Origin of the sequence: Pseudomonas sp. NPDC089569 (assembly GCF_050280625.1) — a bacterium.
GTDB lineage: Bacteria > Pseudomonadota > Gammaproteobacteria > Pseudomonadales > Pseudomonadaceae > Aquipseudomonas.
The window spans coordinates 1-57,183 of the sequence record NZ_JBNNVQ010000020.1 but is presented as its reverse complement, the minus strand read 5'-3'; the positions used below and the strand labels follow the sequence as shown (position 1 = coordinate 57,183).

The 57,183-nt window shown below is 61.4% G+C and carries 49 protein-coding genes and 1 pseudogene; 13 read left to right on the top strand and 37 right to left on the bottom strand.

What is annotated here, in order from left to right; all coding sequences use genetic code 11:
• Positions 1-35: 35 nt before the first annotated feature.
• Positions 36-3,128: a multidrug efflux RND transporter permease subunit gene (locus ACQKP2_RS11750; RefSeq protein ID WP_427576540.1), complete on the bottom strand. Its 3,093-nt coding sequence runs from the start codon at positions 3,126-3,128 to the stop codon at positions 36-38.
• 3 nt (positions 3,129-3,131) lie between these two features.
• Entirely contained in the window at positions 3,132-4,301 is a 1,170-nt protein-coding gene (locus ACQKP2_RS11745; protein ID WP_427576539.1) for an efflux RND transporter periplasmic adaptor subunit, read from the bottom strand.
• A gap of 259 nt (positions 4,302-4,560) precedes the next feature.
• On the opposite strand from ACQKP2_RS11745, the gene ACQKP2_RS11740 reads away from it, so the two are divergent.
• The 3 genes from ACQKP2_RS11740 to ACQKP2_RS11730 are packed head-to-tail and all read left to right on the top strand — an operon-like array spanning position 4,561 to position 6,938.
• The gene (locus ACQKP2_RS11740; protein ID WP_427576537.1) at positions 4,561-5,262 is read left to right on the top strand and encodes a response regulator; all 702 of its coding nucleotides are present in this window, start codon (positions 4,561-4,563) and stop codon (positions 5,260-5,262) included.
• Positions 5,263-5,266: 4 nt separating this feature from the next.
• Positions 5,267-6,565, top strand: coding sequence for an ATP-binding protein (locus ACQKP2_RS11735; RefSeq protein ID WP_427576536.1), 1,299 nt, complete (start codon positions 5,267-5,269; stop codon positions 6,563-6,565).
• A 55-nt stretch (positions 6,566-6,620) separates the two neighbouring features.
• Positions 6,621-6,938, top strand: coding sequence for a hypothetical protein (locus ACQKP2_RS11730; RefSeq protein ID WP_427576534.1), 318 nt, complete (start codon positions 6,621-6,623; stop codon positions 6,936-6,938).
• 20 nt (positions 6,939-6,958) lie between these two features.
• Here the strand turns inward: ACQKP2_RS11730 and ACQKP2_RS11725 are convergent, their stop codons facing one another.
• Genes ACQKP2_RS11725 through ACQKP2_RS11715 form a run of 3 tightly spaced genes read right to left on the bottom strand, consistent with a single transcriptional unit; the run spans position 6,959 to position 8,802 of the window.
• Complete coding sequence (locus ACQKP2_RS11725; protein WP_427576533.1) at positions 6,959-7,720, bottom strand: anti-sigma factor family protein; 762 nt, start codon at positions 7,718-7,720, stop codon at positions 6,959-6,961.
• Positions 7,717-8,214, bottom strand: coding sequence for an RNA polymerase sigma factor (locus tag ACQKP2_RS11720; protein WP_427576565.1), 498 nt, complete (start codon positions 8,212-8,214; stop codon positions 7,717-7,719). The genes ACQKP2_RS11725 and ACQKP2_RS11720 overlap by 4 nt, the downstream gene beginning before the upstream one ends.
• A gap of 51 nt (positions 8,215-8,265) precedes the next feature.
• Entirely contained in the window at positions 8,266-8,802 is a 537-nt protein-coding gene (locus ACQKP2_RS11715) for a tetratricopeptide repeat protein (protein WP_427576531.1), read from the bottom strand.
• A gap of 283 nt (positions 8,803-9,085) precedes the next feature.
• Here ACQKP2_RS11715 and ACQKP2_RS11710 point away from each other — a divergent pair, with 283 nt between their 5' ends.
• On the top strand, positions 9,086-9,898 hold the full coding sequence (locus ACQKP2_RS11710; RefSeq protein WP_427576530.1) for a crotonase/enoyl-CoA hydratase family protein: 813 nt from the start codon (positions 9,086-9,088) through the stop codon (positions 9,896-9,898).
• Between the two features lie 3 nt (positions 9,899-9,901).
• A complete protein-coding gene (gene nudC, locus ACQKP2_RS11705; protein ID WP_427576528.1) occupies positions 9,902-10,732 on the top strand; it encodes an NAD(+) diphosphatase in 831 nt (276 codons plus the stop codon).
• Here the strand turns inward: nudC and ACQKP2_RS11700 are convergent.
• The 3 genes from ACQKP2_RS11700 to ACQKP2_RS11690 all read right to left on the bottom strand — a co-directional run bounded on the left by ACQKP2_RS11700 (position 10,700) and on the right by ACQKP2_RS11690 (position 12,762).
• Positions 10,700-11,479, bottom strand: coding sequence for a TSUP family transporter (locus tag ACQKP2_RS11700; RefSeq protein WP_427576527.1), 780 nt, complete (start codon positions 11,477-11,479; stop codon positions 10,700-10,702). The two genes, nudC and ACQKP2_RS11700, sit on opposite strands and share 33 nt — an antisense overlap.
• A gap of 186 nt (positions 11,480-11,665) precedes the next feature.
• On the bottom strand, positions 11,666-12,142 hold the full coding sequence (locus ACQKP2_RS11695) for a DUF1348 family protein (RefSeq protein ID WP_427576525.1): 477 nt from the start codon (positions 12,140-12,142) through the stop codon (positions 11,666-11,668).
• A 56-nt stretch (positions 12,143-12,198) separates the two neighbouring features.
• Positions 12,199-12,762, bottom strand: coding sequence for a TetR/AcrR family transcriptional regulator (locus ACQKP2_RS11690; protein WP_427576523.1), 564 nt, complete (start codon positions 12,760-12,762; stop codon positions 12,199-12,201).
• Positions 12,763-12,943: 181 nt separating this feature from the next.
• On the opposite strand from ACQKP2_RS11690, the gene pssA reads away from it, so the two are divergent.
• Complete coding sequence (gene pssA, locus ACQKP2_RS11685; protein WP_427576522.1) at positions 12,944-14,287, top strand: CDP-diacylglycerol--serine O-phosphatidyltransferase; 1,344 nt, start codon at positions 12,944-12,946, stop codon at positions 14,285-14,287.
• Positions 14,288-14,362: 75 nt separating this feature from the next.
• Here the strand turns inward: pssA and efeO (ACQKP2_RS11680) are convergent, their stop codons facing one another.
• The 4 genes from efeO (ACQKP2_RS11680) to efeU all read right to left on the bottom strand — a co-directional run bounded on the left by efeO (ACQKP2_RS11680) (position 14,363) and on the right by efeU (position 18,674).
• The gene (efeO, locus tag ACQKP2_RS11680) at positions 14,363-15,187 is read right to left on the bottom strand and encodes an iron uptake system protein EfeO (protein WP_427576520.1); all 825 of its coding nucleotides are present in this window, start codon (positions 15,185-15,187) and stop codon (positions 14,363-14,365) included.
• 27 nt (positions 15,188-15,214) lie between these two features.
• On the bottom strand, positions 15,215-16,516 hold the full coding sequence (gene efeB, locus ACQKP2_RS11675) for an iron uptake transporter deferrochelatase/peroxidase subunit (RefSeq protein WP_427576518.1): 1,302 nt from the start codon (positions 16,514-16,516) through the stop codon (positions 15,215-15,217).
• 16 nt (positions 16,517-16,532) lie between these two features.
• Positions 16,533-17,732, bottom strand: coding sequence for an iron uptake system protein EfeO (efeO, locus tag ACQKP2_RS11670; RefSeq protein WP_427576517.1), 1,200 nt, complete (start codon positions 17,730-17,732; stop codon positions 16,533-16,535).
• Positions 17,733-17,828: 96 nt separating this feature from the next.
• A complete protein-coding gene (efeU, locus tag ACQKP2_RS11665) occupies positions 17,829-18,674 on the bottom strand; it encodes an iron uptake transporter permease EfeU (protein WP_427576515.1) in 846 nt (281 codons plus the stop codon).
• Positions 18,675-18,976: 302 nt separating this feature from the next.
• On the opposite strand from efeU, the gene ACQKP2_RS11660 reads away from it, so the two are divergent.
• From ACQKP2_RS11660 to ACQKP2_RS11635, 6 genes are all read left to right on the top strand, one after another.
• On the top strand, positions 18,977-19,993 hold the full coding sequence (locus ACQKP2_RS11660; RefSeq protein WP_427576513.1) for an AraC family transcriptional regulator: 1,017 nt from the start codon (positions 18,977-18,979) through the stop codon (positions 19,991-19,993).
• Between the two features lie 329 nt (positions 19,994-20,322).
• Positions 20,323-21,987 carry an AMP-binding protein gene (locus tag ACQKP2_RS11655; RefSeq protein WP_427576512.1) on the top strand — a complete coding sequence of 555 codons (1,665 nt, stop codon included), beginning with the start codon at positions 20,323-20,325 and terminating at the stop codon, positions 21,985-21,987.
• Positions 21,988-22,003: 16 nt separating this feature from the next.
• Positions 22,004-22,765, top strand: coding sequence for an SDR family NAD(P)-dependent oxidoreductase (locus ACQKP2_RS11650; protein WP_427576510.1), 762 nt, complete (start codon positions 22,004-22,006; stop codon positions 22,763-22,765).
• A gap of 12 nt (positions 22,766-22,777) precedes the next feature.
• The gene (locus ACQKP2_RS11645) at positions 22,778-23,971 is read left to right on the top strand and encodes an acetyl-CoA C-acyltransferase (protein ID WP_427576509.1); all 1,194 of its coding nucleotides are present in this window, start codon (positions 22,778-22,780) and stop codon (positions 23,969-23,971) included.
• A gap of 139 nt (positions 23,972-24,110) precedes the next feature.
• Complete coding sequence (locus ACQKP2_RS11640) at positions 24,111-25,238, top strand: acyl-CoA dehydrogenase (protein ID WP_427576507.1); 1,128 nt, start codon at positions 24,111-24,113, stop codon at positions 25,236-25,238.
• Between the two features lie 10 nt (positions 25,239-25,248).
• Complete coding sequence (locus ACQKP2_RS11635; protein WP_427576505.1) at positions 25,249-26,022, top strand: enoyl-CoA hydratase; 774 nt, start codon at positions 25,249-25,251, stop codon at positions 26,020-26,022.
• Positions 26,023-26,214: 192 nt separating this feature from the next.
• Here ACQKP2_RS11635 and ACQKP2_RS11630 read toward each other — a convergent pair whose 3' ends face one another.
• From ACQKP2_RS11630 to arnB, 13 genes are all read right to left on the bottom strand, one after another.
• On the bottom strand, positions 26,215-27,366 hold the full coding sequence (locus ACQKP2_RS11630; RefSeq protein ID WP_427576503.1) for an acyl-CoA dehydrogenase family protein: 1,152 nt from the start codon (positions 27,364-27,366) through the stop codon (positions 26,215-26,217).
• 3 nt (positions 27,367-27,369) lie between these two features.
• Positions 27,370-28,476: an enoyl-CoA hydratase/isomerase family protein gene (locus ACQKP2_RS11625; RefSeq protein ID WP_427576502.1), complete on the bottom strand. Its 1,107-nt coding sequence runs from the start codon at positions 28,474-28,476 to the stop codon at positions 27,370-27,372.
• A 236-nt stretch (positions 28,477-28,712) separates the two neighbouring features.
• The gene (locus ACQKP2_RS11620) at positions 28,713-29,423 is read right to left on the bottom strand and encodes an HPP family protein (RefSeq protein WP_427576500.1); all 711 of its coding nucleotides are present in this window, start codon (positions 29,421-29,423) and stop codon (positions 28,713-28,715) included.
• A 159-nt stretch (positions 29,424-29,582) separates the two neighbouring features.
• Positions 29,583-30,761: an MFS transporter gene (locus tag ACQKP2_RS11615; RefSeq protein WP_427576499.1), complete on the bottom strand. Its 1,179-nt coding sequence runs from the start codon at positions 30,759-30,761 to the stop codon at positions 29,583-29,585.
• Positions 30,762-30,840: 79 nt separating this feature from the next.
• A complete protein-coding gene (locus tag ACQKP2_RS11610) occupies positions 30,841-32,421 on the bottom strand; it encodes an ArnT family glycosyltransferase (protein ID WP_427576498.1) in 1,581 nt (526 codons plus the stop codon).
• Between the two features lie 5 nt (positions 32,422-32,426).
• Complete coding sequence (locus tag ACQKP2_RS11605; protein ID WP_427576496.1) at positions 32,427-33,806, bottom strand: UDP-glucose dehydrogenase family protein; 1,380 nt, start codon at positions 33,804-33,806, stop codon at positions 32,427-32,429.
• Positions 33,803-34,204: a 4-amino-4-deoxy-L-arabinose-phosphoundecaprenol flippase subunit ArnF gene (arnF, locus tag ACQKP2_RS11600; RefSeq protein ID WP_427576495.1), complete on the bottom strand. Its 402-nt coding sequence runs from the start codon at positions 34,202-34,204 to the stop codon at positions 33,803-33,805. Before arnF ends, ACQKP2_RS11605 begins: the two co-directional genes overlap by 4 nt.
• A complete protein-coding gene (gene arnE, locus ACQKP2_RS11595) occupies positions 34,201-34,545 on the bottom strand; it encodes a 4-amino-4-deoxy-L-arabinose-phosphoundecaprenol flippase subunit ArnE (RefSeq protein WP_427576491.1) in 345 nt (114 codons plus the stop codon). The genes arnF and arnE overlap by 4 nt, the downstream gene beginning before the upstream one ends.
• Entirely contained in the window at positions 34,542-36,191 is a 1,650-nt protein-coding gene (gene arnT, locus ACQKP2_RS11590; protein ID WP_427576489.1) for a lipid IV(A) 4-amino-4-deoxy-L-arabinosyltransferase, read from the bottom strand. The genes arnE and arnT (ACQKP2_RS11590) overlap by 4 nt, the downstream gene beginning before the upstream one ends.
• A complete protein-coding gene (arnD, locus tag ACQKP2_RS11585) occupies positions 36,188-37,072 on the bottom strand; it encodes a 4-deoxy-4-formamido-L-arabinose-phosphoundecaprenol deformylase (RefSeq protein WP_427576488.1) in 885 nt (294 codons plus the stop codon). Before arnD ends, arnT (ACQKP2_RS11590) begins: the two co-directional genes overlap by 4 nt.
• The gene (gene arnA / locus ACQKP2_RS11580) at positions 37,072-39,063 is read right to left on the bottom strand and encodes a bifunctional UDP-4-amino-4-deoxy-L-arabinose formyltransferase/UDP-glucuronic acid oxidase ArnA (RefSeq protein WP_427576487.1); all 1,992 of its coding nucleotides are present in this window, start codon (positions 39,061-39,063) and stop codon (positions 37,072-37,074) included. Before arnA ends, arnD begins: the two co-directional genes overlap by 1 nt.
• Positions 39,060-40,073, bottom strand: coding sequence for an undecaprenyl-phosphate 4-deoxy-4-formamido-L-arabinose transferase (gene arnC / locus ACQKP2_RS11575; protein ID WP_427576486.1), 1,014 nt, complete (start codon positions 40,071-40,073; stop codon positions 39,060-39,062). Before arnC ends, arnA begins: the two co-directional genes overlap by 4 nt.
• Positions 40,070-41,218, bottom strand: coding sequence for a UDP-4-amino-4-deoxy-L-arabinose aminotransferase (gene arnB / locus ACQKP2_RS11570; RefSeq protein WP_427576484.1), 1,149 nt, complete (start codon positions 41,216-41,218; stop codon positions 40,070-40,072). The genes arnC and arnB overlap by 4 nt, the downstream gene beginning before the upstream one ends.
• A gap of 389 nt (positions 41,219-41,607) precedes the next feature.
• Here arnB and ACQKP2_RS11565 point away from each other — a divergent pair, with 389 nt between their 5' ends.
• Positions 41,608-42,546, top strand: a complete 939-nt coding sequence (locus ACQKP2_RS11565) for a site-specific integrase (protein WP_427576483.1) — start codon at positions 41,608-41,610, stop codon at positions 42,544-42,546.
• 10 nt (positions 42,547-42,556) lie between these two features.
• Here the strand turns inward: ACQKP2_RS11565 and ACQKP2_RS11560 are convergent, their stop codons facing one another.
• The 12 genes and pseudogenes from ACQKP2_RS11560 to ACQKP2_RS11505 all read right to left on the bottom strand — a co-directional run.
• Positions 42,557-43,627, bottom strand: a complete 1,071-nt coding sequence (locus tag ACQKP2_RS11560; RefSeq protein WP_427576482.1) for an ABC transporter ATP-binding protein — start codon at positions 43,625-43,627, stop codon at positions 42,557-42,559.
• Positions 43,624-45,222 (bottom strand): ABC transporter permease, encoded by a 1,599-nt coding sequence (locus ACQKP2_RS11555; RefSeq protein ID WP_427576480.1) that lies wholly within the window; start codon positions 45,220-45,222, stop codon positions 43,624-43,626. Before ACQKP2_RS11555 ends, ACQKP2_RS11560 begins: the two co-directional genes overlap by 4 nt.
• Positions 45,223-45,225: 3 nt before the next feature.
• Complete coding sequence (locus tag ACQKP2_RS11550) at positions 45,226-46,239, bottom strand: iron ABC transporter substrate-binding protein (RefSeq protein ID WP_427576479.1); 1,014 nt, start codon at positions 46,237-46,239, stop codon at positions 45,226-45,228.
• 320 nt (positions 46,240-46,559) lie between these two features.
• A complete protein-coding gene (gene arnT, locus ACQKP2_RS11545; RefSeq protein WP_427576477.1) occupies positions 46,560-48,281 on the bottom strand; it encodes a lipid IV(A) 4-amino-4-deoxy-L-arabinosyltransferase in 1,722 nt (573 codons plus the stop codon).
• A 146-nt stretch (positions 48,282-48,427) separates the two neighbouring features.
• Positions 48,428-49,045, bottom strand: a complete 618-nt coding sequence (locus ACQKP2_RS11540; protein ID WP_427576476.1) for a histidine phosphatase family protein — start codon at positions 49,043-49,045, stop codon at positions 48,428-48,430.
• Between the two features lie 325 nt (positions 49,046-49,370).
• Complete coding sequence (locus ACQKP2_RS11535; protein ID WP_427576474.1) at positions 49,371-49,922, bottom strand: PqiC family protein; 552 nt, start codon at positions 49,920-49,922, stop codon at positions 49,371-49,373.
• A 17-nt stretch (positions 49,923-49,939) separates the two neighbouring features.
• Complete coding sequence (locus ACQKP2_RS11530) at positions 49,940-51,616, bottom strand: intermembrane transport protein PqiB (protein ID WP_427576472.1); 1,677 nt, start codon at positions 51,614-51,616, stop codon at positions 49,940-49,942.
• A complete protein-coding gene (locus tag ACQKP2_RS11525) occupies positions 51,597-52,253 on the bottom strand; it encodes a paraquat-inducible protein A (protein WP_427576471.1) in 657 nt (218 codons plus the stop codon). Before ACQKP2_RS11525 ends, ACQKP2_RS11530 begins: the two co-directional genes overlap by 20 nt.
• The gene (locus ACQKP2_RS11520; protein WP_427576469.1) at positions 52,250-52,846 is read right to left on the bottom strand and encodes a paraquat-inducible protein A; all 597 of its coding nucleotides are present in this window, start codon (positions 52,844-52,846) and stop codon (positions 52,250-52,252) included. The genes ACQKP2_RS11525 and ACQKP2_RS11520 overlap by 4 nt, the downstream gene beginning before the upstream one ends.
• A gap of 766 nt (positions 52,847-53,612) precedes the next feature.
• Positions 53,613-54,914, bottom strand: a complete 1,302-nt coding sequence (locus ACQKP2_RS11515) for an NAD(P)/FAD-dependent oxidoreductase (RefSeq protein ID WP_427576468.1) — start codon at positions 54,912-54,914, stop codon at positions 53,613-53,615.
• Positions 54,911-55,999 carry a polyamine ABC transporter substrate-binding protein gene (locus ACQKP2_RS11510; RefSeq protein ID WP_427576466.1) on the bottom strand — a complete coding sequence of 363 codons (1,089 nt, stop codon included), beginning with the start codon at positions 55,997-55,999 and terminating at the stop codon, positions 54,911-54,913. The genes ACQKP2_RS11515 and ACQKP2_RS11510 overlap by 4 nt, the downstream gene beginning before the upstream one ends.
• 172 nt (positions 56,000-56,171) lie before the next feature.
• Positions 56,172-57,083, bottom strand: a pseudogene (locus tag ACQKP2_RS11505) (glutamine synthetase family protein); the annotation flags it as partial.
• Between the last annotated feature and the right edge of the window lie 100 nt (positions 57,084-57,183).

The window sequence follows — 57,183 nt, the reverse complement described above, 5'->3', positions numbered from 1 at the left end:
GCCTTCGCCGGCAAGCCTGGCTCCTACGGGGGATCTTAGGACTGGCGCTTCTCGACCAGCTTCATAACCACGACAAAAAACACCGGCACAAACACCACCGCCAGGGTCGCGGTGATCATCCCGCCAATCACCCCGGTGCCGATGGCCTGCTGGCTGGCGGAGCTGGCGCCGGTGGCGATGGCCAGTGGCACCACGCCGAGGATGAACGCCAGCGAGGTCATGACGATGGGGCGCAGGCGCAGGCGTGCCGCTTGCAGGGTGGCGTCGATCAGGTCGGCGCCGTCGTCGTAAAGGCTCTTGGCGAATTCGATGATCAGGATCGCGTTCTTCGCCGACAGGCCGATGATGGTGATCAGTCCGACCTTGAAGAACACATCGTTTGGCATCCCGCGCAGGGTCACCGCCAGCACCGCGCCCAGTACACCCAAGGGAACGACAAGCAGCACCGAAGTCGGGATCGACCAGCTCTCGTACAGAGCCGCCAGGCACAGGAACACGATCAGCAGCGACAGGCCGAGCAGGATCGGTGCCTGACTGCCGGACAAGCGCTCCTGCAACGACAGGCCGGTCCATTCCTGGCCAAGGCCCGCCGGCCCCTGTGCCACCAGCCGCTCGATTTCCGCCATGGCTTGCCCAGTGCTGTAGCCAGGCTTGGGCTCACCGGAAATGCTGATCGCCGGGTAGCCGTTGTAGCGGGTCAACTGTGCCGGTCCCAGGGTCCATTTGGCCTGGACGAAGGCCGACAGCGGCACCATGTCGCCGGCGTTGTTGCGCACGTGGATCTTGAGCAGGTCCTCGACCTGGCTGCGCTGGTCGCCTTCGGCCTGCACCACCACCCGTTGCATGCGCCCCTGATTGGGGAAGTCGTTGATGTAGGCCGAGCCGACGGCGGTGGACAGCACGCTGCCGATGTCGGCGAAGGACACGCCCAGCGCATTGGCCTGCTTGCGGTCGACGATCAGTTGCACCTGCGGCGCTTCGGCCAGGGCGCTTTCGCGTACGTTCATCAGGATCGGGCTCTTCTCGGCGGCGGCCAGCAACTGGTCGCGCGCCTGCATCAAGGTGGCGTAGCCGAGGCTGCCACGGTCCTGCAAGCGGAATTCGAAACCGCTGGAAGTGCCCAGGCCATCCACCGGTGGTGGCAACACCGAGAAGGCCATTGCGTCCTTGATCTGGCTGAAAGCAATGTTGGCGCGGTCGGCAATGGCGCTGGCCGAATCATCGCTGCTGCGTTGCGACCAGTCCTTGAGCGTGGTGAACGCCAGCGCCGCGTTCTGGCCGCTGCCGGAGAAGCTGAAGCCGAGAATCACCGTGCTGTCGCCCACGCCGGGCTCCGTGGCGTTGTGCGCCTCGATCTGTTCGACCACTTGCACCGTGCGGTTCTTGCTCGCACCCGGTGGCAATTGAATGTCGGTGATGGTGTAGCCCTGATCCTCCACCGGCAGGAACGAGGAGGGCAGGCGACTGAAGCACAGCCCCAGCCCCGCCAGCAGTACCCCGTAGATCAGCAAATAGCGGCCGCTGCGTTTCAACGCATGGGCCACCCAGCCCTGATAACGGTCGGTCAGTCGCTCGAAACGACGGTTGAACCAGCCGAAGAAGCCGCGCTTTTCATGATGCTCGCCTTGTGCAATCGGCTTGAGCAGGGTGGCGCACAGCGCCGGGGTCAAGGTCAGGGCCAGGAACGCCGAGAACAGGATCGAGGTGGCCATGGCCAGGGAGAACTGTTGGTAGATCACCCCCACCGAACCCGGCATGAACGCCATCGGAATGAACACCGCCACCAGCACCAGGGTGATGCCGATGATCGCCCCGGTGATCTGTTTCATTGCCTTGCGCGTCGCATCCGCAGGCGACAGGCCTTCGCTGGCCATGATCCGCTCGACGTTCTCCACCACCACAATGGCGTCGTCCACCAGAATGCCGATGGCCAGCACCATGCCGAACATGGTCAGCACGTTGATCGAGAAACCCAGGGCGAGCATGGCGGCGAAGGTGCCCATCAGCGCGACCGGCACCACCAGGGTCGGGATCAGGGTGTAGCGGATGTTCTGCAGGAACAGGAACATCACGGCGAACACCAGCACCATCGCTTCGCCCAGGGTGTACACCACTTTGGTGATCGAGACCTTGACGAAGGGTGAGGTGTCGTAGGGGATCTTGTAGTGCACGCCGGCGGGGAAGTAGCGCGACAGTTCATCCATCTTCGCCCGCACCAGCGTCGCGGTGCTCAGGGCATTGGCGCCTGGCGACAGTTGCACGCCGACGGCGGTGGAAGGCTTGCCGTTCAGGCGCGTGGAGAACTGGTATTCCTGGCTGCCGATCTCGACCCGCGCCACATCGCCGATGCGCACGGTGGAACCGTCGGGCCGGGCCTTGAGCACGATGTCGGCGAATTCTTCGGGCGTCGACAGCTGGCCCTTGACCAGCACGGTCGCGGTGATTTCCTGGCTGTTGTGGCCGGGCAGGTCGCCAATGCTGCCGGCAGATACCTGGGCGTTTTGCGCGACGATGGCGGCGTTCACATCCGCTGGCGTGAGGTTGAAACCGATGAGCTTCTGCGGGTCGATCCAGATACGCATCGCCCGTTCGGCACCGTACAGCTGTGCCTTGCCGACGCCGTCCAGGCGCTTGATCTCGTTCATCACGTTGCGCGCCAGGTAGTCGCTGAGCGCCACGTCGTCGAGCTTGCCGTCGCTGGAAGTCAGGGTGATCAACAACAGGAACCCGGCGGACACTTTCTCCACTTGCAGCCCTTGCTGGATCACCGCTTGCGGCAGGCGCGACTCGACGACCTTGAGGCGGTTCTGCACATCGACCTGAGCCATTTCCGGATCGGTGCCGGGCTGGAACGTCGCCTTGATCGTCGCGCTGCCGAGGCTGCTTTGCGATTCGAAATACAGCAGGTGATCGGCGCCGTTGAGTTCTTCCTCGATCAGGCTGACCACGCTTTCATCGACCGTCTGCGCCGAAGCGCCAGGGTACTGGGCATTGATTTCGATCTGCGGCGGTGCGACGTCGGGGTATTGCGCCACCGGTAGTTGCGGGATGGCCAGCACGCCGGCCAGCAGGATGAACAGGGCAACCACCCAGGCGAACACCGGGCGGTCGATAAAGAACTGGGGCATGAACTAGCGTCCTGCTGACGGGCCAGAAGCCTGGGCGATGGGAAGAGGGGAGTCGTCGACCTGCACTTTTTCGCCGGGACGGGCGTGTTGCAGGCCTTCGACGACGATGCGGTCGCCGGGCTTGAGGCCGCCGGTGACGACCCAGCGGCCGTTCTGCACCGGGCCCAGATCCACCGGTTGCTGGGCGACCCTCTGCTGGTCATCGAGCAGCAGCACCTGGGCGATGCCGGCGCTGTCGCGCTGAATCGCCCGTTGCGGCACGCTGATGCCTTGCTGATTGACGGCTTGCTCCAGGCGCACGCGTACGAAGCTGCCGGGCAACAGGTCAAGGTCGGGGTTGGGAAATTCGCTGCGCAGGATGATTTGCCCGGTGCCCGGATCGACCGTGATGTCGGTGAACAGCAGCTTGCCCGGCAGCGGGTAGAGACTGCCGTCGTCCTGAATCAGGGTGGCCTTGGCCTGTCCTTGCGCGACTTCCTTAAGGTGACCGGCGCGCAGTGCCCGGCGCAGTTCGTTGAGTTCGCGGGTCGATTGGGTCAGGTCGGCGTGAATGGGGTTCAGTTGCTGGATCAGGGCCAAGGGTGTGGTTTCGTTCTGGCCGACCAACGCCCCTTCGGTGACCAATGCGCGACCGATACGCCCGGAAATCGGCGCGGTGACCGTGGCATAGCCCAGGTTCAAGCGGGCACGCTCCACGGTTGCCTTGCTCGCCGCGACATCGGCGGCGGCCTGGCGGGCATTGGCCCGGGCGTTGTCGTAGTCCTGGCCGCTGATGGCCTGGTCATCGATCAACTGCGCGTAGCGTTGCTCCTGCAGCCGGGCTTGAAAGGCATTGGCCTCGGCCTTGCTCAGTGCGGCAATGGCACTGTCGAGATCGGCCTTGAACGGCGCCGGGTCGATGTGGAACAGCACATCGCCTTTTTTCACGTCGCTGCCTTCACGGAAGTTGCGTTGCAACACCACACCGGCCACCCGTGCGCGCACCTCGGCCATGCGCGGTGCGGCGATGCGCCCGCTCAATTCGCTGCTGATCGACAGCGGGCGGGCTTCGACGGTCTCTATGCGCACGGTGGCCAGCGGTGCCTGGTCCTCGGCGTTCGAGGACTGGTCGCACGCGGCCAGTGTCATGGCGATGGCCAGAAGGCCGAGCCTGGAAAGCAGATTCATTGACATCGATACCCCCCAATAATCAGTGGCCGGAATGCTACTGGGCGGCGACGGGGGCAGCGGTGAAGCTTTGTAGGGGCTGTGTGAAATTGTGTAAGGGTTTTACTCAGATCGGTGTGCAGGCGTATATCCTTCAGGCCTTGAGTTTTATTGCGCCTGTCAGATAGCCATCGCGAGCAGGCTCGCTCCCACAGTTGAAATGCGTTCGTCTGTGGGAGCGAGCCTGCTCGCGAAATGGCTACCACAGCATTTTTTGGAAACACCCATGCCCAACATCCTCCTGGTCGAAGACGACACCGCCCTGGCCGAGCTGATCGCCAGCTATCTGGAACGCAACGGTTACTGCGTCAGCGTGATCGGTCGCGGTGATCAGGTGTGCGAACGGGCGCGCCAGAGTACGCCGGACCTGGTCATCCTCGACCTGATGCTGCCCGGCCTCGATGGCCTGCAAGTCTGCCGCTTGTTGCGCGCCGATTCGGCGACGCTGCCGATTCTGATGCTCACCGCCCGCGACGACAGCCACGATCAGGTGCTGGGCCTGGAAATGGGCGCCGACGACTATGTCACCAAACCCTGCGAGCCGAGGGTGTTGCTGGCGCGGGTGCGTACCTTGCTGCGGCGCAGCAGCCTGGGCGAGCCGCAGACCGCCAACGACCGCATCCTCATGGGCAACCTGTGCATCGACCTGTCGGAGCGCACGGTGACCTGGCGCGACCAACCGGTGGAGCTGTCCAGCGGCGAGTACAACCTGCTGGTGGTGCTGGCCCGGCACGCCGGCGAAGTGCTGAGCCGCGACCAGATACTGCAACGCTTGCGCGGCATCGAATTCAACGGAACCGACCGTTCGGTGGACGTGGCGATTTCCAAGCTGCGGCGCAAGTTCGACGACAACGCCGGCGAGGCGCGCAAGATCAAGACGGTGTGGGGCAAGGGTTACCTGTTCAGCCGTTCCGAATGGGAATGCTGACACCATGTTCAGAATTCTGTTTCGCCTGTACCTGGTGACCATCGTCTCGTTCAGCGCGGCGATTTACCTGGTGCCGGACCTGGTGATCAAGGTCTTCCACGAGCGTTTTGTCAGCTACAACCTCGACTATTCACGAGGCCTGCAAACCCTCATCGTCAAACAGTTCAAGGCGGTACCGGCCGAGCAATGGCCGGCGCTGGCCGCGCAGATGGACAAGGAATTCGATCCGCTGCACATCGTGCTCAGCGCCAACGACGATGCCGGGTTCTCCCGCGAAGAACAGCAACGCCTGCAACGCGGCGAGAACCTGGTGCGCATCGGCGACTGGGGCTGGCGCACCCTGGCGGTCGCGCCGCTGGATGAACACACGGTGGTGCAGATGGTGGTGCCGCCGGACCCGATGGACGTCAACCTGCTGTACTGGAGCATCAACGTGCTGATCGGCGCGACCATGCTCGCCTGCCTGCTGCTGTGGCTGCGTCCGCACTGGCGCGACCTGGAGCGTCTGAAAAGCGCGGCCGAACGCTTCGGCAAGGGCCATTTGAGCGAGCGCACGCAAATTGCCCCAAGCTCCAACATCGGTCACCTGGCCAACGTCTTCGACACCATGGCCGGGGACATCGAGAATCTGCTGAACCAGCAGCGCGATTTGCTCAACGCCGTCTCCCATGAGCTGCGCACGCCTTTGACGCGCCTTGATTTTGGCCTGGCACTGGCCCTGTCCGACGATTTGCCGGCCACCAGCCGCGAGCGCCTGCAAGGGCTGGTCGATCACATTCGTGAGCTCGATGAACTGGTGCTGGAGCTGCTGTCCTACAGTCGCCTGCAAAATCCGGCGCGGCTGCCGGAGCCAATAGAGGTGTCGCTGGACGAATTCATCGACAGCATTCTGGGCAGCGTCGATGACGAGCAGTCGCCGGACATCGTCATCGACGTGCTGCTGCATGGCCAGCTCGAGCGCTTCAGCCTTGACCCGCGCCTGACTGCCCGCGCCCTGCAGAACCTGCTGCGCAATGCCATGCGCTACTGCGAAAAGCGCATCCAGGTCGGCGTCCAGGTTTGCCCCAAGGGCTGTGAAATCTGGGTCGACGATGACGGCATTGGCGTGCCCGAGGATGAGCGTGAGCGGGTTTTCGAGCCGTTCTATCGCCTGGACCGCAGCCGCGACCGCGCCACCGGCGGCTTTGGTCTGGGCCTGGCCATCAGTCGTCGGGCGCTGGAGGCCCAGGGCGGGACGCTGACGGTACTGGCGTCGCCCTTGGGCGGCGCACGCTTCCGGTTGTGGCTGCCGACACCGGGCTGACAGGGACAAATCTGTCAATCCTGACAGTAGCCGCTCTGGCCATTTAGGCGTTTCATTGACCCTGCGCAGTCAGGTAGTCGCGGCACGCACTGATGACTGGAGGCTGGAAATGGCGGCGTCGATAACAAGAAGAAGCGGCAAGGGCACGATCAATGCCATCAGGAAAGTCTGGATCGATGCCACATCGATCCAGTTTGCCCTGGTGATTCCCGATGGCAGCCGTTCCAGGCTCGCCATCCGCATCGGGCTCAATCTCGCGGCGGATGGCGAAGACCGTTTTCAGGTGGGCGACCGGGTGACCTACACCCTTCTGATGGGCGCGGCGGGGGAATATCCGCGGGTGCAGGATTTGATGAAATCCGGCATTGCCTGATCCCCCCGGAGCCTGCAGCGTCAGGCGCTCAATCGCGTGCTCAAGTCGGTGGCCATGCGTTCGAGATCCTCGATCGGGTGATGCCCGATCAGCATCCAGGCATGTTGCATGTCCGCCCAGTACACAACGTTCATCCCGCGCCTGCGCTCCTGGGCCAATTGCCGGCTGCCGCTGTTGGAAAGGGTGACGCACAGCGCCAGCGGTCCGTGGACAGGATCGAGGTAGCTGATCTGGGCGATGGGGACGTCGTCGTATTCGAGAATCTGCGCACGCCTGAATTCGGCGTGGGGCAGCATCAGTTGCGCCGGCGCCAGGCTCAGGCCCAGTCGCGCATCGATGGTTCGCAGTTGCGCGCGTTGGGTCGCTTCGTCGGTGGGCAAGTGGTCGAGGGTTTGTGGCACGTACAACGCCATGTAGTCGGCGACCTGTTGGCGCCAGTTGCTTTCGTGCTGGGTGGCTTGCCAACCGAGGAACAAACGGTCGGCCAGTACACCGCTGGCCACCAGTCCCGCTGCCGCGGCGAGGAACCAGCGGCGATTGAAAGACGGGCGAGCGGGCGAGGGCAGGCCATCGAGCATGGCTTGCAGGCGGTCGGTCGGTGCCTGGCGTCCCAATTCATCGTACGCGGCCTTGAAGGGCAGGCTGCTGCGGTTGAGCCATTGCAGGCGCAGGCCGAGCATCGGGTCCTGGGCGATCGCGGCATCGATGTCCTGGCGTTGTTCGCTGTCGAGCTGACCGTCGAGGTAGGCAACCAGTTGCTCGTCCGAGGGTCTTGCGTTCATCGACGTTCTCCGCTGGATGGATTCGGTACGGACTGCAACGGCGGGTACTCGGCAAGCTTGCTGCGGGCGGTGGCCAGGCGGCTCATGACGGTGCCGATGGGCACTTGCAGCACGTCGGCGACTTCGCGGTAGGACAGGCCTTCGACATAGGCCAGAAACACCGTTTCGCGCTGGGCTTCGGGCAGCGCATCGACACGGCGGATGACCTGGGCCGCCATGACATGGGTTTGCGCCACATACTCGCCGTCGAACGACAACACGTGTTCACCCTCTATTGTGCCCTGGCCCTGGCGTACCCGGTGGGCACGCACCTCGTTGACCCAGATCGAATGCAGAATGCTCATCAGCCAGCGGTCCATCCTTGTGTCCTGTGAATATTGCCCGGCCCGTTCCAGCGCCCGCACGCAGGTGGCCTGCACCAGGTCTTCGGCGACATGCCTTTGCCTGGACAACAGCAAGCCATAGCGCCATAAACGCGCCAGGTGTTGACCCAGTTCTGCCCTTATTGCCTGATCGCTGGCGATAACGACCTCCGTCCCGGTGTGTCAGGTTTTCGATGAATCGTTGATGGCTTCGGCCAGGTCCTGGTACTCCTCGCAGGTTTTGTTGCCGCAAATCGACTGGATTTGTTGCAACTGCTCCTGAGCGAGATCCAGTCGACCCTTGATCACGTAGGCTTCGCCCAGGTACTCGCGAACCCTGGCATAACGTGGATCAAGATTGACCGATTTCAAGTAGTAACCGATGCCTTCATCGGTACGCCCCAGTTTACGCGTGGCGTAGCCGCGATAGTTCAGTGCCTTGGCCGTATTGGGCTGCTCGAGGGTGTCGAGCAACGCCAGGGCTTCTTCATAGCGCCCGTCCTTGGCCAGTTGATAGGCGTAATCGGTGCGATCGGCATCCGACACATCCTTGCTGGTTTGTTTGACGCACTTATGCGCCTTGGTGTCGAAGACCTGGTCTCTGGGGCACTGGGGCTTGGCGGGAGCGTCGTCATCGCCGTGGGCCCAGGTCTGGGCACCCGATAGAAGGGCAGCGGCGATTATCAGCGGTGCTGTGAAAATGGAGAAGCGGCTGTTCATGGACAATGCTCCACGGGATCGGGGTTGGGACATCGAACCGGCCGAAAAAGTCGAATATGGGTGGCCCTCATGATGTGAACACCCCAGTGTGCGCAATTATTCATTCCATTGTGGTTCGGCATAAGCAAAATGCAATGGGACACATCATGCGCGCGAATATCATGCCTATTGTGTCGCCAAACCCCATCCGGTCCCGCTTTTGGCCGAACCACTGCCTTACTGCAGGTTCTGCTGCCTTGTTATAGTTCGGGCCTCTTTCATGGCCCGGTAAAGGATCACTCGCATGTCTCAATACACCGCGTTCACCGTCGAACTGGTCGATAAAATCGCTCATGTGCAAATCAATCGCCCGGAAAAGATCAACTCGATGAACGCCGCGTTCTGGAGCGAGATCGTCGAGATTTTCCAGTGGGTCGACGACACCGACGAGGTACGGGTGGTGGTCCTGAGCGGCGCCGGCAAACACTTCTCTTCCGGCATCGACCTGATGATGCTGGCCGGCGTGGCCAACGAGCTGGGCAAGGATGTGGGGCGCAACGCACGCCTGCTGCGGCGCAAGATCCTGAACCTGCAAGCATCCTTCAATGCCGTCGACAACTGCCGCAAACCGGTGCTCGCGGCCATTCAGGGTTACTGCCTGGGCGGTGCCATCGACCTGATCGCCGCCTGCGACATGCGTTACGCCGCCGAAGACGCGCAGTTTTCCATCAAGGAAATCGATATCGGCATGGCGGCCGACGTCGGCACCTTGCAACGCTTGCCGCGCATCATCGGTGACGGCATGCTGCGTGAACTGGCTTACACTGGTCGCACCTTCGGTGCCGAAGAGGCACGTGGCATGGGCCTGGTCAATCGCGTCTACAGCGACACCGCCAGCCTGCTTGACGGCGTCATGGGCATCGCCCGGGAGATTGCCGCCAAATCGCCGATTGCCATCACCGGCACCAAGGAAATGATCAGCTACATGCGCGATCATCGCATCGATGATGGCCTTGAATACGTCGCCACCTGGAACGCCGCCATGTTGCAATCCAATGATTTGCGTGTGGCCATGGCCGCCCATATGAGCAAACAGAAACCCGAATTTCTGGATTGAAAAATGACTTCACGCTGGACCACTGCAGTACTGGACACTGACCAACCCGGCGGCTGGGCCGTGGCGCGCAGCCCCGAAGGCTTTTTGTTCGACGACAACGGCGCGCTGTTTCCCCGTGAATGGCTCAAGCGCCAGGACCTGCCGGTTCTGGCCGAGCATGGCATCGGCCACCTCGATGGCGAGCCGGTGTATCTGCTGGAGCTGCACGGCCAAAGTGAAGTGCCGGGCTGCAACTGGAAAGGCCTGCGGGCGTTCATGCTCGAGGGCGATCACACGCTCTACAAGGTGCTCGGTTATGCCGCGCAAATCGGTACCTGGGCGCGTGAGCACCGCTTCTGCGGCAACTGCGGCCAGGCCATGACCCAGGTGCCGCGCGAGCGGGCGATGTATTGCCAGGCGTGCGATCTGCGCAGTTATCCGCGGATTTCACCGAGCATGATCGTGCTGGTGACCCGTGGCGACGAAGTGCTGCTGGCGCGTTCGCCACGGTTCGTGGCCGGGGTCTACAGCACCCTGGCCGGGTTCGCCGAACCTGGGGAATCGGCCGAGGATTGCCTGATTCGCGAGGTTCGCGAGGAAGTGCGGATCGAGGTTCAGAACATTCAGTACATGGGCAGCCAGTGCTGGCCGTTCCCGCACTCGATGATGCTCGGCTTCCATGCCGAATACGCCGGTGGCGAAATCGTCTGCCAGGAAGACGAGATCGAAGACGCCCAGTGGTTCAACGTTCACGCGCTGCCGCCGTTGCCGGCCTCGCGCTCGATCGCCCGCTACCTGATCGACGTCTACGTGGCGCGGCGCTTAGGCCACGCTGAACCAGTGTTGCCAGGCTAGCCGTACGGTCAGCCCCAGCACCACGGTAATGAACACCGGACGAATGAATTTCGCACCGCCGCTGATGGCGGTGCGCGCGCCGAAGAAGGCGCCGACCATCAGGGACGAGCCCATGCACAGGCCGATGATCCAGTCCACCTGACCTGAAGAGATGAAAACCGCCAGCGCCGCCGCGTTGCTGACGAAGTTCATGCTGCGCGCCACGCCACTGGCCTTGACCAGGTCGATGGGGTAGAGCAACAGGCTGCTGACGGTCCAGAACGCACCGGTGCCGGGACCGGCCACACCGTCATAGAAACCGAGGCTGAAGCCCTGGGTCGATTGCCAGGTTTTCTTGATCGGGGCTTCGCTGTCCAGTGGTGCTTTCGGCGTGCCGCCGAACAACAGATAGACGCCGCAGGCAAACACGATCACCGGCAACATCTTGTTCAGCCACTCGGCCGGCAGGTAATGGGCGACGATGGCGCCGGTCAGCGCACCGACGAAGGTGCCGACGATGGCATGCGTCCACTGTTTGGGGTGGAACAGTTTGCGTCGGTAGAAGGTGAAGCTTGCGGTGGCAGAACCGAAGGTCGAACTGAGCTTGTTGGTGCCCAGCACCAGGTGTGGCGGCAGGCCGGCGGTGAGCAGCGCCGGGGTGGTCAGCAGGCCGCCACCGCCGGCAATGGCGTCGATGAAGCCGGCAATGAAAGCGACGATGGCCAGAATGGCCAGGGTGGTGAGGTCAACACTGAGTTCGAAAGGCATGGAATCGGCTTAATCGGCGGGTGCAGCGCAGGGCTGCGGAGAAGGACCGCTATCTTACCGGTCTGAACACGACAAAACCATTGTGGGAGCGAGCCTGCTCGCGATGGCGGTATGCCAGACGACTCATGTGTTGGATGGTCATCGGTCTTCGCGAGCAGGCTCGCTCCCACATTGGATAGGTGAAAACTACAGTCCCAGGTCGGACAGGCCCGGATGATCGTCCGGGCGACGTCCCAGCGGCCAGTGGAACTTGCGTTCGCTTTCCTTGATGGGCATGTCGTTGATGCAGGCGAAGCGGTGGGCCATCAGGCCGTCTTCGTTGAACTCCCAGTTTTCATTACCGTAGGAACGGAACCAGTTGCCCGAGTCGTCGTGCCATTCATAGGCATAGCGCACGGCGATGCGGTTGTCGGTGAACGCCCAAAGCTCCTTGATCAGGCGATAATCCAGTTCCTTGGCCCATTTGCGGGTCAAAAAGGCCTTGGCCTCTTCGCGGTTATTGGCGAATTCGGCGCGATTTCGCCATTTTGTATCCAGGGTGTAGGCCAGCGACACGCGTTGCGGATCGCGGGAGTTCCAGCCATCTTCGGCCAGACGGATTTTTTCGATGGCCGACTCACGGGTGAACGGCGGCAATGGCGGACGAACTTCGGCATTGGGCATTTTAAAGTCTCCGTATACATTTAAAGTTCAAACAAGTTGTCGCGTTTGATCAGGTGCTACAGGTCCAATAACTTTCGCGCCATGCATTGCGCATTATCGGCGGCGCTGTGATCACCCATGACAAACGCCACGGTAATGGCACCATCGATCAGGATCAGCAATTGCCTGGACAGCATTTGCGGGTCCTCGGCGCCATGTTCGGTACATAGCTCGCACACGTAGTCGAGCAGTTTCTGTTTGTGCTCCCTGGCGACCAGGCGAACCGGGTCTTGCGGGTCGCCGGTCTCGCCGCTGGTATTGATGAAGGCGCAACCGCGAAAGCCTTCGGACTCGAACCAGCACTTGAGCACGGTGAACAGGTTGAGCAGGCGCTCGGCCGGGGTCGGGGCTTGTCCAACTTCACGCCTGTACCAGTGCATCCAGCGCTCGTCCCGGCGTTGCAGGGCGGCAACGGTCAGCTCCTCCTTGTTGGCGAAGTAACGGTAAATACTTTTTCTGGAGACGCCGGCGGTTTTCACCAGAAGATCCATGCCGGTGGCGGCGATGCCACTTTTGTAGATCAACTTTTCGGTGACATCCAGAATGATGTCGCGTGTGTCGTTGCTGGTTATCTGGTTCATGTTGAATACAGTAGAACGATCGTTCTCCATGGTCAACAAGTTATTTTTCCCGTCCGTGAAATTGTTTTCGCTGTAGGAGCGAGGCTTGCCCGCGAAGAGGCCGCAACTAACCGCTACAAGACCCAACGCAATCCATGGTGTAAGCTCTCAACCTCTTCGGATTCGACCCATTGCGAGCCCTATGCCGTTGCTTTTCAAACGCTCCCTGCTGCCCAGACTGCGCAGCTTTCCGCTGACCGCCGATGCCGTCACCATCCTCTCTGGCGCTGCCGAGTTCCGTCGCTGCCTGCTGGAGAAAATCGCCAGTGCCACTCACCGCATCTATATCGTTGCGCTGTACCTGCAGCAGGACGAAGCCGGCCAGGAAATTCTCGATGCCTTGCACGCCGCGAAACTGGCACGCCCGCAGCTGGATGTGGTGGTGGTCGTCGACTGGCTGCGCGCCCAGCGCGGTCTGATCGGCGCGGGCAAGCAGCCGGGCAACTCGGCCTGGTATCAGGAAATGACCCGCAGCCACGCAAGCGAAGTACCGGTGTATGGCGTGCCGGTGCAGACTCGCGAGCTGTTCGGGGTGTTGCACCTCAAGGGTTTCGTGATCGATGACTGCGTGATCTACAGCGGTGCGAGCCTGAACAATGTCTACCTGCACAAGTTCGACAAGTACCGCTACGACCGCTATCACCTGTTGCATAACCGTGCCCTGGCCGACTCGATGCATCACCTGGTGCAGCACGGGCTGATTGCTTCAAAAGCGGTGCATCGCCTGGACCTGCCGAATCTGCCGACGACCCGCAGCTTGCGCAATGCCATCGGCGATTTGCGCAGTCGGCTCAAGCACGCGGCCTACGACACGGCGCAGGGCATCACGGAAAAAGACGCGTTGTCCGTCAGCCCGCTATTGGGGGTGGGCAAGAACAACCCGTTGAGCCGGGTGATTGGCGAGCTGATCGCCAGCGCCCAGCATCAGCTGACCATCTGCACGCCGTACTTCAACCTGCCATTGGCCGTGACCCGGGAAATCAACCGGGCGCTTGCACGGGGCGTGAAGATAGACATCGTGGTCGGCGACAAGACCGCCAACGATTTCTACATTCCGCCCAGCGAGCCGTTCAAGGTGATCTCGGCGCTGCCGTACCTCTACGAAATCAGCCTGCGTCGCTTCGCCAAGCGCCATCAGCGCAACATCGATAGCGGTCAGTTGAACCTGCACTTGTGGAAGGATGGCGATAACACCTATCACCTCAAGGGCATGTGGATCGATCAGCGCTACACCTTGCTGACCGGCAACAACCTCAATCCGCGGGCCTTTCGCCTCGATCTGGAAAACGCCTTGCTGATCGATGATCCCAAAGGCGAGCTGCTCGAACCCCGGCGCAATGAGCTGGCAGAGATCTTCCAGCACACCCGGCGCATCGAGCGTTATCAGGATTTGCAGACATTGCCGGACTATCCGGCGGGCGTGGCCAGGTTTCTCAAACGGGTCAGCCGCGTGCGCGTAGAGCGTTTGCTGTACCGGATACTCTGAACGCATTCGGCGCAAAGCCGCCCGGAGCAGGCTTGCTCCGGGCGGCTTTGCGCCGAAGAGGACGGCTGTAAAAACTCAGTTCAAGCCAAGCTTGCCACGCAAGGTCGACAAGTCTTCAGCCAGGGTATTGACCGGCCCGACCAGCGCCTTGCGGTCGTTTTCCTTCACTTTGTCATAGGTTTCGAAGCCGCCATCCTTGGTCTTGTACTTGGCCAGGATGGTGTTCACCGTGGCGAAGTTCTTGTCGACCTTGGCCACGAACGCCGCGTCCTGTTTCTGGATTTGCGGACGGAACAGGTCGACGATTTTCTTCGCGCCGTTGATGTTGCCCTGGAAGTCATAGAGATCGGTGTGGCTGTAGCGGTCTTCTTCGCCCGAGACCTTGGTGGCGGCGACTTCTTCGAGCAGCGAGGCGGCACCGCCGACGACTTTTTCCGGCGGGAAGGTCAGGCCGGCAACACGGGCTTGCAGGTCTTTGACGTCCTTGTCCAGGCCGTCCGCCAGTTCACCCAGGCCCTGGGTGCTGTTTTCGGTGAACAACGAGTATTCCAGGCGATGGAAGCCGGTGAAGTCTTCGGCCTTCACGCCCTTTTCGTGGTCGTCGACCCGGGAGTCGATGGACGCATCCAGGTCACTGAACAGCTCGGCAATCGGCTCGATGGACTCGTAGTAAACACGGGTCGGCGCATAGAGTTTTTTCGCCGTGGCCAGGTCACCTTTTTTCACCGCATCGGTGAACTGTTGGGTGTGGCTGGCCAGTTCGTCCAGCTGTTCGGTGACGTAGATCTTGTAGTCCGAAATCGGCTGCACCAATTCAAGCGGAGCGGTCGCCGCGAAAACCGAAAACGGGGTGTTGAGCAAGCCTAGGGTCAGCATTAACGCCAGTGGTGTCTTCTTCATGGGACTCATCCGATGGGGGTGTTGTGATCAAGCGATGGTTTTTGTGGGTGCCGCATCGAGTAGCGTGCGACCGATGAAATCCTGGTCGCCGGTGACGCCGGGCAAGGTGAAGAAGTACCCGCCGCCGACCGGCTTGAGGTACTCCTCCAGCGGCTCGCCATTGAGCCGGGTTTGCACGGTGATAAAGCCTTTCTCCAGGTCCGCCTGGTAGCAGATGAACAACAGGCCCATGTCCAGCTGCCCGTTCTTGTTGACACCGTTGGAGTAGTTGAACGGTCGGCGCAGGATCAGGTTGGCCTGGGTCGCGGGAGTGCGCGGGTTGGCCAGGCGGATATGGGCGCTTAGTTTGGTCAGCTTGCCCTCGGGGTCCTTGGTGTAGTCCGGGATCTCGGATTCATGGGCGCCGCCGATGGGCGCGCCGCTGCTTTTGACCCGGCCGAGGATGCTTTCCTGCTCTTGAAGCGGCGTGCGGTCCCAGCGCTCGACGAAGTTGCGGATGATGCGCACCGCCTGATAACTGCCGCCTGCTGCCCAGGACGGCTCGTCGCTACCGGGCTGGACCCAGACGATACGGTCCATGACCTTGGCGTCGCTGGAGTCGGGGTTGGCCGAGCCGTCGCGAAAGCCCAGGAAGTTGCGCGCGCTCTGCGCCGGGACGCCCGGTTTCGCCGGGGCCTGGGGCGGCACGCTGCCTTCCTGTTTCCAGCGCACCAGCAGCAGGTCGGGCAGGTTTTTCACAATGTCGCGCAGGGCGTGGATGTTGGTGTCGGTGGTGTTGGCGCAAAACTGCAGGCTGAGGTCGCCATGGCAGCAGTCCGCTTCCAGGGCGTCGTTGGGAAAACCGACCATGCGCTGCAAACGCTTGGGTTTGACGTCGGCCAGGCCGAAGCGCTCGTCGAACAGCGAGGCGCCGACCGACACCGTAATGGTCAGGTTGTCCGGGGTCACCACCGGCCCGAGGATCCCCGAATCCACTGGCGGCAGTTTCGGATCGACCTGGGTCACCGGGCCGCCCTTCATCAGGAAGGCAATACGTTCGTTGAGGGTGCGGAACAAGCGCCGCAGGTCTTCGCGGTCGCTGGCCAGGACATCGAACGCCACCAGCATGCCGCAGGCCGGCCGCGGGGTGGTGATGCCGCTCTGATGCTTGCCGTGAAAATCGTGACGGTCGTCAGTGCGGTCACTGCTCGGCGCCTGGGTGACCTGCGCAGGGGCGCTGGCGGCCATGGCCGGGCAACTGAGCGCGGAGCCGGCGAGGGCGACGCCGGCGGCGCCCATGCCCATCAGTACCCGGCGACGCTGGAGGTTGAGGTGCTCTGTGTCGTTCATCTTGAGAGTCTTCTGCTTACAGGCCGGAAAGGCCGAGGGCGGGATCGATGTCATCGAGTGCAGCGGCCAGTGCCCTGGCCTTGTCGGCAATTTGCCGGCGCTGATCGGGGCCGATGCTGTCGTAGCTGGCAAAGCCGTCAGCGACCTTCAGGCCCTTGAGTTCGGCATCGAACCCGGCGACGGCGCCGTCGAGCTTGGGCAGCAAGTCGCTGGCGGATTTGCTCAGTAACGGGCGCAACAGCTCCACGACTTTGCGCGCGGCGTCGAGGTTGCCGGCAAAACCGCTCAGGTCGATGTGGCTGTAGCGTTCTTCTTCACCGCTGCCGGCACGGACGTCGGCGAGTGTGTTGAGGTTGCGCACCACGATGCTCACCAGGTATTCCGGTGGCAGCGATTCGGCCAACAGCTGTTGCTTGAGGGCGGTCACATCGCTGATCAGGCGCTGGCTGACTGCCGCCAATCCATCGAGATTGCGTTGCTGGAACAGTGCGTATTCGATGCGATGGAATCCGGTGAAGGCCGGGTCCTGTTCGCGTTTTTCAAAGTAATCGGCGCGGGCGTTGATCGCATTGTCCAGCTCGGCGTGTCGCTGGGCCGCCGGGGCCAGGCGCTGGTAAGCGGCACGGGCGGTTGCGTAGAGGGCTTGTGCCTGGCTCAGGTCTCCGGCTTCGATGGCTTGATCCAGCGCGGTAACGGCCTCGATCAGTGCGTTGCCCTGGCGACTCAGATAAACGCGAAATTCCGACAACGGCCCGACAAACGCCACCATCGACGGCCTGGCCTCGGCCGCAGCGTCGGAAGCCGCCGTCGGGGTGACATGCAGGGTGCCGCGCGGATTGCTCAGCAGGCCGCAAGTGATTGCGTAATCGCCAGGCTGCAGGTTGGCGTTGATCACCTGGCTCAGGCCCGGCGCGATGTTTTCCCGTTCTTCGACCACCAGCACGCCATCGAGGATTTCCCATTCGACGGCCCGGTCGGAGCGGTTGACGATGCGAAAACTACTGTGGCCGGCCGGGACCGTCAGGTCATTGGGCTGGCAACTGTGCTGATTGATGCTCACCAATACTTCGTTGCGGTTGGCCTGACGCTTGTTCGAGGCGATTGTCGAGGCGTAGTAGAACAGGCCGCCGGCAGCGATCATCACGATGACCGAACCGGCCACCGCCCAGCGCAGGGCGCGGGGAGGGGAGGGCTGGGGAGGGACTTGATTTGGCATGGGTGCCCTTACTGTCTGGAAATAAAACCGCTATTTGTAGGAGCGAGCACGCTCGCGATGGACGAAAGAGCGCCACGGGGCATCAGGCAACCAGCGTCATCGTTGACGACCATCGCGAGCGTGCTCGCTCCTAGAAGGGGCGGGAGTCGGGAGAAAGAACATCACCAACGCCACCAGCAGATAAATCAGGTAAGCGCCCAGGGTGCTGACAGTCGGGGCGTCCTGGTAGCCGAACATGCCGGCCAGTACCGAGCCCAGCGGGCCGTCCATCGGTAGCGTCGCGCTGATGTCGAACAAGACGGTTTGCAGATGATTCCAGAGGCCCGCTTCATGCAGCGCCTGTATCGAGTTGGCGAGAATCCCGGCGGCGACCACGAGGATGAACAGCCCGGTCCAGCGAAAGAACGCCGCCAGGTTCAAACGCATGCTGCCGGTGTAGATCAGCCAACCGACGACAATTGCCAGTATCAGCCCCAGCAGGGCGCCGATCGGTGCGGCCGCACCTTCACTTTGCTGGAACACCGCGAGCAGGAAGAACACCGTTTCCAGGCCTTCGCGGGCCACGGCGAAAAACACCATGGCGATCAGCGCGAAGACCTGATGCCGTGAACCGGTCAGAGCGTGATCGAGCGAGGTTTGCAGTGAGTGCTTGATCGAACGCGACACCTTGCGCATCCAGAACACCATCGAACTGAGGATGCCGACGGCCAGCAGGCCTACCACGCCTTCAAACAGTTCCTGTTGTTTTTGTGGAAATTCGGCGCTGACCAGCTCCAGGCCGCCACCCACCAGCAGCGCCAGGGCCGCGGCGAGAAATACACCGATCCAGACGGCGGGCATCCACTGACTGCGCCCGGTCTGTTTCAGGTAGCCGGCAATGATGCCGACGATCAACGCGGCCTCGATGCCTTCGCGCAGCATGATCAGAAAGGGAACGAGCATTCGGCACCGTGTCTGGAAGAGAGAGGGTGCAAATTTGTAACATAATGACACTCATTACCAAATGGCAATCATTGACAAATACCTGAACCTAAGCTGAACAACCCTGAAGATCACCATCGCCCCCTGTAGGAGCGAGCAAGCTCGCGATGGTCGAAAGAGCGCCGCGGGGGTATCAGCCAACCAGCGTTATCGTTGACGACCATCGTCGGAACGCCGCCCGGAGCTTGCTCGCTCCTACAGGAATTTGCGTTGCTGGGCTAATATGCCCACCACTCCAACAAGTTCAGGGCCTACCGCGCGTAATGTCGGAAAAAGACACGATTTCCATGCAACTGGTGCGTGAAGCGTTGCTGCAGAGTTGCGCGGCGGGGCCTGCCACCGAAGAGGTCCTGAACAAGGTCGGCATCGAGCCCGACCTGCTGCACGATAGCGCGGCCCGGGTGCCGGCCGCCGCGTATGCACGGCTATGGCGACTGTTGGCCCGGCGTGGTGACGACGAGTTCTTCGGCATGGACCCGCGCAAGCTCAAGTCCGGCAGCCTGGCGTTTCTCTGTCGTTGCGCCATGGTCCAGCCCAGTGTGGCGGCGGGACTGGCCAGTGGCCTGGGATTCCTGTCGCTGATGTTCGAACGCCTGCCTGCAGAACTGGTGCGTCAGCAAAGCCTGGCGGAAATCGTGTTGCTCGAAGACGATCATGAGCCGCGCCGCGCCTTCACGTATTTCACTTACTGGATGATCGTGCATGGCGTGGCCTGCTGGCTGGCGGGCCGGCGGATCCCGATTCTGGCCATCGAATTGCGTTGCCCGCAGCCGGATTTCTGCGATGACTACCAGGTGATGTTCTCCCGCAACCTGCGTTTCGACAGGCCACGCACCCGGATGATTTTCTCCGCCGATTACCTGGATCTGCCCATCAAGCGCACGACGGAGGAACTCACGCGTTTCCTGGCTCATGCGCCGGCCAACATTCTGGTGAAGTACCGTGATCCGCAGAGCCTTGCCAGTCGCATCAGGCAGGATCTGCGGCAGCTGCCGGCCGAGCACTGGCCGGAAACCGAGGCCCTGGCGCAACGCCTGTGCATGTCGGCCTCGACCCTGCGTCGCCGTTTGGCCGAGGAGGGCCAGACCTATCAAGGGCTCAAGGACAGCGTGCGCAAGGAGTTGGCGATTGGCTGGCTGGCCGAGCCGTCCATCAGCTTCAGCGAAATCGCCCTGCGCCTGGGGTTTGCCGATGCCAGTTCGTTCTACAAGGCGTTTCGCAAATGGTCCGGGTCCAATCCTGGGCATTACCGCAGTCTGATCCTCAACGAAGCGTCCTGATCCGAAATCAGTGGCGCCCGCGTTCGCCGGCAAGCCTGGCTCCTACAGGCGAACCAGACGCTGCGGTGTACCTGTCGTACGCGCCATCGTTCTTCACTTGTAGGAGCGAGGCTCGCCCGCGAACCAGACGCTGCGGTGTATCTGTTGCACCGCGTCATCGTTTTTCGCCGGCAAACCTGGCTCCTACGCGCCGCATGGCTCAAACCTTGGCCAAACCAGTCAGGCAACTTGATAACTTTGACCATTGCCCCACACCCCGAGCGGAGCGAGTATTTCCCTGTTGGTGACGGTTCCCCCAGCCTAATAAAAAACACAGAGGGATTCTGGCAATGCGCGATTACTTGTCTGCTTTTTCACAGTTCGATTATCAGCACACCGTCGACGCTGCGCTCGCCGGCGATCTGACGGCCCTCAACGCCTGCATCGAGTGCTGCGACCGGCATGCCCTGCCGGGGCGTATCGCGCTGTTCTGGGAAGGCCGCGATGGTTCCAGCGCCACGTATACCTTCAACGACCTGCAGGACAAGGCTGCGCGGTTCGCCAACTTCCTGCTGGCACAAGGCGTGCAAAAAGGCGACAAGGTCGCCGGACTCCTGCCACGCAACATCGAATTGCTCATCACCGTGTTTGCCGCCTGGCGTATCGGCGCGGTCTATCAGCCGCTGTTCACCGCCTTCGGCCCCAAGGCCATCGAGCACCGCCTGGGCAGCTCGGGCGCCAAAGTGGTGGTGACCGACGCCGTCAACCGTCCGAAACTCGCTGAAGTCGCCGATTGCCCGACCATCGTTACCGTCGGCGGCGCCAAAGGCCAGGGCATCGTACGGGGTGACTACAGTTTCTGGGCTGAACTGGCCAACTATTCCAATGCCTGCGAACCGGTGATGCTGACCGGCGAAGACCCGTTCCTGCTGATGTTTACCTCGGGCACCACCGGTCCGTCAAAAGCCTTGTCGGTGCCGCTCAAGGCCATCGTCGCCTTCCAGAGCTACACCCGTGACGCCGTGGATCTACGCCCCGAGGACGCGTTCTGGAACGTGGCCGACCCAGGTTGGGCCTATGGCATCTATTTCGGTGTGACCGGGCCCATGGCGATGGGGCATCCGATCACCTTCTACGATGGCCCGTTCACCCTGGAAAGCACCTGCCGGGTGATCAACAAGTACGGGATCACCAACCTCACCGGTTCGCCGACGGCCTACCGCCTGTTGATCGCCGGTGGCGACGAGTTCGCCCGCTCGATCAAGGGCAAGCTGCGTATCGTCAGCAGCGCCGGCGAGCCGTTGAACCCGGAAGTGATCCGCTGGTTCGCCGACAACCTCGATGTGGTCATTCACGACCATTACGGCCAGACCGAGCTGGGCATGGTGCTGTGCAACCACCACGGCCTGGCGCACTCGATCCATATGGGCGCCGCCGGCTTCGCATCGCCCGGCCATCGCATCGTGGTGCTGGACGAGGAGTACAAGGAACTGGGTGTTGGCCAGCCGGGCATTCTGGCCATCGACCGCACGCAGTCGCCGATGTGCTGGTTCGCCGGTTACGAAGGGGCGCCGACCAAGGCGTTCGTCGGCCACTACTATTTGAGCGGCGATACCGTCGAGTGGAACCCGGACGGCAGTATCAGTTTCGTCGGCCGCAGCGACGATGTGATCACCACCTCCGGCTATCGCGTCGGCCCGTTCGATGTGGAGAGTGCGCTGATCGAGCACCCGGCCGTGGTGGAAGCGGCGGTGATCGGCAAGCCCGATCCGGAGCGCACCGAACTGGTCAAGGCGTTCGTCGTGCTCAGCGCCCAGTACCGCGCCGACCCTGCGCTGGCCGAGGAGCTGCGCCAGCATGTGCGCAAGCGTCTGGCGGCGCACTCGTACCCCCGTGAAATCGAATTTGTCAGCGAGTTGCCGAAAACCCCAAGCGGCAAATTGCAGCGCTTTATCTTGCGCAACCAGGAAATCGCCAAGGCTCAAGAGGCCGCGGCGAAGAACGTTTCAGCTTGAATCCAAGGAAACAATGATGCAGATCGAAAACAAGGTTTTTCTCGTCACCGGCGGTGCGTCCGGCCTGGGTGCGGCCACCGCGCAAATGCTGGTCGGCGCCGGTGCCAAAGTCATGCTGGTGGACATGAACGCCGAGGCGGTCGCGGCGCAGGCCCAGCGGCTGGGTGCGCAGAGCGTGGTCGCGGACATCAGTGACGAAGCGGCGGCCGAAGCAGCGGTGCAAGCCACGGTCAAGGCCTTCGGCGGCCTCAATGGCCTGGTCAACTGCGCCGGCATCGTGCGCGGCGAAAAGATCCTCGGCAAGAACGGTCCGCATGCGCTGTCCAGTTTCAGCCAGGTGATCAACGTCAACCTGATCGGCAGTTTCAACATGCTGCGCCTGGCCTCGGCGGCGATTGCCGAAAGCGAGGCGGATGCCGGCGGCGAGCGCGGCGTGATCATCAATACCGCTTCGGCGGCGGCCTACGATGGCCAGATCGGCCAGGCCGCTTATGCCGCGTCCAAGGGCGCGATTGTCAGCCTGACGTTGCCCGCGGCCCGTGAACTGGCGCGCTTCGGTATCCGCGTGATGACCATCGCTCCAGGCATTTTCGAAACACCGATGATGGCCGGCATGACGCCGGAAGTTCGCGACTCGCTGGCCGCCGGTGTGCCTTTTCCGCCACGCCTGGGCAAGCCGGACGAGTACGCCGCGCTGGTGCGGCATATCATTGAAAACAGCATGCTCAATGGTGAGGTGATCCGTCTCGACGGCGCCTTGCGCATGGCCGCCAAGTAAGGAGCGAATGTCATGAGCCTTTCCAACGATCCGATTGTCATCGTCAGCGCCGTCCGTACCCCGATGGGCGGATTCCAGGGCGAACTGAAAAGCCTCACCGCGCCGCAACTGGGCGCTGCCGCGATCAAGGCTGCGGTGGAGCGTGCCGGTGTTGCCAACGACGCGGTCGATGAAGTGCTGTTTGGTTGCGTACTGCCAGCAGGTCTCGGCCAGGCGCCGGCACGTCAAGCCGCATTAGGGGCCGGGTTGGACAAGTCGACCCGTTGCACCACCGTCAACAAGATGTGCGGCTCGGGCATGGAAACCACCATTCTGGCCCACGACATGCTGGTCGCCGGCAGCGCCGAGGTGGTCGTCGCCGGTGGCATGGAAAGCATGTCCAACGCACCTTATCTGCTGGACCGCGCCCGCAGCGGCTATCGCATGGGGCATGGCCGGGTGCTGGATTCGATGTTCCTCGACGGTCTTGAAGACGCCTACGACAAGGGGCGCCTGATGGGCACCTTCGCCGAGGACTGCGCCGAAACCAACGGTTTCAGTCGTGAAGCCCAGGACGCCTTCGCCATCACCTCGACCACGCGCGCTCAACAGGCGATCAAGGACGGCAGCTTCAAGGACGAAATCGTCCCGCTGACCGTGACCGTCGGCAAGGAGCAGGTGGTCATCAGCAACGACGAGCAGCCGCCGAAAGCCAAACTGGACAAGATCGCCTCGCTCAAGCCGGCGTTCCGCGACGGCGGTACGGTGACCGCCGCCAATTCCAGCTCGATCTCCGACGGCGCGGCGGCGCTGGTGCTGATGCGCCGCTCCGAAGCCGATAAACGTGGCCTCAAGCCACTGGCGGTGATTCACGGGCATGCGGCGTTCGCCGACACCCCGAGCCTGTTCCCGGTGGCGCCCGTGGGTGCGATCCAGAAACTGATGAAGAAAACCGGCTGGTCGCTCAACGACGTCGACCTGGTGGAGGTCAACGAGGCCTTCGCCGTGGTCAGCCTGGTGACCATGACCAAGCTGGAAATCCCCCATGAGAAGCTCAATGTGCACGGCGGTGCCTGTGCCCTGGGCCATCCGATCGGCGCGTCCGGCGCGCGGATTCTGGTGACCCTGCTCTCGGCCCTGCGCCAGAAGGGCCTCAAACGCGGTGTTGCCGCCATCTGCATCGGCGGCGGCGAAGCCACGGCCATGGCCGTGGAATGCCTGTATTGAGCCTGACGCCAGTCTCTGTGGGAGCGAGCCTGCTCGCGATAACGGTGTGTCATTCAACGATGGTGTTGACTGACCGGGCCCTATCGCGAGCAGGCTCGCTCCCACAGGTTATGTATCTGAACCCGATCAAGGACTTGTCATGATTCCCAATGACGACCAACAACAGATTCGCGACATGGCCCGGCAATTTGCCGAAGAGCGGCTCAAACCCTTCGCTGCCGACTGGGACCGTGAACACCGTTTCCCCAAGGAAGCCATCGGCGAGATGGCCGAGCTGGGTTTCTTTGGCATGTTGGTGCCGGAGCAGTGGGGCGGTTGCGACACCGGTTACCTGGCGTATGCCATGGCCCTGGAAGAAATCGCCGCCGGCGATGGCGCCTGCTCGACCATCATGAGCGTGCACAACTCGGTGGGTTGCGTGCCGATCCTCAATTACGGCAACGACGAACAGAAAGAGCGCTTTCTCAAACCCCTGGCCAGCGGAGCGATGCTGGGCGCGTTCGCCTTGACCGAGCCCCAGGCCGGTTCCGACGCCAGCGGCCTGAAAACCCGCGCTCGCTTGAATGGCGATCACTATGTGCTCAATGGCAGCAAACAGTTCATCACCTCCGGGCAGAACGCCGGTGTGGTGATCGTGTTCGCGGTGACCGATCCGAATGCCGGCAAGCGCGGCATCACGGCGTTCATCGTGCCGACCGATTCGCCGGGCTACAAAGTCGCGCGGATCGAAGACAAACTCGGCCAGCATGCGTCCGACACCTGCCAGATCCTGTTCGAGGATGTGAAAGTGCCGGTGGCCAATCGACTGGGCGAGGAGGGTGAGGGCTACAAGATCGCCCTGGCCAACCTCGAAGGCGGGCGTGTCGGTATCGCCTCGCAATCGGTGGGCATGGCTCGTGCCGCGTTCGAAGCGGCCCGCGACTACGCCCGTGAGCGCGAAAGCTTCGGCAAGCCGATCATCGAGCATCAAGCGGTGGCGTTCCGCCTGGCGGACATGGCCACGCAGATCGCCGTGGCCCGGCAAATGGTGCACTATGCTGCGGCCCTGCGTGACAGTGGCAAACCGGCGCTGGTCGAAGCCTCGATGGCCAAGCTGTTCGCCTCGGAAATGGCCGAGAAGGTCTGCTCTTCGGCATTGCAAACCCTGGGCGGGTACGGTTACCTGAACGACTTCCCGCTGGAACGGATTTACCGTGACGTGCGGGTTTGCCAGATTTATGAAGGCACCAGCGATATTCAACGCATGGTTATTTCGCGCAATCTTTGAGAAAACAATAATGAGCTACGAAACGATTTTGCTGGAAACCCACGGCCGTGTCGGCCTGATTACCCTGAACCGTCCGCAGGCGCTGAACGCGTTGAACTCGCAGATCGTCGGCGAGATCAATCACGCCCTCGATGCCCTGGAAGCCGATGCGAACATCGGCTGCATCGTGCTGACCGGCTCGAAAAAGGCGTTCGCCGCCGGTGCCGACATCAAGGAAATGGCCGAGCTGACCTACCCGCAGATCTACCTCGACGACCTGTTCAGTGACAGCGATCGCGTGGCCAACCGCCGCAAGCCGATCATTGCCGCGGTCAACGGTTTCGCCCTGGGCGGTGGCTGCGAACTGGCGCTGATGTGCGACTTCATCCTGGCCGGCGACAACGCCAAATTCGGTCAGCCGGAAATCAACCTCGGTGTCTTGCCGGGCATGGGCGGCACCCAGCGCCTGACTCGCGCCGTGGGCAAGGCCAAGGCCATGGAAATGTGCCTGAGCGGGCGCCTGATCGATGCCGTCGAGGCGGAGCGTTGCGGCATCGTGGCACGCATCGTGCCGAGCGATGAGTTGCTCGATGAGGCGCTGAAAGTCGCGGCGTTGATCGCCAAAAAGTCCCTGCCGATCGCCATGATGGTCAAGGAAAGCGTCAACCGTGCCTTTGAGGTGAGCCTGTCCGAAGGCGTGCGCTTCGAGCGTCGGGTGTTCCATGCGGCGTTTGCGACACAGGATCAGAAGGAAGGGATGGCGGCGTTCATTGCCAAGCGCGAGGCGCAGTTCCAGGGCAAGTGATGCGGCGTTCCGGTTGACGCCATCGCGAGCAGGCTCGCTCCCACAGTGGTTCATGTTGTTCACAAATGCTGTGAACACCCAGGAACCTGTGGGAGCGAGCCTGCTCGCGATGAGGGCACATTCCCCGCGGGGTGTCAGGTAGCCCGCGTCATCGTTGACCTGCATTGCGAGCGTGCTCGCTCCTACAGGGCTTCACACCAGGTAGTTTTTCAGCTCGCGGGCAATCACCATCCGCTGAATCTCGCTCGACCCTTCATAGATCTGCGTGATACGCGCATCCCGGTAGTACTTCTCGACCGGGTAATCCTCCAGATACCCATAACCGCCATGGATCTGTATCGCTGACGAACAGACTTTCTCGGCCATTTCCGAGGCGAACAGCTTGGCCTGCGAAGCTTCCGAGAGGCAGGGCTTGCCGGCGCTGCGCAGGCGCGCGGCATGCAGGATCATCAGGCGCGCCGCGTTCAGTTGCATGTGCATGTCTGCCAGCAGGTTGGCGACGCTCTGGTGCTCGATGATCGGCTTGTTGAATTGCACGCGATCGCGCGAATAGGCCAGCGCGGCTTCGAATGCCGCACGGGCGATGCCCAGCGCCTGGGCGGCGATGCCGATGCGGCCGCCTTCGAGGTTGGACAGGGCGATGGCCAGGCCCTTGCCGCGCTCGCCCAGCAGGTTGGCTTCAGGGATGGTGCAGTTATCGAGCGTGACCGCACAGGTGTCGGACGCGCGGATGCCCATCTTGTGTTCGGTGCGGTCGACGATAAAACCCTCGGTCTCGGTCGGTACCAGGAAGGCCGAAATTCCGCGTTTGCCAAGGTCTGGATCGGTCACGGCGAATACGATCGCCAACTTGGCCCGTTTGCCGTTGCTGACAAACTGCTTGGCGCCGTTGATCACCCACTGGCCGTCACGCAGCTCGGCGCGGGTGCGCAGATTGTGCGCCTCGGAGCCTGCCTGGGGTTCGGTCAGGCAGAAGCAACCGATCGCCTGGCCGCTGGCCAGATCCGCCAGCCAGGCCTGTTTCTGTTCTTCGCTGCCGTAGTTGAGCACCGGCCCGCAGCCCACAGAGTTGTGGATGCTCATCATGGCGCCGGTGGCGCCGTCGCCGGCAGAGATTTCCTCCACGGCCAGGGCATAGGCCACATAGTCGACATAGGTGCCGCCCCATTCTTCGGGAACCACCATGCCCAGCAGGCCGAGCTCGCCCATTTTCGCCACCAGGGCGTCATCGATCCAGCCGGCCTTTTCCCAGGACTGCGCATGAGGGGCGATTTCGCCACGGGCGAAATCCCGGGCCATGTCGCGAATCATGATTTGTTCTTCGCTCAGTTCGATATCGTTCATGGCTCAGTTCCCGTTCTGCTCAAACCCGTTGAAGAAGCTCGCCACCCGTTCACCCGTCAGTTGTTCGAGGGTCGGCGGGTTCCAGCGCGGCGCTTTGTCTTTGTCGATCAGCAGGGCACGCACGCCTTCGATCAGGTCGCCGCGTTCGAACCACTGGCGGTCCAGATGCAGCTCAAGGGCAAAGCATTGTTCAAGGCTCAATTGCCGACCACGTCGCAGCATTTCCAGGGTCACGCCCATGGCCAAGGGGGAGCGGGTCTTGAGCAGGTCGGCGGTGGCGATAGCCCACTCATGACTGTCGGCGACCGTCACTTGCCTTAATTGCTCAACAATACTCGGCACATCGGGCAGGGCGAAGAAGTGGTCGATGGCCGGGCGCAAGGCGGCAAGCGGCGCGTCGGGCAGTTGCTGCACCGCGTACCTTGCCATCAGGCCCTGCAGGTCCTTGAGCGGCGTGTCGTGCCATTGCAATTGATCGAGTTGTTCGTCCAGCAGGGCCAGTTTGCCGCTGTCCAGATACCAGTCGGCCAGGCCGCAGTAGAGGGCATCGGCGGCGCGGATATGCACACCGCTGACCCCTAGGTAAATGCCCAGTTCGCCGGGAATGCGCGGCAGAAAATAGCTGCCGCCGACATCAGGGAAGTAGCCGATGCCGACCTCCGGCATCGCCAGCCGGCTTCGTTCGGTGACCACCCGCAAGTCCGCGCCTTGCACCAGGCCCATGCCGCCGCCCAGGACGAACCCGTCCATCAAGGCGAGTACGGGTTTGCGGTAGTGGTGGATAGCCAGATCGAGGGCGTATTCCTCGACAAAGAAGTCTTCGTGCAGGGTGTCGCCCTGTTTGTAGCTGTCGTGCAGCGAACGGATGTCGCCCCCGGCGCAGAAGGCTTTTTCGCCGGCACCGCGAAGAACGACGGCCAATATCTGGTCGTCCTCGGCCCAGGCGTCGAGCTGGCGTTGCAGCTGGCGGACCATGTCCAGGGTCAGGGCGTTGAGACCGGCGGGGCGGTTGAGGGTCAGGTGACCGATGTGGTTGCGGACGTCGGCCAGCACTTCATTGGGCATGGCATCCATGGACCGGTTACCCGGAGAAGAAACCTGAGCAGTCATCACTAACTCCCTGCTTTTATTGTTCTTTATCGAGAAGCTCGCGCGCGAGCGATGCAGGATCGTAGCAGTGCAAATTTGTGATGTACAACGGGGATATGTGCAGCGTCTGTCTGCACAAATGCATGGGGATTACGCAGTCCTGTAGGAGCGAGCAAGCTCGCGAAGAAACTCACTCGCGCCGCTGGGCATCAGGTATGACGCGTTATCGTTCACCACCATCGCGAGCTTGCTCGCTCCTACAGGGGTTTGCGGCCCAGGACCTCGCCGATGCTGCGGCGCTTGGCATGCAGTTCGCTGGCGTGGATCAGTTGCTCGAGGTCTTCGGGGGTGATGTCGTAGAAGGCTTCCATATCGGCCAGGGCCAGCTTCAGGTCCTGGGCGGTGATGGCCTGCGTGTCGGTGGGCGGATGGTCGGCGGGAACCATCGGGACCGGTTCGGCGGGGCGCTTGGGATAGCGCACGCGGGTCAGATTGTTGTAGGCCAGTGCACTGAGCAGCATGGTGGAGGCTGCAAGCATTACAGGGCCAAGCGCTTTCCAGTCCATGGCAGCCGTCGCCGGGTCCGCCAGTACCAGCAGCAATGCCAGCGCTCCGGCCGGTGGATGCAGGCAGCGCAGCCAGCACATCAACATCAGCGCCATGCCGGCCGCCAGGCAAGCGTCACCCAGCGTTCGGCCCAGCACATGGGCCACCAGCAACGCCATCACCGCAGCGCACAGATAACCGCCGAGTATCGACCAGGGCTGCGCCAGCGCGCCGGAGGAGACCGCGAACAACAACACTGCCGAGGCCCCCAGAGGCCCGACCAGATGTTGCGCCACCTCGATGCCGAACACCTGAGCGCAGAGCCAGACGCTGAACAGGGTGCCCAGTGACATGCCAATGGCGGCACGGCTCCATTCCGAGGGGCGGGTGTTGATGGCGGCGGGCAACCAGCGAGCGAGCATGACGAGAACCATTGCGTTGTAAAAACATAAGGAAAAAAAGGGCTTGCCTGGGATATCCAGAAAGCCCTTGAAGTTGTTCCAACAAAGGGGGAAGGAACGGCGACAGTGTGCCGATCCTCACGGATGCTGACAAATTCATATTAATGAATGTTCAGTTCATTAATTCTGATGTAATTCCACGCGCCGGCCGCTCAGGAAACACAGCAGTCCACCTGTCGCGGCGAGGGCACTCAGGGCATAGAACATGGTGGGCGCCGGCGAGTGCATCAACAGGAAGCCGCAAATCACCGGGCTCAGCGCGCCACCGAGGGCTGCCAGGTTCTGTGCCGCGTAATAGCTGCCGCGCAGTGCCTGGGGGGCCAGGGTGTCGATGAACAGAAATTCGGCCGGATAAATGATCATCTCCCCGAGGGTGAAAATGAACATCGCCACGCACCACGCCAGCAGGCTGTCCGCCAGGCTGAAGCCGATCAGCCCGAGGATGAACAGGCCGGTGCCGCCGACGATCCAGTAGCGCAACTGCTCGCGTTTGAGCAAGCGACCGATCTGGTACTGCAAGACAATCACGGTGATTGCATTGCAGGCGAGCAGGGCGGCCATGATTTCCAGGGTGTAGGCCGAATCGCGGGTGACCAGCAGGTATTGCGACAGGTACAGCGTGAAGCGCCCGTGCACGACGGTACTGAGCAGGCAACCGCCGGTGAACATGATCAGCGTGCGATCGTTCTTCAAGGCCGCCAGGGTCTTGAGGAAACTCTGCGGTTGGCCGCCGGCCGGCGTCTGTGCGCTGCCTGCGGGGATGCCGATCATCAGGAACATACTGAAAAATGCAATGCCGCCGGCAATCAGGAATGGCCCCGGTGCATAAGCCCCGGCGACCGTCACGCCGGCCATGGGGCCGACGGCGTAGCCGATATTGGTGAGGGTGTAGTTCAGCGAAAATGCCTTGGCGCGTTGGCTGACAGGCAGGTTTTCGCTGAGGATTGCCTTCGACGCGATCAGGAACAATGCCGAGGCGGTTTCGGTGATCACCAGGATGACGGTGCACAGGTAGAGGTTGTGGGCGAAGGTCAACAGCACAAAGCCAATGGCGCTGGAGAGCATCGTCAGGATCAGTAATCGACGCTTTTCCAGGCGATCGATGATGTAGCCGCCGTACAGGGCGAGCAGGGTGGCGATGAATACCGCAATGCCGAGCAGCAAGCCGACATCCTGCGGATTGAGTCCCAGCTGGTTGCTCAGGAACAGTGTGAGCAGCGGACTGATGATGGCGCGACTGACGACGATGGTCAGCGAAACGATCATCAGCCGGCGAATGACAAGCGAGTAGGTGGCCACGGCGCTGCAAATGTCCTTATAAAGACCTGTTGTCGATGCCCTGGTCCTTCAGCGTTGGTTGACCGACAGTACCGTGGGATCAGGGGCGGTGCAGCAGGACGACATCGTTTTTATCGAAGCTGCCGCTCAACACGGGTTTCAATTCACCAAACGGCGTGCCCTGAAGGCCTTGATACGCCTTTTCATCCATCATCAGCCATAACGGACCCTGCAGGCCTTCCAGTCCCGCAACCGACGGGATGAACAGCGGCTGCAAGTCGTGGCCAATATTGACCATGAACTTGATGCCCTTGCCATCCTTGGTCATGTCATACATGACCAGCGGCGCCGGATCTTTCTGGATCATGGCATAAGTGGTCTCGCTGAAATTGCGGGTGTCATAGAGTCGACGCTCAAGGGGTTCGACCGTGAGTGCATAAAAAGACCACAGCCCCACCACTGCACAGGCCGCCAATCCTTGCGCTCGCCAGTGGGGTTTCATGAGCAGGGCCAATGCGATGGCTTGCACGACGCCAAGAATGATCAGCGTTGGAGCAAGGCTGTGCAGTTCTTGCGGAAAGTGTCGACGGGCGACCAGCAAGGCGACGATCAGCAAGGCCGGGATCACCAGCCACAGTCCTTGCATCACCCCCCTCAACCAGCCGAACACACGCCCCTGGGCCACGGCAAAGGGGTACGCGGCAATGATGGCCGCCATGGGCAGCATCGGCAGCATGTAACGGGCCTTCTTGGCCAGGGGAATGGAAAGCCCGATCATGACGATCAATGCGGCGGCGACGCAATATTGCACCAGTCGCAATGAAGGCCCCGCCTGACGCGCAGACATGCAGGTCGCGATCAAGGCCAGTATTGCCAATGGATAGGCCAGTGCGTAGTTGCCTACGGAGCTGGTGAAGTAATACAGCACATCGTTGGCGCCTTCGCTGCCATCCATGCGGCCGGTGAATTGCATGCGAATCACGTCTTGCACGAAGGCCGGGCCGCCGCTGGTGTGGGCCAGCCACAGCAGCACGCCGATGCAGGCCGCCAGCACAATCGTGGCCAGTACGCCAAAGGTAAAAAACCGGTGCCATTGACGATTGAGCAGGTAGTAGCTGCACAGCATGGCGGTTGGCACGACCAGGCCCATGGGGCCACGAATGCCGAAACCGAGCACGAGCAGGGCAAAGATGAGGCCGAGCCTGCGGGGTTTGTCGAAGTGATCGGCAACGTAACCCAGGTAGAACACGGCAAACGCGACAGCCGCCAGCATCAGGTCCAGGGACACGGCGCGGGTTTCGGTGACAAAGGTGTTGGTCAGCAACATCAGGGCGATGCTCAGCAACGCCCAGCGTTTGGAATAGGGCGCCAGCAAGCGGTACATCAAGGTCACGATGACCGTTGCGGCGATGGCGCTAGGCAACCAGGCACTGAGGCTGTTGACCTGCCCGAAAGGCAGGGACAGCAGCCAGATGAACACGGTCGATAACGCCGAGTAGTCGGCATAAGGCTCGCCATAGGTCGTCGGGAAAAACGATAGCCCGTGACGCAGCATTTCCTGGGCGAACAATACAAACCGCGAATCGAAACCGATTGCCGCCTGTTGATAGACCCCGGCACTGAACAACACAAGGGCCAGAAGACCCAGCCCAAGGGATTGCTGTCGAATGCCGGGGGTCATGGTGATTAACCTTCTACAGAAGCAGTGGTCCATTGCTGGTGCGGGATCGGCAGATTGCGCGACTCACCACGACCCATCGGGAAGTAGGTGAAACCGTTGCGCGCCATGCGATCGGCATCGTAGAGGTTGCGCCCGTCGAAGATCACCGGTGCATTGAGGCGTTGCTGGATCAGGTCGAAATCCGGCGCCTTGAACTGTTGCCACTCGGTGCAGATGATCAGTGCATCGGCACCGGTCAACACCGATTCCGGCGTGCCCATGAGCATCAGCTTCTCCTGATCGGGATACAGCTTCTGGGTTTCCTGCATGGCTTCAGGGTCGAACGCTCGCACGTTCGCGCCAGCGGCCCACAGCGACTCCAGCAGCACGCGGCTCGGGGCATCGCGCATGTCGTCGGTGTTCGGCTTGAACGCCAGGCCCCACAACGCAAAGGTCTTGCCTTGCAGTTCGCCCTTGTAGAACGCCTTGATGCGTTCGAACAGCTTGTGTTTCTGGCGTTCGTTGATCGCTTCTACCGCTTGCAGAAGGTCATTGGAGCAGTTGGCCTCTTCGGCGCTGTGGATCAGGGCACGCATGTCCTTGGGGAAGCACGAGCCGCCATAGCCGCAGCCTGGGTAGATGAAGTGGTAACCGATGCGCGAGTCGGCACCGATGCCCAGACGTACCGACTCGATGTCGGCGCCCAGGTGCTCGGCCAGTTCGGCGATCTGGTTGATGAAGCTGATCTTGGTCGCCAGCATGCAGTTGGCGGCGTATTTGGTCAGCTCTGCACTGCGCAGGTCCATGAACATGACGCGGTCGTGGTTGCGGTTGAACGGTGCGTACAGATCTCGCATCACGTCACGCACTTCTTCGTCTTCGCAGCCGATGATGATGCGGTCGGGACGACGGCAATCGGAGACCGCCGAGCCTTCCTTGAGAAACTCGGGGTTGGAGACGATATCGAACTTCAGCTCGCGGCCGATCTCGACCAGGCATTTGTCGATGTGCGCGCGCAACGCGTCGCCCGTGCCCACCGGTACGGTGGATTTCTCCACCAGGATCAAGGGTTTTTCGCGATGGCGGGCCACGGCGTCGCCCACCGACATCACGTAGCTCAGATCCGCCGAACCGTCGTCGCGAGAGGGCGTGCCGACCGCGATGAACAGCACCTGGCCGTGTTGCACGGCGAATTTTTCGTCGCTGGTGAACTGCAACCGCTTGTGGTCCAGGCCCTCGCGTACCAGGCTGGCCAGCCCGGGTTCGAAAATGCTCACATGGCCTTGCTTGAGCAGGGCGACTTTGTTTTCGTCAATGTCCATGCAAACGACGTCGTGACCGACTTCAGCCAGAACGGCTGCCTGTACCAGTCCTACGTAACCGCTACCAAATACGCTGATTTTCATTGGGCACTCCTCAGTTCGGGCGCGCGAGTAGATCGAGAGTTGATTGTGATGACGCCAAGGATGACCAGGGCCACTCCGAGGCTTCTGTTTAGGCTGAATTCTTCATGGAACAACGGCAGGCTGGCGGCGGCCAGGTACACCAGCGCGTAGCTGATGCTCAAAAGCGAATAGGCCCGGCCGAGGGGCAGGTCGCGCAGGGCGACTAGCCAGCAGAGCATCGACAGGCCATAGGCGACGATGGCCGCCAGCACCACCGCGATGGCGGACAGGTCGATGTGGGCACTGAGCCATTGATCCGGTTGTGGCAGGCGACTCATGCTCCAGCGCATGCCCAGTTGGGCGGCACTGACCAGCAGGACGCTGCCCAGGGCAAAGGTGATTCCGCGGCGCTGGCTCATGCGTGTTGCCCCAGCAGTGCCACGCCGCCGATGACCAGGGCGACACCGAGCCAATGACGGCGGTCGATGTGCTCCTGGAACACGAAGCGGGCGACGAGCGTGATCAACACGAAATTGAGGCTGAGCATTGGATAGGCAATGCCGACTTCAAGGCGTTGCAGCACCAGCAGCCACACCAGCAACCCCGAGCCCATGGCCGCCAGTGCCAGCCACAGCCACGGCGAGCGCAATTTCTCGCCCCAGCCCGATTCCCGCCCGCGCCAGCTTTCCACCGCATATTTCTGCGCGATCTGGCCCAGGCAGGTCAGCAGGCAAGCAACCAAAAGCAACAGCAGGCTCATGGCGTCGCCCGGGGGATGATCAGAATCACCAGGTTGCCTTGCTCGTAACGCTGGCCTTCCTTGGGCAACTGGTCGAGTTCGTGCAGCTCGTCGTCACCCTTGACGCGCATGACCACGCCCACCGAGCCATTCTGGCGGGCCTTGCTCATCCAGTCCTGTATCTGGTGGGGATCGACTCGGTGCTGGATCGAATCCGGGTATTCAAGTCCATATTTGAGTTCGCCGATGGTGTTGTAGAACGCCACCTCCTGACGTTTCAGGCGCCAGGCCAGGGCCGATGCGGCGCCCAGGTCGTTGCTCAGCAACTGCCCGGTCTGGCTCAGTTCGTCCAGATGCTGGAGGATGAACTGGTCCGGCATCTTGTTGGTCACCACCGAGTTGGGCAATGCAGCCGGTATCAGCCCGATCAGCAGCAGGCTGCCGAAGGCCGGTGCGGCCCAGCATTGCAATGGCCTGAAAGCCTGCAGCAGGTTGGCGATGATCCAGCCGGTCAGGCCGATGAATACGAGTACCAGATTGTGCAGCTCATGGTCGTATATCGGCTTTTTCAGTTGCAGGTAGACCAGGGCCAGCAGAACGACCACGCCCAGCACCAGATTGAGCAAGCCATTGATACCCAGGATGCGACCCTGTTCCAGTTTCAAGCGGTCGGCCAGTGCGTGGCCCAGCAGCAAGGCCAATGGCAACAGGCATGGCAGGATGTAGGCGGGCAACTTGCCTTTGCTCAGGCTGAAGAAGATCAGCGGCATGATCAGCCAGGACAACAGGAAGGCAATGTGAGGCTGGGTCCTGGTTTGCCAGGCCTGCTTCAATCCGGCAGGCAGCAACGCCACCCACGGCAGGCTGAAGGCCACCAGCAATGGCAGGTAGTACCACCACGGCGCATTGTGCTGGGCGTCTTCCCCGGCAAAGCGGCGGATGTGTTCATGCCAGAAGAAGAAGCGCCAGTAGTCGGGCTCCTGTGCGTGCACCGCCAGGACCCAGGGCAGGCTGACGACAATGGCCACGACAATCGCGATCGGTCCGCAGGTCAGCAGGTCGCGCCAGCGTTTCTGCCAGACGATCCAGGGCAGGGCGACCAGCACCGGCAATGCCCAGGCGAGAAAGCCCTTGGTCATGAAACCCATGCCGCAGGCCAGTCCCAGCACCGCCCAGGCCGTCAGGCGCTGACCGCGACCGGTGCTGTCCAGAGCGAACCACAGGGCCACCAGGCTCAGGTTGACCCAGAAGGTGAATTGCGGATCGAGGTTGGCATACCCGGCCTGGCCGCCAATCACGGTGAGGCTCATGTACAACAGCGCGCAGACGAAGCTCTTGCGCGGCTCGTTCCACAAGCGTCGGGCAATCAGGTAGCACAGCAACACGCTCAGGCCGGTGCTCAGTGCCGATGCGAAGCGCACGCCGAACAGGTTTTGCCCGAACAGCGCCTGACCCAGGGCGATCATCCAGTAACCGGCCGCCGGTTTTTCGAAATAGCGGACGGTCATGAAGTGCGGCGAAACCCAGTTTCCGCTCAGGAGCATTTCCTGGCTGATCTGGGCGTAGCGGGTTTCGTCGGGAATCCACAAGCCATGGCTGCCCAGCGGCAGCAGGAACGCCAGCCCCATGATGGCCAGCAACAGCGGTAACGCCCAGCGTCTGGTCATGCGCCTTGCACTCCCAGCCAGCCTTCACGGCCTTGCAGGGCACCACGTACCACTCGGCCACTCGGCAGGTTGCCGGGGGATTCGGGCAACAGGTCGCCCAAGGGTTGAAAATGGATGCCCCGCTGGCGTGCATCGGCCAGCAGTTGGCGAAAATCGTTAGCCATCAGAATCCCTTCTACTTCAGCGTGGATCGTGTAGACGTTGAGTTTTTCGGGGGAGAATCGATCAAGAATGAACGCGTTGAAATCCTTGGCGGCGACCTCCGGACCGACCACTTCGTCGAAGGTCGGCAAGTCTACCGGAATCTGCGGAACACCCGGGCGACCATCGGCCAGGATCGGCCGAAACAGGCTTTGGCCCCGACAATCGCTGTTGTAACGGAAGCCAAACGCTTGCTTGGCTTCGATCACGCGTTCGTCCGCACGCCAACCGGCACTGGCCGAGCACCAGATGTGTTCGCCGAGGATGTCCTGGAGCGTATCGACACCCTGACGGACCTGCTCGAACAACCGCGCATCGCTCCAGCGCCCGGCATTGGCCTGCCAGCCGTGGTGATCCCAGGCGTGCAGGCCGACCTCGTGCCCGGCGTCGCGGGCCTGGCGCATCAGATGCCCCAGGTCGCGGCCGATGGGCTTGCCGGGCCATGCCGTACCGGCCAGGAGAATATCCCAGCCGTAGAGACCTGCAGCGTTGGAGCGCAGCATTTTCCAGAGAAATTGCGGGCGGATCAGGCGCCACAGATGCCGGCCCATGTTGTCCGGGCCGACACTGAAGAAAAACGTTGCCTTGATCTGCGCTTCGTCCAGCAGTTCCAGCAACCGCGGCACACCTTCACGGGTGCCGCGGTAGGTATCGACATCGATGCGCAAACCTGCCTGCATCAGCGCTTGTCCGCGATTTCGAGCATGGCTTCACGCAAGAAGAAGTCCAGCGTGTTACCGATGGTCTCGCGCATTTCAACGGTCGGCTCCCAGTTCAGCAGGCGCTTGGCGTTGGCGATGCTTGGCTTGCGGTGGGACACGTCCTGGTAGCCGCCGCCGTAGAACGCCTTGCTTTCCACGTCGCGGAAACCGGCGAACGGCGGGAAGTTGTTGCGCAGCGGGTGAGCTTCGAATTGACGCAGCAGCTCTTCAGCCAGCTGGCGGATGCTCGCTTCGTTGTCCGGGTTGCCGATGTTGACGATTTGGCCGTTGCAGACATCGTTGTCGTTATCGATGATTCGTGCCAGTGCCTCGACACCGTCGGCGATGTCGGTGAAGCAGCGTTTTTGCTCGCCGCCGTCGAACAGGCGGATCGGCGTGCCTTCCACCAGGTTGAGAATCAGCTGGGTGATGGCGCGGGAACTGCCGATACGTGCCGAATCCAGACGGTCCAGGCGCGGGCCCATCCAGTTGAACGGACGGAACAGGGTGAAGTTCAGGCCTTTCTGGCCGTAAGCCCAGATCACGCGGTCGAGCAGTTGCTTGGAGACCGAGTAGATCCAGCGCTGCTTGTTGATCGGGCCGACCACCAGGTTGGAGCTGTCTTCGTCGAAGTTCGGGTCCTGGCACATGCCGTAGACTTCCGAGGTCGACGGGAAAATCACGCGTTTGTTGTACTTGACGCAGTAGCGAACCAGCTTGAGGTTTTCTTCGAAGTCCAGTTCGAACACGCGCAGCGGGTTGCGCGTGTATTCGATCGGCGTGGCGATCGCCACGAGCGGCAGGACCACGTCGCACTTCTTGATGTGGTATTCGATCCACTCGGAGTGAATGCTGATATCGCCCTCGACGAAGTGGAAGCGTGGGTGGTCGCGCAGACGGTCGATGGCGTCCGAACCGATGTCCAGGCCATAGACTTCGTAGCGGTCGTCACTCAGCAGGCGCTCGGACAGGTGGTTGCCGATAAAGCCGTTGACGCCCAGGATCAGCACGCGGGTGCGACGCGGTGCGCGGCCGGATTCGGCGCCACGCAGCACGGAACCGTCAACCAGGCCCAGCTCATTGGCCAATTGCGGGCCGCTCAGGTACAGGCCGTTGTCGTTGCGCTGGCCGGCGTTGATCACCAGCGAGTCTTGACCGCAGGCGATACGCAGCGGATCGACGCTGATCACGCGGCCAGGCGCCTGGCCTTCGTTGCCCTTGGCGACTTCGGCGCTCCAGACAATCAGCTTGTGCTCGCCCACGGCGCAGAACGCGCCCGGGTACGGCTGGGTCACGGCGCGAACCAGGTTGAACAGTTCTTCTGCCGGTTTGCTCCACACCAGTTTGCCGTCGGCTGGGGTGCGACGGCCGAATACGGTGGCTTTGGACTCGTCCTGCGGGGTTTCGGTGACTTTGCCCTGCTGAAGCAGCGGCAAGGTGTCACGCAGCAGGTCGGCGGCGGCCACGCGCAACTTGCCGTGCAGGCTCAGCGCGGTATCGCTGCGCTCGATGGCCACTTTTTTCTGGGCCAGGATGGCGCCGGCGTCGGCGCGCTTGACCATGCGGTGCAGGGTGACGCCGGTTTCGCTTTCACCGTTGACCAGCACCCAGTTGGCCGGAGCGCGACCGCGATACAGTGGCAGCAACGAACCGTGCAGGTTGAATGCGCCTTTGCGGGCGGTGGCCAGCAGTGGCTCGCTCAGCAGATTGCGGTAGTAGAAGGAGAAGATGTAGTCCGGGTCGAGTTTGGCGATGCGCTCGATCCACAGCGGGTGGTTGGCATCTTCCGGTGCATGCACGGGAATGCCCTTGCGTGCACACAGCTGAGCCACGGAACCGTAGAAGGCGTTCTCCTTGGGATCGTCGGCGTGGGTAAAGACGGCGGCGATTTCGTAACCGGTTTCGAGCAGTGTTTCGATGCCGGCACAGCCAATATCGTGATAGGCGAAGACAACAGCTTTTACAGTCATGGGAGAACCCGATCTGGAGAAGTGGAAGTGTGGTCGTCGACCACGGAAACAGGAGAGGTCGGCTGGCTACGCAGGACCTTTTCGATAAAGAAACGCGGACGCGCACGCACATCGCTGTACATGCGACCCAGGTATTCGCCCAGCAGGCCCATGCCGATGAACTGGCCGCCGGTGAACACGAACAGCACCGCGAACAGTACGAATGTACCGTCGCCGGCCCAACTGCTGCCCAGTGCCAGGCGCAGGACAATCAAGATCAGGGCGAACAGCACGCCCAGGCCCGCCATGCCGAAGCCGATGATGCTCAGCAGGCGCAGGGGCGTGGTGGTCATGCAGGTGACCAGGTCGAACATCAGGTTGATCAGGCGCATCGGGCTGTACTTGGAATCACCGTGTTCACGCTCGGCGTGGTTCACGAGGATTTCGGTGGTGTGCCGGGCGAAGCTGTTGGCCAGGATCGGAATGAAGGTGCTGCGCTCGCGGCAGGCGAGCATGGCGTCGACGATGGTGCGGCGGTAGGCGCGCAACATGCAGCCGTAGTCGCTCATGGCCACGCCGGTGGAGCGCTGCACGGCGAGGTTGATCAGTTTCGACGGATAGCGGCGCAAAGCCGAATCCTGACGGTTGTTGCGCACGGTGGCGACCACGTCGTAGCCCAGTTCGGCCTGGGCGACCAGGCGCGGGATCTCCTCGGGCGGGTTCTGCAGGTCGGCGTCGAGGGTAATCACCACATCGCCCTTGCTCTGCTCGAACCCGGCCATGATTGCCGCGTGCTGGCCATAGTTGCGGTTGAGGATGACCGCGACCACCGGGCTGTTCGGCCGGGAGGCGGCCTGCTCCAGGATGTCGGCGGAGTCGTCGCGGCTGCCGTCGTCGACCAGTACGATCTCGTAAGGGTGGCTGAGCTGCTGGCACGCCGCTTCAGTACGACGCAACAGTTCCGGCAGGCTGGCTTGTTCGTTGTAGACCGGGATTACGATCGACACGAAATTGATGGGGTAAGGTCTCACAGGCTTGTGTCCAGGCAGTTTTCAATGGCGCCGACGACGCGTTCGACGTCATCGGTGGTCATGTCGGGGAACAACGGAATCGAACACAGCCGCGCCGAGTTCCATTCGGTGTTGGGCAAATGAATATCAGGAAAGCGTTGACGGTAATACGTGTGCAGGTGCGTGGCGATGAAATGGATGCCGGTGCCGATATTGCGTTCCTGCAGGGCCTTCATGAACGCCTCGCGGTCCAGGCCGCAGCGTTCTGCGTCGATGCGCAGGATGAACAGGTGCCAGGCATGGGTTTGCGCATGGGCGGGAATGGCCAGCGGTTGCACCGGCAAGCCTTCCAGGCGTTGCAGGTAGGTGCCGGCCAACTCCGTGCGTTTGGCATTGATTTCGTCCAGTCGCTGCAATTGCACCAGGGCGATGGCGGCATTGATATCGGCCAGGTTGTATTTGAACCCCGGTTCCACCACCTGTGCCTGGGGTTTGCGGCCGTGGGTCAGACGGTCGTAGGCGTCGACCCCAAGACCATGGAACTTGAGCATGCGAACGCGCGAGGCGAGGGCTTCATCGTCGGTGACGAACATCGCGCCTTCGGCGCAGGTCATGTTCTTGATGGCATGAAACGAGAAAATCGCGGTGCCGCGGGCGCCGACGGGGCGCCCCTTGTAGCGGGTGCCAGCGGCATGGGCGGCGTCTTCGATCACCGCGATACCGTGTTTGTCGGCCAGCGCATACAGCGGATCGAGATCGAACGCGGCGCCGGCGTAATGGACCGGGATGATCGCTTTGGTGCGCGGGGTGATCGCCGCTTCGATAGTGGCGGCATCGCTCATCAGCGTGTCGCGGTCGACATCGACGAACACCGGCGTGGCGCCCAGCAGGCAAATCATGTTCGCCGTGGAGACCCAGGTTTGTGAGGGAGTAATGACTTCATCGCCCGGACCGATGCCCAGTGCCAGCAAAGTGATATGCATCCCACCGGTCGCCGAGGACAGCGCAACGGCATGGCGGCAGCCGACATAATTGGCGAAGTGTTCTTCCAGTGCCTGGTTTTTCGGCCCGGTCGTAATCCAGCCCGAACGCAGGACCTGCTCTACGGCAGCGATCTCTTCGTCGCCGATGCTCGGGCGGGAAAACGGGAGAAAAGCCTCACTCATGGAAACCTCGGGGCTGAAAAATTGAGTAGCCTTTGAGGCCAAAAATTGGATCCAGCAACAGCGTAGACGCAAAAAACGAAAGCTGCATCAAATAGTTAGTCGATTGGGCGGTAAAAGGCACCGGTTGACATTCGCGGCCATGGAAGGCAGGTTGGAACCCTAGCAAATCTCACACCGTATCGGTATGAGCGTATGCTTAATTTTGTGAAATAAACATGAAAAAACGGTCGGCGAAACGTTTATCTCAACGCTATTAAGCAAGTGTTCAGACTTCTACCGTTTATCGCGTAACCAAGTAGAACCTTCTTACAGAAGTGTCTTCCTTTACATGAACTATATCCCAGTTCTTAGTTGTTTTATTGATCCGTTTTTACTCAAGGCCGTATCGTTTGATTGACTTACCCGTTATTGATTCGCATCTCCCCGGTGTCAACCCGCTGACTTTATATCTCGCCCGATTGGCGCCGTCCAGCCAGTTGACCATGCGTTATGTCTTGCAGGACGCCGCCGACCGCCTGGGTTTCGAAGACATGGATATCGAGGAAATTCCCTGGCATGGGTTGCAGCCCGAAGATGTCATTGCGCTGGTGGCAACCCTGCGGGCCGATGGTTATGCACCGAACACTTCTTCGCTTTATGTCAATGCCGTACGCGGTGTGATGAATGAAGCGTGGCGCATGAGCCTGATCACTCAGGAGCACCTGCTGAAAATGCGTTCGGTCAAGGGGATTTCCGGTACGCGTCTGTCCCAGGGACGCAACCTGCGACGCTCGCTGATTCAGGAACTGATGGAGGTTTGCGCCGCCGATCCACGACCGCAAGGGCTGCGGGATGCGGCGATCATCGGGATTCTCTACGGGTCGGGCATGCGCAAGTCGGAGTCGGTGAACCTTGACTTGAGTGAGGTCGATTTCAACGAGCGCAGCCTGCGGGTTACCGCCAAGGGCAACAAGCAGTTGATCAAGTACGCGCCGGCCTGGGCGTTTGCCAGGCTCGATGCCTGGCTGGAGTTGCGCCGATCACAGCTCAAGGAAGGCGAGGCGGACGACGCTTTCCTGTTCAACCGTATTCGACGCGGCAGCCATATCACCCGCGAGCGCATCACCAAACATGCGATCTACTATATTGCCCGGCAACGCGGCGCGCAGGTGGGGGTGAAGATCATGCCCCACGATTTCCGTCGTTCGTTCATCACTCGGGTGATCGAGGAGCACGATCTGTCGATCGCTCAGAAGCTGGCCCACCACAGCAACATCCAGACCACCGCCAACTACGATGTTCGCGATGACAATGAGCGGCGCCGTGCGGTGGATCGCTTCGATCTTTGACGGGAGGCCTTCAGGCCTCGCTCAGCACATGGGCGTGGCCGATGGTCGAGACATGCACTGCGCTACCGGCCGGTGGCGCGTACATGCCGGAGCTGCGCACCAGCAGTGATCGCCCCGATTCTTCGCCGGGTGCCGAGTTCTGTAATTCCACGGTCAGGGTGCAGGTATTGCCACTGAAATCACGATCCGTGATCACTGCGCGGCAACCGGTGACTTCCGCGCCATTGGGCAGGACACTGGCGACCTGCAACTGCTCGGGGCGCAGCATGATCTGTGCCGCGCTGTTGTTGCGGTGATTATTGACCGGGATCCGGCCAAGGTCGCAATGGGCCCAGCCGGCCTCGATGCGAGCGGGCATGACCACGGCATCGCCCAGGAACAGCGCGGTCTGGACATCGTCGGGATAACGGTAAAGATCCAGCGGATGACCTGATTGCACCAGCCTGCCGTTGCGCATCACGGCCAGTTGATCGGCAAAGGACAGCGCTTCGCTCTGGTCATGGGTGACGAGGATGGTGGTCACGCCGGCGTCGGCCAGCAGTCGCGCAACCAGTTTGCGCATGTTGGCGCGCAGGCCGGTGTCGAGGGCGGAAAACGGCTCGTCCAGCAACATCAGTCGCGGTTGCTGCGCCAGGGCCCGTGCCAGGGCAACCCGTTGCTGCTGGCCGCCGGACAGTTCGTGGGGCCAGCGCTGGGCCATGCTGGCATCCAGAGCAACGCTGTCCATCAATTGCGCAACACGTTCCTGCCTTTCGCTGCCCTTGGTCGCCAGGCCGAAGCCGATATTGGCCGCCACCGTCATATGCGGGAACAACGCGCCGTCCTGCGGCACATAGCCAATCAGGCGCTGGTGCGCCGGTACTTCGTGGGTGCTGTCGACCAGGGTCTGGCCGTTGAGCGACAAGCGCCCGGAATCGGGAAACTCGAAGCCGGCGATCATCCGCAGCAAGGTGGTCTTGCCTGATCCCGAGGGCCCGACAATGACCGTGCGGCTGCCGGTGGGCACCGACAGGCTGATGTTTTCCAGGGCACGTTGGGCGCCGTAGGATTTGGAGATCGAATGCAGTTCCAGAGCGTTCATCGGCCAGCCGTTTTCTTGGATTGGTGGTAAAGGATCCCGGTGAGCGGGAGCGACAGCACAATCATCAGCAGCGCGTAAGGGGCCGCGGCGGCGTAATCGATTTCGCTGGTCGACGACCAGAAACCGGTGGCCAGCGTACGTGTGCCGTTGGGGGCCAGCAACAGGGTGGCGGTCAGTTCATTGGTGATCGCCAGGAAGACCAGTGCCGCGCCTGCGGCAGCCCCTGGCGCGGCCAGGCGCAGGGTAATCAGCCACAATGCCCGGGCCGGCGAGCGGCCAAGGCTGCGGGCCATGTTTTCCAGCTCCACCGGTGCCTGGGCAATGCCTGCACGCAGGCTGACCAGGGCGCGGGGCAGGAACATCAACAGGTAGGCCAGCAATACGGTGATGGTGGTCTGGTAGATAGGCCGGGCGAAATGGATGGTCACGGTGACCAGCGCCAGCGCCACCACGATTCCCGGCAGGGAGCTGGTGATGTAATTGCAGCTTTCCAGAATGCGTTGCAAGCGACCTGGGGAGCGAATCGACAGCCAGGCGATCGGGATGGCTGCGCAGGTCGTCAAGGCGGCGCCGGCCACGCCAAGCAGCAAGGTCTGTTCCAGTGCCGGCAGTAGCGTGGTCAGGTCCCAGACCTCGGCACCGCCGGCAATCAGCCATTTGCCCAGGGTAATCAGCGGCACACCCAGTGCCAGGGCACAGGTGACGGCCTGTAGCACCAGTGAAAATGCAGTGGCCGGTGCTTTCAGGCACACGATCCGTTGCTCCCGCGCGCTGCCGGAGCCCACCCGGGCGTAGCGGGCATTGCCTCGCGCGGCCGACTCGGCGCACAGCATCACCAGGCAGCAAAGCGCCAGTACCCCCGCCAGCAGATTGGCGGAGGGCCCATTGAAGGTGGATTTGAACTGATCGAAGATCGCCGTGGTGAAGGTGTCGAAGCGAATCATCGCGTACAGGCCGTATTCGGCCAGCAGGTGCAGGCCGACCAGCAGGGCACCGCCGCAGATGGCCAGGCGCAGCTGCGGCAATACCACTCGGAAGAACACCGCCCAGGGTTTGAGCCCCATGGATTCGGCGACATCTTCGATGGCCGGGTCCAGGCGGCGCAATGTCGCGGCGACCGGCAGGTACAGGAACGGGAAGTAGGCGATGACCGATACCAGTACCCCGGCAAACAACCCGTGTATCGGTGGTACCAGGCTGACCCAGGCATAGCTGTGCACGAACGCCGGAACCGCCAGCGGTGCCGTCGCCAGGAGCGACCACATGCGTCGTCCCGGCAAATCGGTACGTTCGGTCAGCCAGGCCAGCGTTACACCCAAAAGGATGCACAGCGGAACGGTGATCACTACCAGCAAAGCGGTATTGACCAGCAATTCGCCAACCCGTGGCCGGAACACCAATGGCACCAGGGCGGCCCAGCCAGTTTGCAGGTATACGCCTATGACGAACGCGATCGGCAGCAGTGCCAGCAATGAAACCAGCACCGACAAACCGATCACCCAGGCGCCGCCACGGTTCGCGAAAATACCGCGAGATCGTCGACGCAGGTTGGCGGGTGCGCTTGGCGCGACACCCGCCGGCAGGGTTTCAGGCATCAATTAAAGCAGTCCCGCCTGAGTCATCAGCTCCACGGCCTTTTTGCTGTCGAGTTTGGAGGCATCGACGGTTGGCGCGTCGAGCTGCTGCAAAGGCACCAGTTTCGGGTTGGATTGAGCGTTCTTGCCCACGGCGTATTCAAACGACTTGCCGTCCTTGAGAATGGCCTGGCCGTCCTTGCCGGTAATCCATTTCAGGAAGGCCTGGGCTTGTTCCTTGTGCTTGCTGGAAGCCAGCACGCCACCACCGGAGATGCTGACAAATGCACCCGGATCCTTGTGCTTGAAGTAGTGCAGGGCGGTGTTCTTGCTGTTTTCGCCGGTCTTGGACTGATCGACGAAGCTGTAGTAGTGGAAGATCACGCCGCTGTCGATTTGCCCGGCATTGACGGCCTTGAGCACCGAGCTGTTGCCACGGTAGGCGCTGAAGTTGGTTTTCATGGCCTTGAGCCAGTCCAGGGTCGCGGCTTCGCCTTTCTGTTCGAGCATGCCGGCGACGATGGCCTGGAAGTCGGCGCCGCCTGGCGATGCAGCCCAGCGACCTTTCCAGCTCGGGTCGGCCAGGTCCATGATCGATTTGGGCAGCTGGGCTTCGGTCAGTTTGCTCGGGTTGTAGACGAACACCGTCGAGCGCGCGGCGATCCCGACCCATTTGCCGTGGGCAGGACGGTAGGCCGCATCGACTTGCTCCAGGGTGGTTTTGTCGACCGGCACGAACAACCCGGCGTTATCGACCAGTACCATGGCCGGGGAGTTTTCGGTCAGGAACACATCGGCCGGCGAGGCGGCGCCTTCCTGCACCAACTGATTGCCCATCTCAGTGTCGTCGCCGTTACGCAACGTAACCGGAATACCGGTTTCCTGAGTGAAGCCTTCAACCCAGGCCTTGGTCAGGCCTTCGTGCTGCGCGTTGTAAACCACGATGCCGACGCCATCGGCTGCATACACATGGCCTGCACTCACAAGGGCAGTGGCCAGCAGGGCTTTTTTCAGGAAAGACGGGATACGGGAAATCATGCGGTGGCAGCTCCGGTTTTTTAGAGTCGAACACGTCGAGTCGGCGAAGGAAGTTCGTCGGTCAGTGTAGTTCAATAGGAATCATTTGCATGTTTAAGGCCGGCGAATGTAGAGCGCAGAATGAGAAAAAAACGTCAAATTAATGGTTAATTCCTGTCATTTTGCAACCACTTAAAACTCGAAAAGGCCTGCCAGCGCACTTTCCCGCGAAGTTCAAGGGCATCAAGCTGTTCAGATCCTCGACAAAAAAGCGTCCGCCCTTAAACGAAAAAACCGGGAACCCATTTCAGGTTCCCGGTTTTCGGAGGGGGCGATTCGCCTCAGGGTTTGCTTTGCGGGAAGATCAGAATCTGCAGGTTGCCGCGCTGATAGCGTTGGCCGTCCAGGGGTAACGCTTCGACTTCCTGGACTTCGTCGACGCTGTTGACCCGCATCACCACGCCGACCGAACCCTTTTTACGGGCTTCGGTCATCCACTGCCCAACATTGTCCATGGTCACTTTGCGTGAGGCCATGGCCGGGTCGTCGAGGCCGTATTTGAGTTCGCCGATGACATTGTAGAGGTCCACCTGCGGCCGCTTGGTCAACCAGGACAAGGCCGAGGCTGCCCCCAGATCGTTGCTCAGCAAGGATGACGTCTGGTTCAGGCTGCCCAGGTGCTCGGCGATAAACCGGTCGGGCATCTTGCTGTTGACAATCTGGCCCGGCATGGCGGCCGGCAGCAGCGCTACGAGCAAACCGATACCCAGGGCCGGCATGGCCCAGAATTGCAATGGCCGCAGCACTTGCAAGGCGTTGGCAATGATCCAGCCCAGCAGAACGATGAACACCAGCGAGAGGCTGAACATCTCGGTGTTTTCGTAGATTTCCTTGCGGGTTTGCAGATACAGCAGCGCGATCAGGGCAATGCTTGCAATGGCCACGTTGAGCCAGCCGTTGACGCGCAACGTCCGTCCCCGTGCCTGAGTCAGCAGCTCTGTAACGGCATGTCCCATCAGCAAGGCCAGGGGCATCAGGCAAGGCATGATGTAGGTCGGCAATTTGCCGCTGCTCGCGCTGAACACGGCCAGGGGCAGCAGCAGCCAGAGCAGGAGAAAACCAAAGACAGGGCGCTGTTTGTTCTTCCAGGCCTGGACGAATGTGGTCGGCAGCAAGGCGGCCCACGGCAGGCTCGACACGACCATCATCGGCAGGTAGAACCACCATGGTCGTGCGTGCTGTGCGTTATCGGCGGCGAAGCGACGCACGTGCTCGTTCCAGAAGAAAAAGTTCCAGAAGTCAGGTTCGCGATGGTGGATGGCAAGTACCCATGGCAGGCATACAGCGACCGCCACGACCACGGCCAACGGCCCGTAACGCAACAGTTGGCCCAGCCGGCGTTGCCAGAGCATGTAGGGCACGGCGATCAACGCCGGCAGCAGCCAGGCGAGAAACCCTTTGGTCATGAACCCCATGCCGCAGGCAACGCCGAGTACCACCCAGGCCGCGACCCGACCGCGAGTGGTCTGGCTGTCGATGGCATACCACAGTGACACCAGGCTCAAGTTGACCCAGAAAGAGAACTGCGGATCGAGGTTGGCGTAGCCGGCCTGTCCGGCGATCAGCCCGAAGCTCATGTACAGCAAGGCGCCGGCGAAGCTCTTGCGCGGATCATTCCAGAGGCGGCGGCCTATCAGGTAAGCCAGCCAGACACTCAGGCCGGTGCTCAGCGCCGAAGCGATACGGACCCCGAACAGGTTTTCGCCGAACACCGCCTGGCCGATGGCAATCATCCAGTAGCCGGCGATGGGTTTTTCAAAATAACGCATGCCCATGAAGTGCGGCGACACCCAATTGCCGCTCAGCAACATCTCCTGGCTGATCTGCGCATAGCGGGTTTCGTCCGGAATCCACATGCCATGCCCCATCAGCGGCAACAGGTAGAACGCCACGAACGCGAGCACCAGCGTCAGCACGACAAAGCGCTGGGTGAGGGGAGCCGCCATGAGTTGAGGGCGGCTTGGATGGTCGATGGATTGGGGTAACGGTTGGTTCGGCGTCATCACTCGTCCTTGGCGTTGAGGCGTTTGATTGTCAGTTGGTGTAGGCATCGGGTTCTACTTGTCGATACGCAATGTTTCACGGCATTGAAATGCCATGAAGGTTGAAAAGGTCAGTTGGCGTGATGGTAATGACCATCAGGTATCGGTCAGTCTCTTTTTACCAACATCGAGCTCCAGTCATCGGCATTCACAATGCCCAGTGGTTGAAGTTGCCCGTCGGCGCCAAATACAACGAACAAGGCACTGCCATATTCACTGGTTTTGGCATGCTCAAAGCCGGTTTGGGCTTCGAAGTCGCTGATGCAGTTGCTGTGGGTCACCAGTACCAGGTTGTGTCCCATGCGCTTGTGTGCAACGACATCGCGGCTCATGCTGCTGCCGCAACTGGCCAGCCAATCCTGGGTCTGCGCGTCTTTCCCGAACATGGAATGGGCGGTTTGCACCGTTCGGGTCATGGGGCTGCTGAACACTTCGGTCTGAGCCATCCCCAGCTGCTGCAGACCTTGCCCTACCAGGGCAGCAGCGTCGCTACCCGCGCGGGTAATCCCGTCGGCAGGGCCCAGGCAAGGGTTGCTGGAACGGTCACAGCGTTCGGCATGGCGAACCAATACGACCACATCACCATCGGCCCAATGTTGCAAAAACCGGCCTCTGACTTGCGGGTCCGCATTCACCAGATGCACCGGGGAATCCGGCCACAGGACAAACCCGGTCACCACTGCCGCAACCAGCAAGGTCCCGACGCCTGCCAGCAGTGATTTCAACAGTCGCGGTCGCCGGGGGACAGTCGGCGACCGTTGGTGCGATGAAGGACTGTTCAAGTGTTCTTCCTGTCGTGACGCATTCCTGGTTTCAACAAGCAGCCTGGATCCCGGCCCTGAAACTAGTAGCGGTGCTGTAGTTTCAGGGCAAGCTAAATGCAGGCAGGTATCAGTAGAGTGAAAGAGATGTGAAAAAAATGCAGCGGTGTACTGATGGGCAACTAACTTAGTTGTTAGAAATTACTCTCTATCACTTTTATTGTTAGCAGTTGTTACGCCGGCAGCGATCGAGCCGCTGCCGGGCAGGTGCCAATCAATACAGAAGGGATCAGTTTGCGGGGCAGCCTGGACGGGTTCCGCTGGCCGCCTGGCTGATCTGCGCAGCAAGGCGTTTGACATTGTTTTGTTGCGCCGCCACCAGTTCATCAATGCTGGAGCCGGAAGGTGTTTGCAAGATGTTGCGGCAGGTCAGGGTCGACTTGTCACCCTCGGTATTGCGCAGGCGCCATTGTGCGTCGATCAGCGCGTATTGGCCGGGCACCGAATCAAATCGCTGCACTTCGATGCGTACGGATAATTTGCGCCGCGGATTGTCGTTGATCAGTTGATCGACCAGGGCACTGCGCAGCTCATCCACCAGACTGGCCGCCCACCACTGGGTTTCAAGAATCGCCAGGCCGCTGTTGCCCTCTCGAATGACAATTTGTGGCCGATCGACCTGAGGCGGCACAGTGATGCCTTCTATCTGAATCTCTGCTGCGGACCTCGATCCGGTATTGAGTTGAGCCGGGGTCAGGGTATGGAACTGGATCGGGTCACTGCGGCAGGCAGCGAGCAGCAACAATGCGGTGACCAGAGTGAATTTGGGCGAAAAAGCCATGGGTGTTGCTCCTGTGGTCATTTGCTCGGTGGCCCTTTGAGATCCATTGGCGCGGCGTTGTCGGGACGGCCGCGAATCAGCGATTCCGGATGCCGGCCCAGGTAGTCCGCCAGATCACGCAAGGCACGTGAGGTGCGCCCCAGCTCGTCCAGCGTCTGGCCGAGTTTTTCCCGTTGCGGCGAATCGTCGGCCAGCGTCGAACCGGCCGATTGCAGGGTCGAGTCGGCTGTTTTCAGGGTCTTGCTGACATCCACCAGGGTGTTTTGCACGCTTGGCAGGGTCTTGCCGTTGAATTGGCTCAGGCTTTTGCGCAGTTCCACCAGATTGCTGTCCAGATTGCCGGCAATTTGTTCAACCGGCAGTTTGGCGAACCTGTCGACCATCGCTTCGAGTTTTTCCTGCAATTGTTCCAGGCTGCCCGGCACGGTCGGAATCATGACCGGGCGCGCGCTGGCATCGAACTTGACCTTGTCGGCTTTCGGAAAGAAGTCCAGGGCGATATACAACTGGCCAGTCAACAGATTGCCGGTGCGGGCCTGGGCGCGCAGCCCGTTCTCGATGAAGGTGCCGATCAAACGTATGCCGCCGGCTTCGTCACTGGGATCATGATTGAACACCTTGAGCATCTTGCCGTAGGCCTGGCCCAGTCGCTGCGGGTAGATCACGATGCCGACATTGATCGGAAACGAGCGCTTTTTCTCGTCGTAATCCAGGTTGATCGCCACCACTTTGCCGATTTCCATGCCCAGGAACTCCACCGGGGCATCGACCTTGAGTCCACGCAGTGCCTGATCGAAACGCAAGGCCAGGAACTGCGCCTTGCCGTTGGGCGGGGCGAGGGCGGTTTGCTGGTCGTCGAACAGTTCGTAGGCATATTCCTCGGGCGCCGGTTTGTCGTTGGGGCTGTAGGCCGGTGCACGGAACGTGATGCCACCCACCAGCAGCGAAGACAAGGACTCGGTCTTGACCGCAAAACCGTTGGCACCGACGTTCACGTCAACCCCGCTGGCATTCCAGAATCGGGTGTTCTCGGTCACGTACTGGTCATTGGGGGCGTGGATGAACACGTCGATGTTGACGCCTTCGCCGTTGGGGTCCAGCGCGTAGGCCACGACCTGGCCAACCGGAATCTTGCGGTAGTAGACCGGCGAGCCGATATCCAGCGACCCCAGGTCCTGGCTACGCAGGGTGAAGCGTTTGCCGGGTTCGCCATAGGTAATCGGAGGCGGGTTTTCCAGGCCCTTGAAGTTCTTTGCCCGTCCATTGGCCTGGCCGATATCGGCGCCAATGTAGTCCCCGGACAGCAGGGTATCGATCCCCGACACGCCGCCGGCGCCGATGCGTGGTCGCACGACCCAGAACTGCGAGTCTTCGCGGGTGAAGCCTTCGGCCTGTTTCGACAGTTTGACCGTCGCGTTGACACTTTTCTGATCACCGCTCAATTCCACATCCGTGACGTGACCGATGACCACGTTGCGGTACCTGACCTCGGTCTTGTTAGCGGTCAGGCCGTCGCCGGTCTTGAAGGTGAGGGTGATGGTCGGCCCTTCCTGAAGAATGCTGTGCACCACCAGGGAAATACCTACCAGCACCGCGACGATCGGCACGATCCACACCAGCGATACGCTGAAACGCCGGGTCTTGATGGGCGCCTGGCCAGGGGCTTGTGGCCCGTCAGTGGCTTGTGACTTCATCCTTGACCTCCTCATTGTTTGGATTCTGGCCCGTTTTGTCCCAAATCAGACGCGGGTCGAAACTCATCGCCGACAGCATGGTGAACACCACCACCAGGCCAAAGAACAGAATGCCCGGACGTGGCTCGATGTCGGCCAGGGCCTGGAATTTCACCAACGAGGCCACCAGGGCGACGACTATCACATCGAGCATGGACCAGTAACCGATGACCTCGACGAAGCGGTACAGCTTCGAGCGCTCCCTGAGGGCCCATTGGCTGTCGCGTTGCACCGAGATCAGCAACAGGCCCAGAGCGACGAACTTGATGCCCGGCACGGCGATGCTGGCGATGAAAATGATCAGGGCGATGTCCCAGGCACCCGCTTCCCAGAACTCCAGCACACCGCTGATGATGGTGCTGTCGGCGCCATCGCCGAGCATCTGTGTATTCATGACCGGCAACAGATTGGCCGGTATGTAGAACACCAGGGCCGTGAGCATGTAGGCCCAGGTCCGGGTCAATGACTGGGTCTTGCGCCGGTGCAGCGGTGCACCGCAGCGCTCGCATTCGTGGGGATCATGGGTCATGTCGCAGGCCAGCCCGCAGCTGTGGCACAGGCACAGGTTCAGGTCGCGGGCAACCGGCGGGCTGGTCATAGGGTGTCCCAGAGGTCGCGAATGTCGCGGCCGGCGACTCGGATCATCATCAGGCTCAGAATCGCCAGCGCGAACAGGCCGATGCCGGGCAACACGTCCAGCAGGCCGGCGAGCTTGATCACCGCCACCATTGCCCCCAGCAGGCAGACCTCCAGCATGCTCCAGGGCCTCAGGGATTCGAGCCAGCGCATGCAGAACCGAAAGCCCGGTGCGCGCCGGTGGACGAGGGCGAAGCTCAGGACCCAGATCAGCAGCACCAGTTGGAAAATCGGCGCAATGACCATGGCGACCGCCGCCACCAGCGCGATGAAGGTGATCGAGCCCAGACTCAGGGCCATCACCGAGTCCCACAATGTCGCGCTGTTTTTCAGGCCTTTGAGGCTGATGCTCATGACCGGATAGAAGTTGGCGAACAGCCATAGCGTCAATGCGGTGAAGGTCAATGCCAGGCGCTGCTCCACGGTCAATCCGTTATAGCGCTGGAGAACCCCGCCGCAACGAACGCACAGCGTTTTCTGATGCTTGGCGAGCGTGGTTTTTTCGTACACGCAGTCGCAGTGCTCGCAGATGATCAGGTGGTCACTCGTCGCCATGGGCCAGGCTCGACAGAAATCGGAAATGGATGAGCACCCCATCAATATAGAAGTGACTTGCAATTGAGCAAATCGAAAGGCGGATCGTGCGGTTGTGGAGACGCCGACTTGCGTCGTGCGATGCCTGTAGGAGCGAGCGGGCGGCGATCCGACTTGCCCGCGAAGGCGGCCTCGCGTCATGCGCTGATTTTGAAAACGCCTTCGCCTGTAGGAGCGAGGCTTGCCCGCGAAGGGGGCCTTACGTCATGCGTTGATTTCGAATATGCCTTCGCCGGCAAGCCTGGCTCCTACAGCGAAGGCGGCCTCACGGCATGCGACGAATTCGAAAACGCCTTCGCCTGTAGGAGCGAGGCTCGCCCGCGAAAGCGGCCGGGCATCATGTGGCGTTTTCGAGAACGCGTTCGCCGGCAAGCCTGGCTCCTACAGCGAAGGCGACCTGGCGTCATGCGGCGCATTTGAAAACGCGTTCGCCGGCAAGCCTGGCTCCTACAGCGAAGGCGACCTGGCGTCATGCGGCGCATTTGAAAACGCTTTCGCCGGCAAGCCTGGCTCCTACAGCGAAGGCGGCCTCACGTCATGCGACGAATTCGAAAACGCCTTCGCCTGTAGGAGCGAGGCTTGCCCGCGAAGGCGGCCGGGCGTCATGTGGCGTTTTCGAGAACGCTTCGCCGGCAAGCCTGGCTCCTACAGCGAGAACGGCCTTACGTCTTGCGCTGAATTCGAAACGCCTTCTCCGGCATGCCTGCCTCCCGCAGGTACGCCGTGTTCAGCCAAGCACTTCGCGCATCCGGTACCAGAGCATGCCCAGTGCCAGCAAGGGCGAGCGCAGTACGCGGCCGCCGGGGAAGGTCATGTGGGGCACGGCGCTGAAGACATCGAAGCCCTGGCTATGCCCGGCCTGGATCGCTTCACCCAGCAATTTCGCGCACCAGTGCGTCACGTTCAGGCCATGGCCGGAGTAGCCCTGGGCATAAAACACGTTGCGGTGCTGACTCAGGCGCCCGACCTGCGGGAAGCGGTTGGCGGTGATGCCGATCTTGCCGCCCCATTGATAATCGATGCGCACATTGGCCAGTTGCGGGAATACCTTGAGCATTTGCGGGCGCATGTACGCGCTGATATCCCGTGGATCGCGCCCGGAGTAATGGCACGCGCCACCGAACAGCAAGCACCGGTCAGCCGAGAGTCGGTAGTAATCCAGGCCGACTTTCTGGTCGCACAACGCCAGGTTGCGCGGGATCAGTTGCGCGGCAAGCTCCGCCGGCAAGGGCTCTGTGGCGATAATGTAACTGCCCGCAGGCAACACCTTGCCACTGAGCTTCGGCTCCAGTTCCTCAAGATGAGCATTGCAACCCAGTACCAGGCTGCCGGCGCGTACCGTGCCAGCTGCGCAGCGCACCTTGACGGTGCCGCCATGGATCACCTCCAGCACCGGGCTTTGCTCGAAAATCCGTACACCCAGGGACTTCGCCAGCCGCGCTTCGCCCAGTACCAGGTTCAACGGGTGCAAGTGGCCCGACCCCATGTCCACCAGACCGCCGGCGTAAACATCGGAGTTAACCACCTGCTCACGGATCTGCCCCGGTTCCACCAGACGGGTTTCGTGGGCGTAAGCCGACTCCTTGAGGTGCGCGTATTCGGCTTTCAGTCCGGCGAACTGCGCCTGGGTGTTGGCCAACTCGCAAAAACCCCAGCGCAGGTCGCAATCGATGTCGTGTTCGCGGATACGTCGGCCCACCAGTTCCACCGACTCGATGCCGGCGCGTTCCAGATAGCGCACGCCCTCGGCACCGACATGTCGGGCGAAACCGCTGATGTCATGGCCGATGCCACGAATCAATTGACCGCCGTTGCGCCCGCTGGCACCCCAGCCAATCCGCCGGGCCTCCAGCAGGATCACCGATAGCCCGCGCTGGGCCAGCTCGATGGCGGTATTGACGCCGGTAAAACCGCCACCGATCACGCAGACATCGGCCACCAGATCCTCGGCCAGCGCAGGGAAGGGCGCCATGCCATGGGCTGAAGCGGCGTAATAGGAGTGAGTATGTTCCTGGGTGTACTGATTCATTGGTTGGACTTCACTTTGCTCCAGGAACGGGTCATCAGCCGCATGATCGACTGCGGTGGCGTGGTGGAGATGTACAGCTTGTCGAGGACGGCCTGGGGCGGGTAAACCTCGGGATTGTCGACCAGCTCGGCGTCCATGTACTGCTTGGCGCCGGGGTTGGGGTTGGCGTAGCCGACCGAGGCGCTGACCTTGGCGATGACCTGTGGGTCGAGCAGGTAGTTGATGAATGCATGGGCTTCTTTCGCGTTGGCGGCATCGGAGGGAACCGCCAGCAGGTCAAACCACAGGTTGCTGCCTTCCTTGGGGATGGCATAAGCGATGTTCACATTGTTCTTGGCTTCCTTGGCCCGGTTGGCGGCCTGGAAAACATCGCCCGAGTATCCGAACGCCACGCAGATATCGCCGTTGGCCAGGTCCGAGACGTATTTGGAGGAGTGGAAGTAGGTCACGTAAGGCCGGATTTCCAACAGCTTGGCTTCGGCCTTTTTGTAGTCTTCAGGGTTTTCGCTTCGGGGATCCATGCCCATGTAGTTGAGCACCGCCGGGAACACTTCATCGGCCGAATCCATCATCGACACGCCGCACTGGCTGAGTTTCTTGATGTTTTCAGGCTCGAACAATACCGCCCAGGAGTCGATGTGATCGATGCCCAGCACCTGCTTGACCTTGTCGACGTTGTAACCGATGCCGTTGGTGCCCCACAGGTACGGCACCGAGTGTGCGTTGCCCGGATCGTTCTTTTCGAGCAGGGCCAGCAGTTTCGGGTCCAGGTTCTTGAAGTTCGGCAACTGTTCACGGTCCAGCTTGAGGAATGCACCGGCCTTCACCTGACGGGCCAGGAAGTGGTTGGAAGGCACCACCACGTCATAACCGGTGCGTCCGGCGAGCAGTTTGCCTTCCAGGGTTTCGTTGGAGTCGAAAACGTCGTAGATCACCTTGATGCCGGTTTTGGCCTGGAAGTCGGCGAGGGTGGTTTCGCCGATGTAGTCGGTCCAGTTGTAGACGCTCACGGTGGGTTGGGCCTGGGCAACGGCGCTGAACAGGACGGTCAGTGCGACCGGGACCATGGATTTCAACAGACGCATATCGACACCTTCTTGGATGTTGATCGCTCCCGTGCAGAGAGTGGGAGCGATCAGTAATTGTTGTAATTTTTTGGGTGATTCTCTGGTGTTCTGGCGATCGCTATCGCGAGCAGGCTCGCTCCCACAGGGGACGCATTTCAAATGTGGGAGCGAGCCTGCTCGCGATGGGTTTTCAGACGCTGAGGAGCAAAAATTCGCGCTCCCAGGAACTGATCACGCGCTTGAAGTTCTCGTGCTCGGCGCGTTTGACGGCGACGTAGCCGCGCACGAACTTGCTGCCCAGGTAGTTGCCAATGGCCTGGCACTCTTCCATCTGCGTCAGGGCGTCTTCGATGGTGATCGGCAGGCGCAGGTTACGGCGTTCATAGGCTCGACCTTCCACGGCCGCGCTCGGCTCGATGCCTTCGACCATGCCGATGTAGCCGCACAACAGGCTGGCGGCGATGGCCAGGTAAGGGTTGGCGTCGGCACCCGGCAAACGGTTTTCCACGCGCATCGCTTCCGGGCCTGAGGTTGGCACGCGCAGGCCGACGGTGCGGTTTTCTTCACCCCACTCGACATTGACCGGTGCCGAGGTATCCGGCAGGAAGCGACGGAAAGAGTTGACGTTGGGCGCGAACATCGGCAGCACTTTGGGGATGTACTTCTGCAGGCCGCCGATGTGCTGGCGGAACAGGTCGCTCATTTGCCCGTTGGCGTCGGCGAAGATCGGCTTGCCGGTGGCGATGTCCACCACACTCTGGTGGATATGCATGGCGCTGCCGGGCTCATCGCCAATCGGCTTGGCCATGAAGGTCGCGGTGACATTGTGCTTGAGGGCGGCTTCGCGCAGGGTGCGCTTGAACACGGTGATCTGGTCGGCCAGGTCAAGCGCGTCGCCATGACGGAAGTTGATTTCCATCTGCGCCGGGCCGTCTTCGTGGATCAGCGTATCGAGGTCCAGGCCTTGCAGTTCGCACCAGTCATAGACGTCTTCGAACAGCGGATCGAATTCGTTGGCCGCATCGATGGAAAACGACTGGCGACCGCTTTCGGCGCGGCCGGAGCGGCCCAACGGTGCCTTGAGCGGCAAGTCCGGGTCTTCGCAGTACCTGTTCGGCCAGGGCAAACGACACCACGACAGATTCCTGAGAAGCCACCGACGTACCGATCACGTCGTACAGCCAATCGGCAAGTTTCGCTTT

What these genes read in the sequence shown, in the direction of transcription:
- ACQKP2_RS11715 (WP_427576531.1), bottom strand. Translation starts at nt 8,802, where the DNA reads ATGAACAGCCGCTTCTCCATTTTCACAGCACCGCTGATAATCGCCGCT.
- ACQKP2_RS11515 (WP_427576468.1), bottom strand. Translation starts at nt 54,914, where the DNA reads ATGAATCAGTACACCCAGGAACATACTCACTCCTATTACGCCGCTTCA.
- efeU (WP_427576515.1), bottom strand. Translation starts at nt 18,674, where the DNA reads ATGCTCGTTCCCTTTCTGATCATGCTGCGCGAAGGCATCGAGGCCGCG.
- ACQKP2_RS11520 (WP_427576469.1), bottom strand. Translation starts at nt 52,846, where the DNA reads ATGGCGACGAGTGACCACCTGATCATCTGCGAGCACTGCGACTGCGTG.
- ACQKP2_RS11745 (WP_427576539.1), bottom strand. Translation starts at nt 4,301, where the DNA reads ATGTCAATGAATCTGCTTTCCAGGCTCGGCCTTCTGGCCATCGCCATG.
- ACQKP2_RS11535 (WP_427576474.1), bottom strand. Translation starts at nt 49,922, where the DNA reads ATGGCTTTTTCGCCCAAATTCACTCTGGTCACCGCATTGTTGCTGCTC.
- ACQKP2_RS11655 (WP_427576512.1), top strand. Translation starts at nt 20,323, where the DNA reads ATGCGCGATTACTTGTCTGCTTTTTCACAGTTCGATTATCAGCACACC.
- ACQKP2_RS11555 (WP_427576480.1), bottom strand. Translation starts at nt 45,222, where the DNA reads ATGCCTGAAACCCTGCCGGCGGGTGTCGCGCCAAGCGCACCCGCCAAC.
- ACQKP2_RS11610 (WP_427576498.1), bottom strand. Translation starts at nt 32,421, where the DNA reads ATGACCCCCGGCATTCGACAGCAATCCCTTGGGCTGGGTCTTCTGGCC.
- efeO (WP_427576517.1), bottom strand. Translation starts at nt 17,732, where the DNA reads ATGCCAAATCAAGTCCCTCCCCAGCCCTCCCCTCCCCGCGCCCTGCGC.
- pssA (WP_427576522.1), top strand. Translation starts at nt 12,944, where the DNA reads ATGCCGTTGCTTTTCAAACGCTCCCTGCTGCCCAGACTGCGCAGCTTT.
- ACQKP2_RS11650 (WP_427576510.1), top strand. Translation starts at nt 22,004, where the DNA reads ATGCAGATCGAAAACAAGGTTTTTCTCGTCACCGGCGGTGCGTCCGGC.
- ACQKP2_RS11560 (WP_427576482.1), bottom strand. Translation starts at nt 43,627, where the DNA reads ATGAACGCTCTGGAACTGCATTCGATCTCCAAATCCTACGGCGCCCAA.
- arnT (WP_427576489.1), bottom strand. Translation starts at nt 36,191, where the DNA reads ATGACCAGACGCTGGGCGTTACCGCTGTTGCTGGCCATCATGGGGCTG.
- ACQKP2_RS11690 (WP_427576523.1), bottom strand. Translation starts at nt 12,762, where the DNA reads ATGAACCAGATAACCAGCAACGACACACGCGACATCATTCTGGATGTC.
- ACQKP2_RS11640 (WP_427576507.1), top strand. Translation starts at nt 24,111, where the DNA reads ATGATTCCCAATGACGACCAACAACAGATTCGCGACATGGCCCGGCAA.
- ACQKP2_RS11735 (WP_427576536.1), top strand. Translation starts at nt 5,267, where the DNA reads ATGTTCAGAATTCTGTTTCGCCTGTACCTGGTGACCATCGTCTCGTTC.
- ACQKP2_RS11710 (WP_427576530.1), top strand. Translation starts at nt 9,086, where the DNA reads ATGTCTCAATACACCGCGTTCACCGTCGAACTGGTCGATAAAATCGCT.
- ACQKP2_RS11510 (WP_427576466.1), bottom strand. Translation starts at nt 55,999, where the DNA reads ATGCGTCTGTTGAAATCCATGGTCCCGGTCGCACTGACCGTCCTGTTC.
- ACQKP2_RS11530 (WP_427576472.1), bottom strand. Translation starts at nt 51,616, where the DNA reads ATGAAGTCACAAGCCACTGACGGGCCACAAGCCCCTGGCCAGGCGCCC.
- efeB (WP_427576518.1), bottom strand. Translation starts at nt 16,516, where the DNA reads ATGAACGACACAGAGCACCTCAACCTCCAGCGTCGCCGGGTACTGATG.
- ACQKP2_RS11645 (WP_427576509.1), top strand. Translation starts at nt 22,778, where the DNA reads ATGAGCCTTTCCAACGATCCGATTGTCATCGTCAGCGCCGTCCGTACC.
- ACQKP2_RS11550 (WP_427576479.1), bottom strand. Translation starts at nt 46,239, where the DNA reads ATGATTTCCCGTATCCCGTCTTTCCTGAAAAAAGCCCTGCTGGCCACT.
- arnF (WP_427576495.1), bottom strand. Translation starts at nt 34,204, where the DNA reads ATGAGCCAGCGCCGCGGAATCACCTTTGCCCTGGGCAGCGTCCTGCTG.
- arnD (WP_427576488.1), bottom strand. Translation starts at nt 37,072, where the DNA reads ATGCAGGCAGGTTTGCGCATCGATGTCGATACCTACCGCGGCACCCGT.
- arnA (WP_427576487.1), bottom strand. Translation starts at nt 39,063, where the DNA reads ATGACTGTAAAAGCTGTTGTCTTCGCCTATCACGATATTGGCTGTGCC.
- nudC (WP_427576528.1), top strand. Translation starts at nt 9,902, where the DNA reads ATGACTTCACGCTGGACCACTGCAGTACTGGACACTGACCAACCCGGC.
- ACQKP2_RS11725 (WP_427576533.1), bottom strand. Translation starts at nt 7,720, where the DNA reads ATGAACGCAAGACCCTCGGACGAGCAACTGGTTGCCTACCTCGACGGT.
- arnE (WP_427576491.1), bottom strand. Translation starts at nt 34,545, where the DNA reads ATGAGCCTGCTGTTGCTTTTGGTTGCTTGCCTGCTGACCTGCCTGGGC.
- ACQKP2_RS11525 (WP_427576471.1), bottom strand. Translation starts at nt 52,253, where the DNA reads ATGACCAGCCCGCCGGTTGCCCGCGACCTGAACCTGTGCCTGTGCCAC.
- efeO (WP_427576520.1), bottom strand. Translation starts at nt 15,187, where the DNA reads ATGAAGAAGACACCACTGGCGTTAATGCTGACCCTAGGCTTGCTCAAC.
- arnT (WP_427576477.1), bottom strand. Translation starts at nt 48,281, where the DNA reads ATGACGCCGAACCAACCGTTACCCCAATCCATCGACCATCCAAGCCGC.
- ACQKP2_RS11660 (WP_427576513.1), top strand. Translation starts at nt 18,977, where the DNA reads ATGTCGGAAAAAGACACGATTTCCATGCAACTGGTGCGTGAAGCGTTG.
- ACQKP2_RS11700 (WP_427576527.1), bottom strand. Translation starts at nt 11,479, where the DNA reads ATGCCTTTCGAACTCAGTGTTGACCTCACCACCCTGGCCATTCTGGCC.
- ACQKP2_RS11630 (WP_427576503.1), bottom strand. Translation starts at nt 27,366, where the DNA reads ATGAACGATATCGAACTGAGCGAAGAACAAATCATGATTCGCGACATG.
- ACQKP2_RS11605 (WP_427576496.1), bottom strand. Translation starts at nt 33,806, where the DNA reads ATGAAAATCAGCGTATTTGGTAGCGGTTACGTAGGACTGGTACAGGCA.
- ACQKP2_RS11625 (WP_427576502.1), bottom strand. Translation starts at nt 28,476, where the DNA reads ATGACTGCTCAGGTTTCTTCTCCGGGTAACCGGTCCATGGATGCCATG.
- ACQKP2_RS11695 (WP_427576525.1), bottom strand. Translation starts at nt 12,142, where the DNA reads ATGCCCAATGCCGAAGTTCGTCCGCCATTGCCGCCGTTCACCCGTGAG.
- ACQKP2_RS11750 (WP_427576540.1), bottom strand. Translation starts at nt 3,128, where the DNA reads ATGCCCCAGTTCTTTATCGACCGCCCGGTGTTCGCCTGGGTGGTTGCC.
- arnB (WP_427576484.1), bottom strand. Translation starts at nt 41,218, where the DNA reads ATGAGTGAGGCTTTTCTCCCGTTTTCCCGCCCGAGCATCGGCGACGAA.
- ACQKP2_RS11740 (WP_427576537.1), top strand. Translation starts at nt 4,561, where the DNA reads ATGCCCAACATCCTCCTGGTCGAAGACGACACCGCCCTGGCCGAGCTG.
- ACQKP2_RS11635 (WP_427576505.1), top strand. Translation starts at nt 25,249, where the DNA reads ATGAGCTACGAAACGATTTTGCTGGAAACCCACGGCCGTGTCGGCCTG.
- ACQKP2_RS11620 (WP_427576500.1), bottom strand. Translation starts at nt 29,423, where the DNA reads ATGCTCGCTCGCTGGTTGCCCGCCGCCATCAACACCCGCCCCTCGGAA.